This is a genomic window from Streptomyces sp. NPDC020490, assembly GCF_044335305.1.
Taxonomy (GTDB): Bacteria; Actinomycetota; Actinomycetes; order Streptomycetales; family Streptomycetaceae; genus Streptomyces.
In genome coordinates this window covers 109,513-166,225 of sequence record NZ_JBIRUY010000016.1, presented here as the reverse complement: position 1 = coordinate 166,225, position 56,713 = coordinate 109,513, and the positions used below count along the sequence as shown (strand labels likewise).

Here is a 56,713-nt window from a genome sequence, read left to right as displayed (position 1 = left end):
CGGCACGGAAGGACACCGCCCGGCCGGCGACCACCCGCCGACCGCCAGTCGAACCACTCACGGGCCGCCCACGGGCCGCCCACGGGCCGCCCGCCAACCCTCCACCGAGTTCACCACCGGGCGACAGTCCGCCCACATGACACCACCCCGACCCACGAGCGGCCCATTGCAACCGAGTTGGCCTCATTGACCGTTTTGCCGCACTTGTGAATCACCGTGAGTTGGCTCACGCCCACCTCCGTGCCGCCGCCCGCTCGTCACCCCCTCACATCCCTTTCTCTTCGGCCCATTTGACCCTTGACTGCCGCAAAGGATCAAGCACCCCATACGCCCCGTATCAAGGTCAAACAGCACGGCATACGAAACCGCCACTTGTTCCGGACATGTGCTCTCGCATACGTTCCCGGCCTGTCGGGCGGACGCCGAATCCTGCCGCCGCCCGGGAACAGCCATCGACGAACTCACGCACGGCAGGAGCGGGGGAACCAGGTAAGTCGCCGGACCGGGCACGTCCCGGGCCGGCTAGGGGTGAAGTCGCGTCGCCGCAGGGCGAGGCGTCCGGGCATCTCCCGCCCGAACCCGACAGCTCACCTCGCAGGCGCCGGAGAGGAACCGTCATGTCTGCAGCTGCCCGGCACCCCCGCGTCAGAAACTCCCGTCTCGTCCGCAAACTCGCCGTCGCCGGCACGGGCCTCGCCGTGCTCGCCCTGCCGCTCGTCGGTGCGACCGAGGCGTCCGCGGCCACCTCGACCACCGTGACCGCCGCCTCGCTGGGCTACCCCAACAACCTCGACGGCTGGATCCGGGCCTCCCTCAGCGTCATGGCGCAGCACGGCATCCCGGGCTCCTACAACGGCATCTACCGCAACGTCATGCGCGAGTCCTCGGGCAACCCGAACGCGATCAACAACTGGGACTCGAACGCCGCCGCCGGCACCCCCTCCAAGGGCCTGCTGCAGGTCATCGACCCGACGTTCGCCGCCTACCACGTGCCCGGCACGTCGTACGACCCCTACGACCCGGTCGCGAACATCACCGCCGCCTGCAACTACGCGGCCAAGCGCTACGGCTCGATCGACAACGTCTACGGCGCCTACTAGGCCCCGCAGAACAGCCGCTCGAGGACGACGGCGATGCCGTCGTCCTCGTTCGACAGGGTGATCTCGTCGGCGACGGCGAGGAGTTCGGGGTGGGCGTTGGCCATGGCGACGCCGTGGGCGGCCCAGTCGAACATGGGGATGTCGTTGGGCATGTCCCCGAAGGCGATCGTCTCGTGCGGGCCCAGGCCGAGGTGTTCGGCGGCCAGCGCGAGGCCGGTCGCCTTGGTGACCCCGCACGGCTGGAGCTCGACGGTGCCGGGTCCCGACATGGTGACCGTGGCGAGGGGACCGACCACCGCGCGCGCCGTCTCCGTCAACTCGTCGTCGGTGAGGTCGGGGTGACGCAGCAGCACCTTGCTGATCGGCGCGCTCCACAGGTCGTCGCGCCGCCCGACCCGCACGGCGGGCAGGGTGGGGTGCGGCATGAGGTAGCCGGGCTCGATGAGCGTGAGCCCGTCGACGCCGTCCTGGTCGACGGCCGCGTACACCTCCCCCACCTCGGCCTCTATCTTCCCGAGCGCGGTCTCGGCCAGTTCCCGGTCCAGGGTGACGGACCACAGCAGGCGGTCCGCCGCGGCGTCGTAGACCTGTGCGCCCTGCGCGCACACCGCGAGCCCGCCGCCGCCCAGGGCGTCCAGCAGCGACCGTACGCGCGGCGCCGGCCGGCCCGTGACGACGAGGTGCCGGGCGCCGGCCTCCGCCGCGCGCGCGAGCGCGGCGAGGGAGCGGTCGGAGAGCGTGTCGTCGCTTCGGAGCAGGGTGCCGTCCAGGTCGGTGGCGACGAGTGTGTATGCGGTGGGTGCGGCCATGATCAGAGAATACGGACCGGGCGGCGCGCCGACTCACCGCGCCCGGACGGCGGTTGCGGAGCCCCGCCCCGCACCCGGTTCACCGCACCCGCCTCACCGCACCCGCCTCACCGCACCCGCTTCGCCGAAGGAGCCCGCGGCCGGCAGCCCGGTGAGGTACAGGCCCGGCACCGACGGCACGGAGCCCGCGCCCGGTCCGGGCGTGCCGCGGCTCACCACGCGGTACCCGACACTGCCCAGGACAACTGCCCAAGGCAGGCGACTCGGCCGTAACGTGTGGCGCGGCCACATGACGGTACGCGACACATGGTGAGAGTGAGGCAGCACCCATGCCCCCCTTCGATGTCCCCGAGGGCGACCCCTTCGGCCCGCACAACCTTCCCTACGGCGTCTTCTCGCCCGAGGGGTCCGCCGACCGGACCGTGGGCGTCCGCCTCGGCGACCACGTCCTCGACGCGGGCGCGGCGGCAGTGGCGCTCGGCTCCCCGTACGCCTCCCTGCTCGCGCGGCCCTCGCTGAACCCGCTCCTCGCCGCAGGCCGCACCGCCTGGTCGGACGTGCGGCGCGCGCTGACGGCGTGGGTGACCGTGCCCGCCCACCGGGAGACGGTCGAACGGTTCCTGCACCCGCTGTCCGCGGTGACCCTGCACCTCCCCTTCGAGGTCGCGGACTACGTCGACTTCTACGCCTCCGAGAACCACGCACGGAACGTCGGGCAGATCTTCCGCCCCGACGCCGCCGACTCGCTGACCCCCAACTGGAAGCACCTGCCGATCGGTTACCACGGCCGGTCGGGCACGGTGGTCGTCTCCGGCACGGACGTCGTCCGCCCGTCGGGGCAGCGCAAGGCCCCGAGCGACGCCACGCCCGTCTTCGGACCGTCCGTCCGGCTGGACATCGAGGCCGAGGTCGGCTTCGTGGTGGGCGTGGAGTCGCGGATGGGCCGGCCGGTGGCCCTCGGCGACTTCCGCGACCACGTCTTCGGGCTGTGCCTGCTCAACGACTGGTCGGCGCGCGACATCCAGGCCTGGGAGTACGTCCCCCTCGGCCCGTTCCTCGGCAAGTCCTTCGCCACCTCGGTGTCGGCGTGGATCACCCCGCTGGACGCGCTGGAGGAGGCCCGGGTGGCGCCGCCCGAGCGCACGCACCCGCTGCTGCCCTACCTGGACGACTCCGGCTCCGTGGACGAGCCGGGCGGCTACGACCTGAGGATCTCCGTCGCGATCAACGGCCACGTCGTCTCCGAGCCCCCCTTCTCCACCATGTACTGGACGGCCGCGCAGCAACTGGCGCACATGACCGTCAACGGGGCCTCGCTGCGCACCGGCGACCTGTACGGCTCGGGCACGGTGAGCGGCGCCGAGCCGGCGCAGCGCGGGTCCCTGCTGGAGCTGACCTGGAACGGGCGGGACCCGCTCGAACTCCCCGACGGCAAGCGCACGTTCCTGGAGGACGGGGACGTGGTGACGCTGTCGGCGTGGGCGCCCGGACCGGGCGGGGTCCGGGTGGGCGTCGGCGAGGTGACGGGGAGGGTAGTGCCCCAGCAGTGATCCGGCGGGGCCGGGACGACGCGGCCCCGGCCTGCGACGGCCCGGGCGTGCACCCCGGGGTGCGGCCAGGGGTGCACGCCCGGCGTGACGTGGCCCGGTGAGACGGCCGGGCGGCGGGACCGGGCGGCCGGGAGCCGGGCCGCGGGGCCGCGGCCCGGCGGGGCCGGGAGCGCGGCGGGGGCGGAACTGTGACGGTGGCGGCACGTGACGTAGTCGTCCGCTTCCGACTCCTGACTCCCGCGTCCGCCGCCGTCATACTGGCGGCTGGCGCGTCGTCCTTCGGGTCCGTACGCCGGCACCACCGCACCCCTCCTGCGACCAGCAACCGGAGTTCGTGGCATGACCGTCTGTCTGCTCCTGCTGAGCGTCGTCGCCCTGACGGCCGCCGTGCCGGCGCCGCGTGCGCTGGTGCGGGCCGGGTGGCCCGACCGGGAGCCGGTGGTCGCGCTGTGGGTGTGGCAGTGCCTGGTGGCCACGGTCCTGCTGTGCTGCCTGACCGCCCTGCTGCTGGGCGCCGCCGCCGTCTTCGGCACCGTGCGCGCCCAGCTCTTCGCGCCCGCGCCGGCCGCGGTCACCGCCGCGTACGACCTGTCCGCCGCCCCGCCCTGGGCCGCCGCGCTGACCCTGCTGCTGGCGTGCGGCGCGGCCTGGACGACCGCGATGCTCGCCCGGGAGCTCGTCGAGGCGCGCCGGCGCCGTCTCCGGGCCCGCGCGCACCTGCGCGAACGCGCCCCCGAGCTGCCCGCCGGGCTGGGGGAACCGGCACGCGGTCCGCTGCTGGTGCTGGAGGACGAGTACCCGGACGCCTGGTGGATGCCGGGCAGCCCGCCCCAGCTGGTCGTCACGACCGGCGCGCTGCACCGCCTCACCGACCACCAGCTCAACGCCGTCCTCACCCACGAGCGCGGTCACGCGCGCGCCCGCCACGACTGGCTGCTGCACCTGTCGACCGCGCTGGCGACCGGGTTCCCGCGGGTACCGCTGTTCGCCCACTTCTGCGACCAGACGCACCGGCTGGTGGAACTGGCCGCCGACGACACCGCCTCCCGCCGGTGGGGCCACCTGACGACCGCGCTGGCGCTGATCGAGCTGAACCAGCACCGCGGCGTCCTGTCCTGCGCCTCCAGCCGCCGCCTGCTCGGCGAGCGCGTCGACCGGCTCCTCGAGCCGCCGCCCCGGCTGGGCCGCCGGGACCGGGCGCTCACCACGACGGCGGCGGCGCTGGTGCCGTTGCTGCCGCTGCTGATCGCGTTCGCCCCCGGCCTCACGGCACTGAACTGACCGCGACATCCCCGACAGCCCTACATCCGTATCCCCACGTATCCCCACATCCGTATATCCCTACATCCAGTCGTCCGGCTCCGGCTCCGCGTCCATCTCGGGCCAGTCGTGACCGTCGCCGGGGTCGCCGCTGCCGGGACCGGCGGTACCCGGGCCGGCGCTGCCGGGCTCTCCGTCCGTCGCCGGGGCCGTGCCGGGTGCCCCGCTCAGGGAGGCCAGCACCGCGAGGACGCCCTCCCCGTACGTCGCCAGCTTCTTCTCGCCGACCCCGCTGACGCCGCCGAGCTGCGCGACGGACGTGGGCCAGGCCGTGGCGATCTCCCGCAGCGTGGCGTCGTGGAAGATCACGTAGGCCGGGACGCCCTGCTCACGGGCCTGTTCGGCGCGCCAGGCGCGCAACGCCTCGAAGGCGGGCTGCAGTTCCGCGGGCAGCTCGGCCGCCGCGGCCCTGGGCTTGCGCTCGCCCCGGCCCGAACCCGCACCGGCGCCCGCGCCCGCCGAGCCCGACCGCGAGGTCGTCGGCTTCTTCGGCTCCTTGCGCAGCGGCACCTCCCGCTCGCGCCGCAGCACCGAACCGCTGGCCTCGGTCAGCACCAGCGTGCCGTACTCCCCCTCGACCGCGAGGAGTCCCTGTGCCAGCAACTGCCTTACGACACCTCGCCATTCGCCCTCGGTGAGTTCCTCGCCGATGCCGAACACCGACAACTGGTCGTGGTCGAACTGGATCACCTTCGCCGTGCGCCGGCCCAGCAGGATGTCGACGATCTGCACCGCGCCGAACTTCTGGCCGCGCTCCCGCTGCAGCCGCACCACCGTCGACAGCACCTTCTGGGCCGCGACCGTGCCGTCCCAGGTCTCGGGCGGTGCCAGGCAGGTGTCGCAGTTGCCGCAGCCCGCCGGGTCGGGGTCCTGCCCGAAGTAGGCGAGGAGCTGGCCGCGGCGGCACTGGGCCGTCTCGCACAGCGCCAGCATGGAGTCGAGATGGGCGGCGGAACGGCGGCGGAACGCCTCGTCGCCCTCCCCCGACTGGATCAGCTTGCGCTGCTGTATGACGTCGTTGAGGCCGTACGCCATCCACGCCGTCGACGGCAGTCCGTCGCGGCCCGCGCGGCCCGTCTCCTGGTAGTACCCCTCGACGGACTTGGGCAGGTCGAGATGGGCGACGAAGCGGACGTCGGGCTTGTCGATGCCCATGCCGAAGGCGATGGTCGCCACCACGACCAGGCCGTCCTCGCGCAGGAACCGGGACTGGTGCGCCGCGCGCGTGCCCGCGTCCAGGCCCGCGTGGTACGGCACCGCCTCGACGCCATTGCGGGAGAGGAACTCGGCCGTCTTCTCGACCGAGTTGCGCGAGAGGCAGTACACGATGCCCGCGTCCCCCGCGTGTTCCTCGCGCAGGAAGCTCAGCAGCTGCTTCTTGGGGTCGGCCTTGGGGACGATCCGGTACTGGATGTTGGGCCGGTCGAAGCTCGCCACGAAGTGCCGGGCGTCCGGCATGTTCAGCCGCTGCGTGATCTCCTGGTGCGTCGCGTGCGTGGCCGTCGCCGTCAGCGCGACCCGCGGGACGTCCGGCCAGCGCTCACCGAGCAGGGAGAGCGCGAGGTAGTCGGGCCGGAAGTCGTGGCCCCACTGGGACACGCAGTGCGCCTCGTCGATCGCGAAGACCGCGATCTTGCCGCGGGAGAGCAGGTCCAGCGTCGCGTCGAGCCGCAGCCGCTCCGGCGCCAGGTACAGCAGATCCAGCTCGCCGGCGAGGAATTCGGCCTCCACCACCCGGCGCTCGTCGAAGTCCTGCGTGGAGTTCATGAACCCGGCGCGCACGCCCAGCGCCCGCAGCGCGTCCACCTGGTCCTGCATCAGCGCGATCAGCGGGGAGACCACCACGCCCGTGCCGGGTCTGACCAGGGACGGGATCTGGTAGCACAGCGACTTGCCGCCGCCGGTCGGCATGAGGACCACCGCGTCGCCGCCGGCCACCACATGCTCGATGACCGCTTCCTGCTCGCCGCGGAAGGCCTCGTATCCGAAGACCCGGCGCAGCGTGGCCAGCGCCTCGCTGTCGGTCGTCCCCGGGTCCGTCATCACTGGCATCTCGCTGATCCCGCCCGTCCCGCCCATTGCCCGATTCCCCGCCGGTGGTCCCTCGACCACTGCCTCCACGATAGGGCTCCGCACCGACAGACCCACGAGTTATCCACAGGCTCGCACAATGCCGTGGACCGTCTGCCGCGCCGTCGTGGCTGGTCGGGCGGTTCCCCGCGCCCCTCAAGAGCGCGGCGGCCCGGCACCCGTGACCGGGTGCCGGGCCGCCGCGCGGGAGCTTGTGCCGGGTCAGCGCACGAACACCCCCGCCTGGCTCGCCAGGTCCAGGAAGTACTGCGGCGCCACACCCAGCACCAGCGTGACCGCCACGCCGACGCCGATCGCCGTCGTCGTCAGCGGGGACGGCACGGCGACCGTCGGGCCCTCGGGCCGCGGATCGCTGAAGAACATCAGCACGATCACCCGGATGTAGAAGAACGCCGCGATGGCGGACGAGATCACACCGACCACGACCAGCGGGGCCGCCCCGCCGTCCGCCGCCGCCTTGAACACGGCGAACTTCCCGGCGAAGCCGGAGGTCAGCGGGATGCCCGCGAAGGCCAGCAGGAACACCGCGAACACGGCCGCCACCAGCGGCGAGCGACGGCCGAGGCCGGCCCACTTCGACAGGTGCGTCGCCTCGCCGCCCGCGTCGCGCACCAGCGTCACCACGGCGAAGGCGCCGATGGTCACGAAGGAGTACGCGGCGAGGTAGAAGAGGACGGAGGAGACGCCGTCCGGCGTGGTCGCGATGACACCCGCGAGGATGAATCCGGCGTGCGCGATCGACGAGTACGCCAGCAGCCGCTTGATGTCGGTCTGCGTGATCGCGACGATCGCACCGCCCAGCATGGTGACGATCGCGACGCCCCACATGACCGGCCGCCAGTCCCAGCGCATGCCGGGCAGCACCACGTACAGGATGCGCAGCAGCGCGCCGAAGGCCGCCACCTTCGTCGCCGCCGCCATGAAGCCGGTCACCGGGGTCGGGGCGCCCTGGTAGACGTCCGGCGTCCACATGTGGAACGGGACGGCGCCCACCTTGAACAGCAGGCCCATGACGATCATCGCGGCGCCGACGAGCAGCAGCGCGTCGTTGCCCATGGTGCCGGCGAGCGCCGGGGCGACGCCCGTGGCCGTGCCGTCGACGACCTGCGCGATCCTGGCGTACGACACCGAGCCGGCGTAGCCGTACAGCAGGGCGATGCCGAACAGCGTGAACGCCGAGGCGAACGCGCCGAGCAGGAAGTACTTGACCGCGGCCTCCTGCGACATGAGCCGCTTGCGGCGGGCCAGGGCGCACATCAGGTACAGCGGCAGCGAGAGGACTTCCAGGGCGACGAACAGCGTCAGCAGGTCGTTGGCCGACGGGAAGACCAGCATGCCGGCGACCGCGAACAGCAGCAGCGGGAAGACCTCGGTGGTGGTGAACCCGGCCTTCACCGCCGCCTTCTCGCTGTCGCTGCCCGGCACGGACGCGGCCTGCGCGGCGAAGGAGTCGACCCGGTTGCCGTGTGCCGCCGGGTCGAGCCGGCGCTCGGCGAAGGTGAACAGGCCGACCAGGCCGGCCAGCAGGATCGTGCCCTGCAGGAACAGGGACGGTCCGTCGACGGCGATCGCGCCCATCGCCGCGATGTGCGCCTTGGTGGTGCCGTACCCGTCCGCCGCGAGCGCGACGACCGCGGCGAAGGCCGCACACAGGGCGACGGCGGAGACGAACACCTGGGCGTAGTAGCGGGACTTGCGCGGGATGAACGCCTCGACGAGCACCCCGACGATCGCCGCGCCCAGGACGATCAGGGTGGGCGCGAGCTGCCCGTACTCGATCTTGGGTGCGTCGATCTTCGAGATCGGATCGGCCGCGGTGGCCGCGGTTGTCCACAGGCTGTGGACGGCTGATGCGCTCACTTGGCCGCCTCCACCTCAGGCTGGGGGTCCTTCTTGTGTACGTCCGACAGGGTCGACTTGACCGCCGGGTTCACGATGTCCGTGACGGGCTTCGGGTAGACGCCCAGGAAGATCAGCAGCACCGCCAGCGGGGCGATCACCAGGATCTCCCTGACCCGCAGGTCGGGCATCGCGGAGACCTCCGGCTTCACCGGGCCCGTCATCGTCCGCTGGTAGAGGACGAGGGTGTAGAGCGCGGCGAGGACGATGCCGAAGGTGGCGATGATGCCGATCGCCGGGTAGCGGGTGAAGGTGCCGACCAGGACCAGGAACTCGCTCACGAACGGCGCCAGTCCGGGCAGCGACAGGGTGGCGAGGGAGCCGATCAGGAACGTGCCGGCGAGCACCGGGGCGACCTTCTGCACACCGCCGTAGTCGGCGATGAGCCGCGAGCCGCGCCGCGAGATCAGGAAGCCCGCCACCAGCATCAGGGCGGCGGTCGAGATCCCGTGGTTGACCATGTAGAGGGTCGCGCCGGACTGGCCCTGGCTGGTCATCGCGAAGATGCCCATGATGATGAAGCCGAAGTGCGAGATCGACGCGTACGCCACCAGGCGCTTGATGTCGCGCTGGCCGACGGCGAGCAGCGCCCCGTAGATGACGCTGATGAGCGCCAGCACCAGGATGGCCGGCGTGGCCCACTTCGAGGCCTCCGGGAACAGCTGGAGGCAGAAGCGGAGCATCGCGAAGGTGCCGACCTTGTCGACGACCGCCGTGATGAGCACGGCGACCGGCGCGGTGGACTCCTGCATGGCGTTGGGCAGCCAGGTGTGCAGCGGCCACAGCGGCGCCTTCACCGCGAAGGCGAAGAAGAAGCCGAGGAACAGCCAGCGCTCGGTGTTCGTCGCCATGTGCAGCGAGCCGTCGGCGCGGGCCTGGGCGATCTCCTGGAGGCTGAAGTTCCCGGCGACCACGTACAGGCCGATCACCGCGGCCAGCATGATCAGACCGCCGACCAGGTTGTAGAGCAGGAACTTCACGGCCGCGTACGACCGCTGCGTCGACGCCGCCTTCTCGCCGTGCTCGTGGGCGTGGTCCCCGAAGCCGCCGATCAGGAAGTACATCGGGATGAGCATGGCTTCGAAGAAGATGTAGAAGAGGAAGACGTCGGTGGCCTCGAAGGAGAGGATCACCATCGCCTCGACGGCCAGGATCAGGGCGAAGAAGCCCTGCGTCGGCCGCCAGCGGCGGCTTCCGGTCTCCAGCGGGTCGGCGTCGTGCCAGCCCGCGAGGATGATGAACGGCATCAGCAGGGCGGTCAGCGCGATCAGCGCCACCGCGATGCCGTCGACGCCCAGTTCGTAGCGGACGCCGAACTCCGCGATCCACGCGTGGGACTCGGTGAGCTGGTAGCGCCCGCCGCCGGGGTCGAAGCGGACCAGGACGGCGATCGCGAGGGCGAGCGTGGCGAGCGAGACGAGCAGCGCCAGCCACTTGGCGGCGGTGCGCCGCGCGGCCGGTACGGCGGCCGTGGCCACCGCGCCGATCGCCGGGAGCGCCGCCGTCGCTGTCAGCAGGGGAAAGGACATCGGTATCAGACCGCCCTCATCAGCAGGGTCGCGGCGACGAGGACCGCCGCGCCGCCGAACATCGAGACCGCGTAGGAGCGCGCGAAGCCGTTCTGCAGCCTGCGCAGCCGTCCGGAGAGGCCGCCGACCGAGGCCGCCGTGCCGTTGACGACGCCGTCGACCAGGGTGTGGTCCACGTACACCAGGGAGCGCGTGAGGTGCTCGCCGCCGCGGACCAGGACGACGTGGTTGAAGTCGTCCTGCAGCAGGTCGCGCCGGGCGGCCCGGGTGAGCAGCGACCCGCGCGGGGCGACGGCCGGGACCGGGCGCCGCCCGTACATGGCCCACGCCAGGCCCGCGCCGACGACCAGGCAGACCAGGGTCGCGCCGGTGACGGTCAGGGCGCTGACCGGGGAGTCGCCCTCGCTGTGCCCGGTGACCGGCTCCAGCCAGTTCAGGAAGCGGTCGCCGAGGTGGAAGAAGAAGCCGCCCGCGACCGACCCGACGGCCAGCACGATCATCGGGATCGTCATGACGTTGGGCGACTCGTGCGGGTGCGGCTCCGTGTACTCGCCGCGAGTCTCGGCGGCCGGTTCCACACTGGGCTCGGCCGGGGACGGGGTCGGGGCGTGGCGCCAGCGCTCCTCGCCGAAGAACGTCATCAGCATCACGCGCGTCATGTAGAACGCGGTGATGGCCGCGCCCAGCAGGGCCACGCCGCCGAGGATCCAGCCCTCGGTGCCGCCCTTGGCGAAGGCGGCCTCGATGATCGCGTCCTTGGAGTAGAAGCCGGACAGGAACGGGAAGCCGATGATCGCCAGGTAGCCGAGGCCGAAGGTGACGAAGGTGACCGGCATGTACTTGCGCAGGCCGCCGTACCGCCGCATGTCGACCTCGTCGTTCATGCCGTGCATGACCGAGCCGGCGCCGAGGAACAGCCCGGCCTTGAAGAAGCCGTGCGTCACCAGGTGCATGATCGCGAAGACGTAGCCGATGGGGCCGAGGCCCGCGGCGAGGACCATGTAGCCGATCTGCGACATGGTCGAGCCGGCCAGCGCCTTCTTGATGTCGTCCTTCGCGCAACCGACGATGGCACCGAACAGGAGCGTGACCGCGCCGACGACGACGACCGCTGTCTGTGCGTCCGGCGCCGCGTTGAAGATGGCGCCGGAGCGGACGATCAGGTAGACGCCCGCGGTCACCATGGTCGCGGCGTGGATGAGGGCCGAGACCGGGGTCGGGCCCTCCATCGCGTCCCCGAGCCAGGACTGCAGCGGCACCTGGGCGGACTTGCCGCAGGCGGCGAGCAGCAGCATCAGGCCGATGGCGGTGAGCTTGCCCTCGGAGGTGTCGCCGACGTGGCTCAGCACCGGCTGGAAGGCGAAGGTGCCGAACGTCGTGAACATCAGCATGATCGCGATCGACAGGCCCATGTCGCCGACGCGGTTGACCAGGAAGGCCTTCTTCGCCGCGGTCGCCGCGCTGGGCTTGTGCTGCCAGAAGCCGATCAGCAGGTAGGAGGCGAGACCGACGCCCTCCCAGCCGACGTACAGCAGCAGGTAGTTGTCGGCGAGGACGAGCACCAGCATCGCCGCGAGGAACAGGTTCAGGTAGCCGAAGAAGCGGCGGCGCCGCTCGTCGTGCTCCATGTACCCGACCGAGTAGAGGTGGATCAGCGAGCCGACGCCCGTGATGAGCAGGACGAACGTCATCGACAGCTGGTCGAGGCGGAAGGTGACGTCCGCCTGGAAGCCCGCGACCGGGATCCAGCTGAACAGGTGCTGCATCAGGGTCCGGTTCTCGGCCTCCTTGCCGAGCAGGTCGGCGAAGAGGACGAGACCGATGACGAAGGAGCAGGCCGCGAGGGCGGTGCCGATCCAGTGGCCGACGGCGTCCAGACGCCGGCCGCCGCACAGCAGTACGGCCGCTCCGAGCAGAGGCGCCGCCACCAGCAGCGCAATCAGGTTCTCCACGATTCAGCGACCCCTCAGAGCTTCATCAGGCTGGCGTCGTCGACCGAGGCCGAGTGGCGGGAACGGAACAGCGACACGATGATCGCGAGCCCGACCACGACCTCCGCGGCGGCGACGACCATCGTGAAGAAGGCGATGATCTGGCCGTCGAGATTGCCGTGCATCCGGGAGAAGGTGACGAACGCGAGGTTGCAGGCGTTCAGCATCAGCTCGATGCACATGAACACGACGATCGCGTTGCGCCTGATCAGCACGCCGGTGGCGCCGATCGTGAACAACAGGGCGGAAAGGTAGAGGTAGTTGACCGGGTTCACTTCGACGCCTCCTCCCGCTTGAAGGTGGCCGGTTCGATCGCGGTCCGCTCCAGCCGCTCCTCGGCGCGCTGTTCCAGCGCCCGCAGGTCGTTGAGCGCGTCCGCCGACACGTCGCGGATCTGGCCGCGCTCGCGCAGCGTCTTGCTGACCGTGAGGTCGGACGGGGTGCCGTCGGGCAGCAGGCCCGCGATGTCGACGGCGTTGTGCCGGGCGTACACGCCGGGCGCCGGCAGCGGCGGGACGTGCTTGCCCTCCCGGACGCGCTGCTCGGACAGCTCGCGCTGGGTCTTGGCGCGCTCGGTGCGCTCCCGGTGGGTGAGCACCATGGCGCCGACGGTTGCGGTGATCAGCAGGGCGCCGGTGATCTCGAAGGCGAAGACGTACTTGGTGAAGATGAGGGCGGCCAGGCCCTGCACGTTGCCGTTGCCGTTCGCCTCGGCGAGGCCGTCGAACTCCGTCAGGGAGGCGTTGCCGATCCCGGCGATCAGCAGGATGCCGAAGCCGAGTCCGCACAGCAGGGCCAGCCAGCGCTGGCCCTTGATGGTCTCCTTCAGGGAGTCCGCCGCGGTGACGCCGACGAGCATCACCACGAACAGGAAGAGCATCATGATCGCGCCGGTGTAGACGACGATCTGCACGACGCCCAGGAAGTAGGCGCCGTTGGCGAGGTAGAACACCGCCAGGACGATCATGGTGCCGGCCAGCGACAGGGCGCTGTGCACGGCCCGCTTCATGAAGACGGTGCCCAGGGCGCCGAGCACGGCGACCGTGCCGAGCACCCAGAACTGGAAGGCCTCTCCGGTGGAGGTGGAGTAGGCGGCGAGCTGCGCGGTCATCGGCCGATCACCTTCTCCGACGCCGGTTCGCTCTCGCCGGAGGTCGAGTCGGCCTCCTGCGCGACCTCGCCCTTGGAGCGGGCGACCTGGCGTTCCGTGCCGGGTGCGGCCTCGGTCACCAGGCCGCGGTAGTAGTCCTGCTCGTCCATCCCCGGGTAGATCGCGTGCGGGGTGTCGACCATGCCCTCTTCCAGGCCGGCGAGCAGCTGTTCCTTGGTGTAGATGAGGTTGGCGCGGCTGGAGTCGGCCAGCTCGAACTGGTTGGTCATGGTCAGCGCGCGGGTGGGGCACGCCTCGATGCACAGGCCGCACAGGATGCAGCGGGCGTAGTTGATCTGGTAGACGCGGCCGTACCGCTCGCCCGGCGAGTAGCGCTCCTCGTCGGTGTTGTCCGCGCCCTCCACGTAGATGGCGTCGGCGGGGCAGGCCCAGGCGCACAGCTCGCAGCCGACGCACTTCTCCAGGCCGTCCGGATGGCGGTTGAGCTGGTGCCGTCCGTGGAACCGCGGAGCCGTGGTCTTCTGCTGCTCCGGGTACTGCTCGGTCAGCCGCTTCTTGAACATGGCCTTGAAGGTCACGCCGAAGCCGGCCACGGGGTTCATGAAACCGGGCTTGGTCTCCTTGGGCTCCTCAGCCATCGGACGCCTCCCTTCCATCCGAAGATCCGTCACTGGGAGTATCCGGTCCGCCACTGACAATGAGCTCTCGCTCACGCTGCGAACGGCGCCTGGGCACCGGCGGCAGCTCCTGACCCGGCAGCGGCGGTACCGGGAATCCGCCGGCCAGCGGGTCGAACGCGGCCGGCTCCTCGGCGGGCTGCTCGGCCGCCTTCGCCTTCTCGCGGAACATGTCGGCGACGAAGGACAGCAGGAGCAGGGCGAGGACGCCGCCGCCGATGTAGAGGGCGATGTCGGCGAAGTCGTAGTTCTCGTTCCGCAGCGCCCGCACGGTCGCGACCAGCATCAGCCAGACCACGGAGACGGGGATGAGGACCTTCCAGCCGAGCTTCATCAGCTGGTCGTAGCGGACCCGCGGGAGCGTGCCGCGCAGCCAGATGAAGAAGAACAGCAGCAGCTGGACCTTGACGGTGAACCACAGCATCGGCCACCAGCCGTGGTTCGCGCCCTCCCAGAAGGTGCTGATGGGCCAGGGGGCCCGCCAGCCGCCGAGGAACAGCGTGGTGGACACGGCGGAGACGGTCACCATGTTGACGTACTCGGCGAGCATGAACATCGCGAACTTGATCGACGAGTACTCGGTGTTGAAGCCGCCGACCAGGTCGCCCTCGGACTCCGGCATGTCGAAGGGGGCGCGGTTGGTCTCGCCCACCATCGTGACGACGTAGAGGATGAAGGAGACCGGCAGCAGGACGATGTACCAGCGGTCCTGCTGCTGCTCGACGATCGTCGACGTCGACATCGAGCCGGAGTAGAGGAACACGGAGGCGAAGGCGGCGCCCATGGCGATCTCGTAGGAGATCATCTGCGCGCACGAGCGCAGGCCGCCCAGCAGCGGGTAGGTGGAGCCGGAGCTCCAGCCCGCGAGGACGATGCCGTAGATGCCGACCGAGGCGACCGCGAGGATGTAGAGCATCGCGATCGGCAGGTCGGTCAGCTGCATCGTGGTGCGGTGGCCGAAGATCGAGATCTCGTTGTCGGCCGGGCCGAAGGGGATCACCGCGACCGCCATGAAGGCCGGGACGGCCGCGACGATCGGCGCGAGGATGTAGACCACCCGGTCCGCGCGCTTGACGATGATGTCTTCCTTCAGCATCAGCTTCACGCCGTCGGCGAGCGACTGGAGCATGCCCCAGGGGCCGTTCCGGTTGGGGCCGATGCGCAGCTGCATCCAGGCGACGACCTTGCGTTCCCAGACGATGGACAACAGCACGGTCAGCATCACGAAGGCGAAGCAGAACACCGCCTTGACGACGACCAGCCACCACGGGTCGCGGCCGAACATCGAGAGGTCTTCAGCGGCGAGGTACGGGCTCATGCCTCCACCTCCTTGGGGGCTTCGGCGGTCAGCGTCGCCGGGCCGATGCGGACGAGGGCGCCGGGCAGCGCCCCGGTGTCGGAGGCGACGCCCCCGCCCGCGGAGTTCAGCGGGAGCCAGACCACGCGGTCGGGCATCTCCGTGATCTCCAGCGGGAGTTCGACGGCTCCGGAGGGGCCGGTCACGGCGAGCAGGTCGCCGTCCTTGACGCCGGCCTCGGCGGCCGTGGCGGCCGACACGCGCGCGTGGGCGGCGTGCCGGGTCCCGGCGAGCGCCTCGTCGCCCTCCTGCAGGACGCCTCGGTCGAGCAGGAGACGGTGGCCGGCGAGCACGGCCTCCCCGGCGGCGGGCCGCGGCAGCACGGCCGCGCTGTGCTGCGGGTCGGTGGACCGCGGCCCGTCCCAGGCGCCGAGCCGGTCCAGTTCGGCGCGCACGGTACGCAGGTCGGGCAGGCCCAGGTGCACGTCCATGGCGTCGGCGAGCATCTGCAGCACGCGCGCGTCGGTGGGCGCGAGGCGGCGGGTCATCTGGTCGGGCTTGAGCGCGGCCTCGAAGGAGCGCGCCCGTCCTTCCCAGTTGAGGAAGGTGCCGGCCTTCTCGGCGACGGCGGCGACCGGGAGCACGACGTCCGCGTGCTCGGTGACCTCGCCGGGCCGCAGTTCCAGCGACACCACGAACCCGGCCTCCGCGAGCGCCGCACGCGCGCGTGCCGGGTCGGGCAGGTCGGCGACCTCGACGCCGGCGACCAGCAGGGCCTGCAGCTCGCCGGCGGCGGCGGCCTCGACGATCTCGCCGGTGTCGCGGCCGTAGCGGTGCGGGAGTGCGGCGACGCCCCAGAGGGCGGCGACCTCCTCACGCGCGCGCGGGTCGGTGGCCGGGCGACCGCCCGGCAGCAGCGACGGCAGCGCGCCGGCCTCGACGGCGCCGCGCTCACCGGCCCGGCGCGGGATCCACGTCAGCCGGGCGCCGGTCGCCGCGGCGGCCCGCACCGCGGCGGTCAGGCCGCCCGCCACGGCGGCCAGCCGCTCGCCGACGACGATCACCGCGCCCTCGGCGCGCAGCGCCTCGGCCGCCTGTGCGCCGGGGCCCTCCACGCCGATCCCGCTGGCGAGGGCGTCCAGCCACTCGGTCTCGGTGCCGGGAGCCGCCGGCAGCAGCGTGCCGCCGGCCTTCTCCAGGCCGCGGGTGGCGTGCGTGGCCAGCGCGAACACCTTCTGCCCGTGCTTGCGCCAGGCCTTGCGCAGCCGCAGGAAGACGCCGGGCGCCTCCTCCTCGGACTCGAACCCGACCAGCAGGACGGCGGGCGCCTTCTCCAGCGCGGTGTACGTGACGCCCGTGCCGTCGATGTCTCGGCCGTGTCCGGCGATGCGGGACGCCAGGAAGTCGGCCTCCTCGCCGCTGTGCACGCGCGCGCGGAAGTCGATGTCGTTGGTGTCGAGCGCCACGCGCGCGAACTTGCTGTACGCGTAGGCGTCCTCGATGGTCAGCCGGCCACCGGTGAGGACGCCGGTCCGGCCGCGGGAGGCGAGCAGTCCCTGCGCCGCGATCTGCAGCGCCTCCGGCCAGGAGGCCGGTTCCAGGTCGCCCTCCGCGTTGCGCACCAGGGGCGTGGTGAGCCGGTCCGGCTGCTGCGCGTAGCGGAACGCGAAGCGGCCCTTGTCGCAGATCCACTCCTCGTTGACCTCGGGGTCGTTGGCGGCGAGCCGCCGCATGACCTTGCCGCGCCGGTGGTCGGTGCGGGTGGCGCAGCCGCCGGAGCAGTGCTCGCACACCGACGGCGAGGAGATCAGGTCGAAGGGGCGGGCGCGGAAGCGGTACGCCGCCGAGGTCAGCGCGCCGACCGGGCAGATCTGGATGGTGTTGCCGGAGAAGTAGGACTCGAAGGGGTCGCCCTCGCCGGTGCCGACCTGCTGCAGCGCGCCCCGCTCGAGCAGTTCGATCATCGGGTCGCCCGCGATCTGGGTGGAGAAGCGGGTGCACCGGGCGCACAGCACGCACCGCTCACGGTCGAGCAGCACCTGCGTGGAGATCGGCACCGGCTTCTCGTAGGTGCGCTTCTTCCCGTCGAAGCGGGACTCGGCGTTGCCGTGCGACATCGCCTGGTTCTGCAGCGGGCACTCGCCGCCCTTGTCGCAGACCGGGCAGTCCAGCGGGTGGTTGATGAGGAGGAACTCCATCACCCCGTGCTGGGACTTCTCGGCGACCGGCGACGTGAGCTGGGTCTTGACCACCATGCCGTCGGTGCACGTGGTGGTGCAGGACGCCATCGGCTTGCGCTGGCCCTCGACCTCGACGATGCACTGGCGGCAGGCGCCGACCGGGTCGAGGAGGGGGTGGTCGCAGAAGCGGGGGACCTCGATGCCGAGCTGCTCGGCGGCGCGGATGACCAGGGTGCCCTTGGGCACGCTGATCTCGATGCCGTCGATCGTCACCGTGACGAGATCTTCCGGCGGGACCGCCGCTTCTCCCCCGCCCGCGGGAGTGCTGCTGGTCACGGTCATGCGTTCACCTCCGTGCGGTCGGCCCAGGCCGTCGACTTGGCCGGGTCGAAGGGGCAGCCGCGGCCCGTGATGTGCTGCTCGTACTCCTCGCGGAAGTGCTTGAGCGAGGAGAAGATCGGCGAGGCGGCACCGTCGCCGAGGGCGCAGAAGGCCTTGCCGTTGATGTTGTCGGCGATGTCGTTGAGCTTGTCGAGGTCGGACATCCGGCCCTTGCCGGCCTCGATGTCGCGCATCAGCTGCACGAGCCAGTAGGTGCCCTCGCGGCAGGGCGTGCACTTGCCGCAGGACTCGTGGGCGTAGAACTCGGTCCAGCGGGTGACGGCGCGCACGACGCAGGTCGTCTCGTCGAAGCACTGCAGGGCCTTGGTGCCGAGCATGGAGCCGGCGGCGCCCACTCCCTCGTAGTCGAGGGGGACGTCGAGGTGCTCGTCGGTGAGCAGCGGCGTCGAGGAGCCGCCCGGCGTCCAGAACTTCAGGCGGTGGCCCGGCCGCATGCCGCCGCTCAGGTCGAGCAGCTGGCGGAGCGTGACGCCGAGCGGCGCCTCGTACTGGCCGGGGTTGGCCACGTGGCCGCTGAGCGAGTAGAGCGTGAAGCCCGGGGACTTCTCGCTGCCCATCGACCTGAACCATTCCTTGCCGTTGTTCATGATGGCGGGAACCGAAGCGATCGACTCGACGTTGTTCACCACAGTCGGGCACGCGTACAGGCCCGCGACGGCGGGGAAGGGAGGACGCAGCCGCGGTTGACCCCGGCGGCCTTCGAGCGAGTCGAGCAGCGCGGTCTCCTCACCGCAGATGTACGCGCCCGCGCCCGCGTGCACGGTGACGTCGAGGTCGATGCCGCTGCCCAGGATGTTCTCGCCCAGGTAGCCCGCCGCGTAGGCCTCACGCACGGCCTCGTGCAACCGCCGCAGCACGGGGACGACCTCACCACGCAGGTAGATGAAGGCGTGCGACGACCTGATGGCGTAGCACGCGATGACGATGCCCTCGATGAGGCTGTGCGGGTTCGCGAACAGGAGCGGGATGTCCTTGCACGTCCCGGGCTCCGATTCGTCGGCGTTGACAACGAGATAGTGCGGCTTTCCGTCCCCCTGGGGGATGAACTGCCACTTCATTCCCGTCGGGAATCCCGCGCCGCCGCGGCCGCGCAGCCCGGATTCCTTGACGTACGCGATCACGTCGTCCGGGGACATGGCCAGCGCCTTGCGCAGCCCCTCGTACCCTTCGTGCCTGCGGTAGACGTCCAGCGTCCAGGACCTGTCCTCGTCCCAGAAGGCCGACAGCACGGGTGCGAGCAGCTTCTCGGGGCTGGTGTCTGTGAGTTCGGCTGCCAAGGTCATCACTCCCCCTCCTCGGCGACTGGCCCTGCCGAATGGGAAGGGTCGGAGGCCGACGTGTCGTGCGGCGCGTCGTGCGAGCTGAGGTGCTCGGTCGGGGACGGCTCGTGTACGGCCGTGTCGTGCGGGCCGCCGTCGCGCGGATGGACCACGCGGGCGGGCGGCGCCTCACCCTTGGCCAGGCGGAGACCGGCCAGCGACGCCGGTCCGGCGCTGCCGCTCTCGTCGACGGCCCCGGGCCGCTCGTCGGGGAAGCCGGCGAGGATCCGGGCGGTCTCCTTGAAGGTGCACAGGCGCGCCCCGCGCGTGGGGTCGACCGGCCTGCCTTCGCGCAGGTCGTCGACGAGCCGCTTGGCGCTGTCCACGGTCTGGTTGTCGAAGAACTCCCAGTTGACCATCACGACCGGCGCGTAGTCGCAGGCCGCGTTGCACTCGATGTGCTCCAGGGTGACCTTGCCGTCGCCGGTGGTCTCGCCGTTGCCGACGCCGAGGTGCTCCTGCAGCTCCTCGAAGATCGCGTCGCCGCCCATCACCGCGCACAGCGTGTTGGTGCAGACGCCGACCTGGTAGTCGCCGCTCGGCTTGCGCCGGTACATGGTGTAGAAGGTGGCGACCGCGGTGACCTCGGCCGTGGTCAGTCCCAGCACGTCCGCGCAGAACTGCATCCCGGTGCGCGTGACGTGGCCCTCCTCCGACTGCACGAGGTGCAGCAGCGGCAGCAGCGCGGACCGGGAGTCCGGGTAGCGGGCGATGACGGCGCGGGCGTCCCGCTCCAGCCGCTCGCGTACGTCGTCCGGGTAGGCGGGGGCGGGCAGTTGGGGCATGCCCAGGCTGACGCCCTGCTCCGAGGAACTGGTGCTCACCGGTCGACGCCTCCCATCACGGGGTCGATGGACGCGACGGCGACGATGACGTCGGCGACCTGGCCGCCCTCGCACATCGCCGCCATGGCCTGCAGGTTGGTGAAGGACGGGTCGCGGAAGTGGACCCGGTAGGGGCGGGTGCCGCCGTCGGAGACGACGTGCGCGCCGAGTTCGCCCTTGGCCGACTCGACCGCCACGTACGCCTGCCCGGGCGGCACCCGGAAGCCCTCGGTGACCAGCTTGAAGTGGTGGATCAGGGCCTCCATGGAGGTGCCCATGATCTCCTTGATGTGGTCGAGGGAGTTGCCCAGTCCGTCCGGTCCCAGGGCGAGCTGGGCCGGCCAGGCGATCTTCTTGTCGGCGACCATGACCGGGCCGGGCTGCAGCCGGTCCAGGCACTGCTCGACGATCCGCAGCGACTGCCGCATCTCCTCCAGGCGGATGAGGAAGCGGCCGTAGGCGTCGCAGGTGTCGGCGGTCGGGACGTCGAAGTCGTAGGTCTCGTAACCGCTGTACGGCTGGGACTTGCGCAGGTCGTGCGGCAGGCCGGTGGAGCGCAGGATGGGGCCCGTGACGCCCAGGGCCATGCAGCCGGCCAGGTCGAGGTAGCCGATGTCCTGCATGCGGGCCTTGAAGATGGGGTTCCCGGTGGCGAGCTTGTCGTACTCCGGGAGGTTCTTCTTCATCTTCTTCACGAACTCGCGGATCTGGTCCACCGCGCCGGGCGGCAGGTCCTGGGCGAGTCCGCCGGGCCGGATGTACGCGTGGTTCATCCTCAGGCCCGTGATGAGCTCGTAGAGGTCGAGAATCATTTCACGATCACGGAATCCGTAGATCATGATCGTGGTGGCGCCGAGTTCCATGCCGCCGGTGGCGATGCACACCAGGTGCGAGGACATCCGGTTCAGCTCCATCAGGAGCACCCGGATGATCTTGGCCCGCTCGCTGATCTGGTCCTCGATGCCGAGGAGCTTCTCGACGGCCAGGCAGTACGCGGTCTCGTTGAAGAAGGACGTCAGGTAGTCCATGCGCGTCACGAACGTGGTGCCCTGCGTCCAGGTCCGGTACTCGAGGTTCTTCTCGATGCCGGTGTGGAGGTAGCCGATGCCGCAGCGGGCCTCGGTGACCGTCTCGCCGTCGATCTCCAGGATCAGGCGGAGGACCCCGTGGGTGGACGGGTGCTGGGGCCCCATGTTGACGACGATGCGCTCGTCGTCGGCGCGTGCCGCGGACTGGACGACCTCGTCCCAGTCGCCACCGGTGACCGTGTAGACGGTGCCTTCGGTGGTCTCGCGCGCCGAAGCTGACTGAGTACTCACGAGTACGACCTCCGCTGGTCCGGAGCCGGGATCTGGGCGCCCTTGTACTCGACGGGGATGCCGCCGAGGGGGTAGTCCTTGCGCTGCGGGTGGCCCTGCCAGTCGTCCGGCATCATGATCCGCGTCAGGGCCGGGTGACCGTCGAAGACGATCCCGAAGAAGTCGTAGGTCTCGCGCTCGTGCCAGTCGTTCGTGGGGTACACGGGGACCAGCGACGGGATGTGCGGGTCGCTGTCGGGGACGCTGACCTCCAGGCGGATCAGCCTGTTGTGGGTGATCGAGCGCAGGTGGTAGACGGCGTGCAGCTCGCGGCCCTTGTCGTGCGGGTAGTGCACGCCGCTGACGCCGGTGCACAGCTCGAAGCGCAGGGCCGGGTCGTCGCGCAGGGTGCGGGCGACCCGGACCAGGTGCTCGCGCTCGATGTGGAAGGTCAGCTCACCGCGGTCGACGACCGTCTTCTCGATCGCGTTGGCGGGCAGCAGGTCCTGCTCCTCCAGCGCGCCCTCGAGTTCGTCGGCGACCTCGTCGAACCAGCCTCCGTAGGGACGGCTCGCCGGTCCCGGGAGTCGGACCGAGCGGACCAGGCCGCCGTAGCCGGAGGTGTCGCCGCCGTTGTTGGCGCCGAACATGCCGCGCTGGACGCGGATCTCCTCGCCGCCCTGGCCGCGCCGGCCGGGGAGGTTCGAGGCGCTGAGGTCCTTCTCGGGGTTGACCCCGTTGCCGTTCGCGTCGCTCACCGCAGCAGCCCCTTCATCTCGATCGTGGGCAGGGCCTTGAGCGCCGCCTCCTCCGCCTCACGGGCGGCCTCCTCGGCGTTCACGCCGAGCTTGGAGGTCTGGATCTTGTGGTGGAGCTTGAGGATGGCGTCCACCAGCATCTCGGGCCGCGGCGGGCAGCCGGGCAGATAGATGTCGACCGGGACGATGTGGTCGACGCCCTGCACGATCGCGTAGTTGTTGAACATGCCGCCCGACGAGGCGCACACGCCCATGGAGATGACCCACTTGGGGTTCGGCATCTGGTCGTAGACCTGCCTGAGCACCGGCGCCATCTTCTGGCTGACCCGGCCGGCGACGATCATCAGGTCGGCCTGGCGCGGTGATCCGCGGAAGACCTCCATGCCGAAGCGCGCCAGGTCGTAGCGGCCGGCGCCGGTCGTCATCATCTCGATGGCGCAGCAGGCGAGGCCGAAGGTGGCGGGGAAGACGGACGCCTTGCGCACCCAGCCCGCGGCCTGTTCGACGGTGGTCAGCAGGAAGCCGCTCGGCAGCTTTTCTTCGAGTCCCATGTCTGTAAAGGCCCCTCAGTCCCATTCCAGGCCGCCGCGCCGCCACACGTACGCGTAGGCGACGAAGACGGTGAGCACGAAGAGCAGCATCTCCACGAGCCCGAAAATCCCCAGGGCGTCGAAGGTGACGGCCCAGGGGTAGAGGAAGACGATCTCGATGTCGAAGACGATGAAGAGCATCGCCGTCAGGTAGTACTTGATGGGGAAGCGCCCGCCGCCGGCCGGCGTGGGGGTCGGCTCGATACCGCACTCGTAGGCCTCGAGCTTGGCCCGGTTGTACCGCTTCGGACCGATCAGCGTGGCCATGACCACGGAGAAGATCGCAAAGCCTGCCCCGAGGGCTCCCAGTACGAGGATGGGCGCATACGCGTTCACCGCTCCTCGCTCCTCTCAGTCGGCACTGACTGCTGGCGATGCCGGGCCCGCGGCCACCCCGTCCGTCCCACGAACCCCGTCCGTCCCGACGAAGATCGCGAACATGTGAAGCAGGTCACAAGCCCAACTGCCTCGCATCTTATGCCCGCCCGTCTGTGATCTGCGACACGGGGTATTGCACAAGCTTTGTGATCTCCACCACCTGACGAAGGATCATGAACTCGGATCAGGCGTGATCTTCGTACGAGATGCGTCAGAGTGATCACCAGAGGTGACATTTTCGTTCATCGGCGCAGCTCACAGGGGTCGCCCTCATATCAAGAGCATTCCCTTGCATGCAAATTGGTGCTGGACGCGAGGCGCTGCTAGAGGCGCCGTTCACACCCCGGAGGGAGACGGCGGGTGCGATGTGGACGCGTGCACGCGTTCACGAGCGCGCCCGGGTCGTGACCCGGCCGCGATCAAGCCGTGATTCAGGCGCGGGACGCACCCGCCGCCGTGATCGTTGCGTGACCTCCGCCACATCCATGAGGGCCGCCCGAAAAGCGGGCTTGGCCATCTGCCCCAACCGATGGTAGGCGCGGGGCAATTCGGGCTTATTGGCGAAAGGCCGTGATCACGGGCCTGAAGGGTCGCGTCCGCAATGTCCGTTACGACGTCAATAAAGAGTGACGGACGGGGGATTTGGGGCGTCCGTTGAACAACTGTGGCGCAGCACACGTTCCTTGAAGGTATGGAGGAGCCCCTGATACCGGTTGTACCCATGTCCCACACCGCTCACATACGCAGCCACCGGAAACCCCGCCGCAACGCGACGACGAGTATCGCGGTGCGCGCCGGAGTCGCCGGTGGCGTCCTCAGCATGGCGGCGGCGGGCGCTTCGGCCTCGGCGAGCGCAGCCGAGACGACGCAGACCATGCAACTGCCCACCCTGACGGCCGACCTGGCCGCTCAGGTCGCCCAGTCCGCGGACGCGACGCAGCAGGCGGCCGCGAACTACCAGCTGCAGGCCGAGCGTGACGCGGCAGCCGCGAAGGCCGCGAAGCAGGCCAAGGCCGACCTCGCGGAGGCGAAGCAGAAGGCCGCGGCCAAGAAGAAGGCCGCCCAGGAGGCCGCCCGCAAGGCCGCGGCCGAGCGCGCCTCGCGCACCGCCGAGCGGCCCACGCTCACCGCCACCACGACGAGCGCGACCAGCACGTCGACGTCCACGGCCACCGGTTCCGCCGCCGCCATCGTCAACTTCGTCAAGGCTCAGGTCGGCAAGGCCTACGTCTCCGGCGCCACCGGTCCGTCCGCCTACGACTGCTCCGGCCTGGTGCAGACGGCCTTCAAGCAGGTCGGCATCAGCCTGCCGCGGGTCTCGCAGGACCAGTCGACGGTCGGCACGCAGGTCTCGCTCAGCAACCTGCAGCCCGGGGACATCCTGTACTGGGGCAGCGCGGGCAGCGCGTACCACGTCGCGGTGTACGTCGGCGGCGGCATGTTCGTCGGCGCGCAGAACCCGTCGTCGGGCGTCGTCGAGCGGCCGCTGTCCTACGACCCGCCGACCGGCGCGGTGCGGGTGCTGTGACGGCACACCACTGACGCGAGCGCTGACGCCGGCGCACACGCGAGCGCTGACGCCGGCGCACACGCGAGCGCTGACGCGACCGCGCGGCACGACCGCGCGCGACCGCGCAGCGCGACCGACGCACGGAAGGGCCGCAGCCGCTCGGGGGCAGCGGCCCTTCCGGCGCGCCCCGAAAACGGCCCCGGAGCACCCCCGACGCCCCCGCGCCGCTCCTGGCCGGTGTTCTCCTGCGCGGGGCGCGCGTCCTCTGCTGTCATGAGGTTCGGTGGACGGGAGGGGCCCCGGCAGACCGGGACCCCGTCGTCCCTCCACCGCGTTCTCGCGACCAGGAGAGACAGCGATGCCCAGTGTCTTCGTGCAGGGAAAGCCCGTCGACTCGTACCCGCCGCTCGCGCCCGAGGCAAGGCGCGGGCGGGTGCGGCGGATCACCGAGGTGGGTGAGGAGGTCCTGCACAAGCCGTGCCGGGACGTCACCGAGTTCGGGCCGGATCTCGCCGCGCTCATCGACGACATGTTCCTGACCATGTACGTCGCCGAAGGGGCCGGCCTGGCGGCGAACCAGGTCGGCGTCGGCCTGCGGCTGTTCGTCTACGACTGCCCGGACGACGACGGGGCCCGGCACGTAGGGCACCTCGTCAACCCGGTGCTGGAGCCGCTCGACCCCGCCGCGCGCAGGCTGCTCGACGACCACGAGGGGTGCCTCTCCGTCCCGGGCGCCGTGATGAACGTGCCGCGGCCCGACCGGGCGGTGGTGCACGGGCTGGACAAGCACGGCGAACCGGTCACCGTCGAGGGCACCGGGTACTTCGCCCGCTGCCTCGCGCACGAGACCGACCACCTCGACGGTCAGGTCTACCTGGACCGGCTGTCCCGGCGGGACCGCGCCGACGCCCTGCGGCAGGCGGCGGACCGGCGGGAGGAGGTGTTCGCCCGCCGGGCCGCCAACGTCGAGGCGCTGAGCGGCTGACTCCCGAGCGGCTGAGCCACGCCCTGGCCGCCGCCTCGGTTCCTGCGAGTCAGCGGCGTACCGAGGCGGCAATGAGGTTCGAATGACTTTCGAGGTCGTCGCGGGGCCGGTGAGCGGGGTACTTCCCCTCGCCGGCCTCCGCGGCGGCCTCACACGCGGGAGCGCCCGCTGGGGAGAAGTGTGGAGGACCGACCCGGCGCTCCGTTCGAGATCAGTTCGACGCGGGACAGGCAGACGTGGACGTTTTCCACCCGGCCGGCACTCTGACGCCGGAGCCCGGGTCGTCGGCCACTTGATCACCGTCCTGCACGGCCGGGCGGCCCGCGCCGCACAAGGGATCACCGCGCAGGGATGAGCCGGAAGAGCAGCGGCCCTTCCGGTTTCCCCGAACCCGCGCGCGACACGGGTGCCGGGCGGACAGCCGGCTACCGCCTCCGTTCCCGGACACCGGGCGGCGGCGCACCGGCGCCTCGGCTCGGGGCCGACCGGCGTTTCCGGCCCGTCGGCCGTGCACCGCGCATAACGGAAATGCGCCGGACGCGTGCAGGACTCGTGCAGGTGTCGGCCCCGCGGGGCCGGACGGGCCCTGGCCCGTTTCATTCCGATCAGCTGATCGTTGGTCCGTGCGTGGTGCGTTCCCCCGCTCCCGGCAGGGTCCGTGGGTGGGACGAACGGCCCGGTGAGCGGCATCTGACGGTACGCGGTCGAGACCAACATCGCACCAGGTCGTTAAACTCACTGATACCCGAACAGGGAAGCGACCTCTGAGCAGGAAGACGGAGCAGTGCCGAACCCACTGCAGGAACTCATCAAGCACCAACTCAAGCAACACGGATGGTCCTACAGCGATGTGGCCCGCCGCGGCGGCATCTCGCGTTCGACCGTCCACCACTTGGCAACCTCGGAACGACTGGCCCAGATGCCCCAGCAGACCACCTTGGAGGGGCTGGCCAAAGGACTGGGGGTGCCGGTTGCTCCTGTGCACCGGGCCGCTGCCGAAGCCTGCGGGGTGAACCTGTACTTCGAGGACACCCCCGGAATCACCGATCCGGAGGTCGCGATCCTGATCGCCAGCGTGCAAAAGCTCAGCTCCACCGACCGCAGGCATGTTTCCGTGCTGGTCGAGTCACTCCTGCGCAGCGCCGCGGAGGACGAAGTCGACGCCGACGTCAGGTGATCGCGGAGACATCGGGGGCGGTAGACCGCATCAGTAGGACCGGGTGCCGGCCGATTTGACCCAGTCGATCACAGCACGGACCGCTGGATAGTCCAGTTCCGCGATGGTGGCGATGGCGTCGTCGTCCCGCAGCAGCGGGGGAACGCAGGCCGCGTCCAGAGCGCAGTAGAGCATCACTTGGTGGGCCTGGGCGGCAGGAAGGTCTCCTTGCGGCAGGCGCTGCCGGAGCAGCGGCGTGATGGGCAGTTCAGGCGTGATGTCCACGACTGTCCTTCTCTTTCCGATGTGAGCGATCACGTTCCGGGGGCGATGCGCGGTCCGGTGAGCGGTTCACCGGCCTTCGGGGGCCGCGACGGCGGTATTCACCGCTTCTTCCCGGGATCCGAAGTCCTCGAAGTGGGCCGGCATGAGCCGTGGGGCGCCGTGCTGTCCCTGGATGCCTGCCTGGCGCATGAGCATTTCCACAGTTCCGTGGCTGACGCTGAGGCCGTAGCGGTGGTTCAGCTCGTAGTGGATGCGGCGGTAGCCGTACACGCCGCCGGAGGATCTGTAGATGGTCAGGATGAGGCGGGTCAGCCAGGCCTGACGCAGCGAGCGGCGAGCGGGGCCGCGCCGACGCCAGGAGTAGTAGCCGGACTCCGAAATGTGCAGGAGCGCAGCCGTCGAGCGGACCGGATGGCCCTCCGCCGCCATCACCTCGATGATCTCGAACCGTCTTTTGGGGGCACCACATCGCTCAGCAACTCGGTGAACCGGCGGTGGATGACCAGCTGGTTCTCCAGCTCGGCGATACGGGCACGAGCGACCCCGATCTCCATGGCATGGGAGCGAGTGCGCCGGTCAGCTGGGTGGGGGAGATACGTGCGGCGCCAGCGGTACACCGTCTGTCGGCCGATCTCGAGTGCGATGGCGACCTCTTTGGCGGACTGCCCTTCGGACAGCAGGTCCAAAGCCCTGCGGCGCAGGGCGGGAGGATAGCGGCGGGGCATGATCCTTCCGTTCTCGGACGCGGTTTTCTCGGGGACAGGAAGCGAGCGTTGGGTCGGGGCCGGCCGGTGCGGCCGGTTTCACGACTGCCGGGGCGGTGCTGACAGGACTCCGCCCCGGCAGCCGCGTCTTCGGTCAGGCCACGTGGCGGTGCAGGGTGACCGTGGGGATGAAGTCGGCCAGCGGGTCACCGCTCGCGGTGCGCGGAGCCGAGGCCACTTCACGGTCGAGGATGGTCTTGACCTGCTGCGCCAACGCATCGGCGCGCCTCTGGACCTCGGAGATGGACAGATTCGACGCCCTCAGGGCGGCCACCTCACGGTGGATGTCGTCGAGCCGGCCGCGGGTGGCGCTGCTGAGCGTGAGTTTCTGCGGAGTGGCGACGACGAACTGGTAGGCGCCGGAGAAGGTCTGGCAACTGTCGCAGTGGTAGTTGACCGCCCGGCTGATGTTCGTGGCGTTGATCAGCCGAGCGTTGCGGCCGGCCGTGGTGACGATCTGGTACGACAGGGCGACCGACCGGCACGGGTCGAGCGGGGAGCAGCCCGCCGACTCGGCCGTGGCCCGGTTGTTCGCCGTCACCGCGACCAGCGGCCCGAACTCGTGGACCTGGAAGGACTCGTCGAACTGGTCGACGTGCATGCGGTCGGCATGCGTGCGGGCCATGTCCACGGCGGCGGCCATGTCGCGAGGCATGTACAGGTTTCCGGAGGTCGCGCTCGCCGTGGTGCTCGTCGCGGCCATGGCGATACCGGCGGTGGCCACCATGCTGATGCGGGCAGCCGTCTTCATGACGGAACTCTTGCGTGGTTTGCGGTGGGTCATTGTCCGTTCCTCTTCGCAGAAACAGCGGGGGGTGGGGGCGTGGGGGTGTGGGGGGAGGTGGGGGGTGGGCAGGGTTCGTGGGGGTGGACCCGAGTGAGCGGGGTCGGTCCCGGTTCTTTCAGCGCGGCGCCGTGGAATCGGCATCCGACGCGGGGGGTGAGGAGGCAGCCGGGGGAACGGAGTCGGTGGCCGACGCCGACGGCGCGGCACTGGTCGCAGTCGGTGACGGGCTGCCGGCAGAAGGCTTGGGGGCCGGCTTCACCGGTCCGGTTGTGTCCCTGCCCGCCGAGGCCGACGGCGTCCCGGTGAAGCCTGCTGATGGGGAGTGCACGCTGGGAGATGACGTGGCGCCGGCAGCAGGACCGGGTCCCGTGGTACCGCGCGGCGCCGAGGAATCCTGTGCAGAAGGAGTGCCGGGCCGAGGCGTGTGCGCAGCGGAGGATGTCGGGCGCTGGGTGGGAACACCGGGCTGCAGAGCGGGAGCCGCCGGCGGTGCGGGAGGAAGCGGCCGGGGGGTCTCCCCCTGCCACCACGCCCCGGCCAGAACCATGGCACCCGCCACCGCCACGGCAGCGATCAGCAGCCGCAGCGGGGTATTGCCGTGGGTGGCGCGCACCGCGCTGCGAACGAGACGGCTGCCGAGCCGCACTGCCAGGTAGGCCCCTCCGGCCATCGGGAAGACCAGCATGAGACTGCCGATCACACCGACCGCACCCGCACCGAAGTGACCGTCGCCGAACGCCGCGTACGTGCCGGTGAGTTGGTCGGCCAGGGACCGCAGACTCGTGGTGAGCAGGCGGGGCAGATTCCACAGGACGTAGCCGACCTCCGCCACCAGGAGCGGGATCATGGTGACGACCCAGACGGTGACGACGACCCGGGCGGAGCGCTTGAGGTCCGCGACCTCGGGATGCACCGGACGGCCCGGCACCATGCTGAGCAGGATCGGCTTGACCTTGCCGTACAGGTCCGGCACACCTGCCAGGTCACCCAGGATGTAGTAGCCGTCCAGCCGCACCGCCGGCATCAGCTGCTCGAGGACCTCGAAATGCGCGAGATAGACCGCCGCGAGAAACAGGGGCTGCCCGGTCGCCGTGTACGCGGCGGTGAGCACCAGCATGAAGATGACGTTGAAGTAGACACCGCCGAGACCGGTCCGCAGACGGCCGCCCCGCCCGATGCGGTAGACGTCCGTGACGTCCGTGTACATGGACGGCCAGATCAGGAAAATGCCGCAGCCGATCTTCCCGGGCGTGGCGCCGCTGTAGCGGCACGCCGAGGCATGCCCGAACTCGTGGAAGACCAGCGAGGCCACGGTCAGGAAGAAGACAATCAGCATCCAGACCGGTTGTTCCAGAACACGCAGCACGGGCGACATCGCCCCGTGGATCGCGAACAGCCACACGTCCATGGCCAGCGTGGCGGCCAGGACCACCGCCACGACCAGCGGCCGGTGCAGCCACGCCAGTGCGGCCGCGATCCGCGCCACCTGCCGGTCACCGAAGATCACCCGGTGGCCCTTGAGCGCCAGCAGCAGGTCCGAACGCGGGCCGTCGGCCTCGTCGGAATCCGCATCCGCCGCGACCACCACACCCAGCGGAGTGAGCTTGTTCTCGACGAGATAGCACACGTTGTCGGCGGTGACCTCCGCGCCGTAGCGGGCGCTGACGAAATGCGAGACGGCCTCCGCGTCACGGGTGCCGTCAATACCGCTCACCACCAGATACAGCAGCCGCGACAGCTGGATGACCTGGCCGTCACCCCGGCGGACCAGGTACTTCGGCTCGGTGAACCCCGACCCCTTGTACTCGCCCATCCGTTCCAGACCACGGCTCAGCCGCAGGGCCGGGGGCGCGGCCGGGGACAGCCGGCCACCGCCGACCGCTCCCAGCCGCAGAGTACGTGTGTCCAGCGGCAGCAGAACCGTGGGGCTGTCACCCTCACCGGCCAAGACCCCGCCAGTGCCCGGCGGCTGACCCGGCAGACCGACAGCATCGACATCCTGATCACCGGCCACCGTCACACATTCCTCCCCCCGGGACGCGGACCTGCCCGCACCCGGTGCAGTCACAGACAACCCGACGAAGCCCGGCCGGCTACTGGCGGATACACACCGATTGCGCCGCCTCGGACTGCGCCACCGCGAACGGCGAGACGTCGTTCGCCGCGAGCGACTCGTTGTGCGCGGCCACATCCACGGTCTTGGCCGTGACCCGGGTCATCCGAGTGAGACTGAACTTCAGCTTCCCGAGCGCCTCACGGCCGGGCAGCAGTTGCGCGGACTCTTCCTCAAGCTCGTGGAAGTTCACGAAAGCCCTCATTTCCTTGTCAATGACACGAACGGAGACCGCCTCGCCCGCAGGGCCACAACACCCTTCCCGGGCAGACGGACGCCTGCCGGGCCGGCGGGCACCGGCCCGGCAGGCAACTCGCCCCATACAGCACACGGCACCACGGCACCCCAGATGTGACACCGACTGCGGTGCCCTCGAGCGGCACCGGCTGCGACGCCGCCTACGACACCGGCTGCGGCATCCCGGATGCGGTCCTGACGACCGCACCGACGGCGACACCCGGCTCCGACGCCGACAGCGACACCGAGCTCGATACCGTCTGGGGTACGGGTGCCGCACCCGGCTGTAGTCCCGAGTGCGGCACCGGAAACGCGCTACCGGATGCGGTGTCCCAGATGCTTACTGGGAGATGCCGATGGCCTGGGTGGCCTGGGACTGGGCGACCGCGAACGGCGAGAGCTGGTTGGCCGCCAGCGACTCGTTGTGCGCGTCCACGTAGGCGGCCTTGCGCGTGACGTTGGTGATCCGGGTGAGGTTGAACGAGAACTTCCCCAGCGCCTCACGGCCGGGCAGCAGCTGCGCGGACTCGCCCTCGAGCTGTTCGATGTTCACGAAGAACGCCTTTCTATCGCACGTAAGGAATGTGGAACCGATGGGCCCGGCCTGAGCCGGGTACGGTTGCCGTGGTCAACGGCCCTGCACCGTCCACCCGCACGCAGCCACCATCGATTCCGCTCCGGGGCGGGTGCCGACTTTCCGTCGGCACCCGCCTGGAAATGAACAGCCACCCGCGCGCCTGTTGAGCCAGGCCGCGCGGAAGCCGCCCACGGGCGCCACCGGGCCGAGGAACAGCCCGGCTTACGCCCTTCCAGCACGGCACGGACACCAGAGCCCCCGCGGAATACAGAGGCCCGGCACCCACACCGCTGTCCGGAGTCTCCGGACGTCTTGTCCGGAGGCTCCGGACATTAGCGGACGTCGCGACGCTACGCAAACCACCCAGGCAACTCCTTTAACACCAAAAGACATGTCAGATCAGAACACGGCCCAACACCTACCGAACGCCCCAGAACACACAGCTCAGGTCAACGGAACCAGGCAGGGACAACACAGCCGGGACGGACAGGGACGGACAGGGCAGGTCGGCACAGCCCCCGGCAGGCCATGGAGACGAGGCCGCTGCGGCAGGGACGCGGAAGACGAGGCCGGCACTCGGGGACGGCGGCCGGGCGACACGCGGCGCGGCCACCGACTCCCGCTCGGCGCTCACCGTGGTCTCGGCGATCGTCCCCCGACTGGCGGCGCCGGCCCCACGCGCGCCGTCCCGACGGCCCACACCGCGAAAGCCGTCCCCGCAGCAGACAGAAAAACAAAACAAACATTCGCACGCCCGTGGTTCACGGATCCGCCGACACGGGCCCGAAGCGAGCAACAGGCCGCGCACAGAGGCCTCTTCACCTGTCACTGCCCCGTTCCCGGACGCGCGTGCACGCCCGCCGTCCTTTCAAGAACCCACGGGCACGGGATAATTCCGTCCGGGAGAGATGAAAGAGCGAAACTTTATGGCTATCCTCTCTTTCTGCCCGAGCCGAGCAGGTTGGACCGCCAAGGTTTCGGGGGAGGGGTGCATGTGCTCGTCGTTCAGGGATCGTCCACCACAGCCGTCGTCCGGGGCAGGACGGGAGAACCGGTGATCCTGCTCTCGGAAGAACTCCACGAGTGCAGCACCGCCTCCGCTCTGGCCGACGTGATGAACATGGCCTTGGCGGTTCTCGACCGGGAAGAGATGGCCGCTTTGCGTGGCTGCCTCACAGCCCTGCGCTGCGGCGAACAACTCAGCAGGCGGCGTATTGAAATCAATGGCTCGGTCCTGACAATCTACCGCCGCTGATTCCCCACAGCGCGACAGTGCCGACCGGCACCGCAGCCGCAGTCGGCCGCGTGAAACCGGCAGCACACCGCGTGCAGCGACCGCACCGCGAAGCGGTGCAATCCCACCGCACAAGCAGGCGCCGTCCGCCGCCACTGTCATGTGGCGGCGGACGGCGCTCTGTGCGGCTGCCGGACTATCCACGCCTCCGCCGGTCACAGGACCAGTCGTGGTGATGATGACGGTGGCGGCCCTTCACCCACTCAAGATGGCTGCTGCGGGAGCAACCCCAGCCTGACTCGTTGCGATCGTGCCGCGAGCGGTGACTGTCACACCACTGCACCGACCGCACCACAATGTCTGCCCCCGCCACCACGACGGGGCCGCGGGCAGCGGGTCCGGGAACGGCTGCCGCCGACACCGACAAAGGCACGACCACCGCCCCCGCGGTCAGAACCGTGGTCGCCACGGCCCGAACAATGCTTTTCACTGATCGATCCTCCTTCGAACCACAGGGAAACCCCTGTCCAGGAACGCGACATTACCCACGGAACACGACATAACAATCACCGGAGCGAGTGTCGGGACCGGGCGGTAATCAACAGCACCGCCTTAAAGCAGCAGGTCACGCCCCCATGAGACAGAGCCGCAGCGCATACTCAGCCGCGACACGCAGATCAGAGAAAGCACTCAGCCGGTCGAAACCATCCACTACTCGCCCACTCGAATGTCGGTTTCCGATTGGAAGTCACCCTCCACGAAAGAAACCGAAACGGTGATCCGTAATTGCCCCGCTTTTATGGAGCGCCATATGACACTCGGCCAAGAACCACTACGCGGCGTCATCCGCGCGGCCGCTCCCCGCACTCGTCAGGATCGCGCTCGCGCCGATCTCGAATGGGCGGTCGACGCGGGACGCGAGCGAGGGCTGATCGCCGAGCCACGCGAGGGCGGCCGTCAGAGTGAACAGACCGGTGCCGTCGATGTCGGTCCGTGCCGGCCCGCGGCCCGGCACGGGCGAGCGGTCACGCCCTGCTCCTCGGTCGTCCGGTCGGCGCGGTCGCGCACCCACGTGACGAGAGCGTCCTCGGGCGAGATCGACGTCTCAAGCTCGCCCCGTCCGCGGTCAGTTCGTGAAGCTCGTGCGGAGCCGGGCGTCGAGCAGCGCCTCGCGCGTCGGGAAGCGCCGCAGCAGCGCCGCAGCAGCGTCGCGAGCCGGACTGCCGCGGCGCTCGCGGTTCGTGCACCCCGGCGCCTCGCCCGCTCGAACGAGACCGATGCCGTGGGCGTGATCGCCGGCTCTGTGATCAGGAACGCGGCGCCACCTTGCTCAGGCCGTTGATGATGCGGTCCATCGCGTCGCCGCCCGTGGGGTCGGTGAGGTTCGCCAGGAGCTTGAGGGTGAACTTCATCAGCAGCGGGTGGGTCAGGCCGCGCTGGGTGGCGATCTGCATGACCTTCGGGTTGCCGATGAGCTTCACGAAGGCGCGGCCGAGCGTGTAGTAGCCGCCGTAGGTGTCCTTGAGGACGCGCGGGTAGCGCTGGAGGGCGAATTCACGCCCGCCGGACGTGGACCGCGCGTTCGCCTGGACGATGACGTCGGCGGCGAGCTGGCCGGACTCCATGGCGTAGGCGATGCCCTCGCCGTTGAAGGGGTTGACCAGGCCGCCGGCGTCGCCGACCAGCAGCAGGCCCTTGGTGTAGTGCGGCTGGCGGTTGAAGGCCATCGGCAGGGCCGCGCCGCGGATCGGGCCGGTCATGTTCTCCGGCGTGTAGCCCCAGTCCTCCGGCATGGAGGCGCACCACGCCTTCAGCACCTCGCGCCAGTCCAGCTCCTTGAAGGAGTCGGAGGTGTTCAGCACGCCCAGGCCGACGTTGGAGGTGCCGTCGCCCATGCCGAAGATCCAGCCGTAGCCGGGCAGCAGGCGGTCCTGGGGGCCGCGGCGGTCCCACAGCTCCAGCCAGGACTCCAGGTAGTCGTCGTCGTGGCGCGGGGAGGTGAAGTAGGTGCGGACCGCGACGCCCATCGGGCGGTCCTCGCGGCGGTGCAGGCCCATCGCCAGGGACAGGCGGCTGGAGTTGCCGTCGGCGGCGACCACGAGCGGGGCGTGGAAGGTGACCGGGCGCTTCTCCTCGCCCAGCTTGGCGTGCACGCCGGTGATGCGGCCGGTGCGGTCGTCGACGATCGGGGCGCCGACGTTGCAGCGCTCGTAGAGGCGGGCGCCAGCCTTCTGGGCGTTGCGGGCGAGCTGCTCGTCGAAGTCGTCGCGCTTGCGCACCAGGCCGTAGTCGGGGAAGGAGGCGAGGTCGGGCCAGTCCAGCTGGAGCCGGACACCGCCGCCGATGATCCGCAGGCCCTTGTTGCGCAGCCAGCCGGCCTCCTCGGAGATGTCGATGCCCATCGCGACCAGCTGCTTGACAGCGCGCGGGGTGAGTCCGTCGCCGCACACCTTCTCGCGCGGGAACTCGGTCTTCTCCAGCAGCAGGACGTCGAGTCCGGCCTTCGCCAGGTGGTACGCCGTCGTGGCACCGGCCGGACCCGCGCCCACGACGATCACATCGGCGGTGTTCTCGGAGAAGGGCTCGGAAACGGGCTCGGAGTGGGGCTCGGTCACGGCGGTCACGGCGGGATCTCCCCAAGTTCGAAAATCTGTGTGCCGAGGGGCACGGGACATGGGCAGTCTATTCAGCGGTATCGATCACCGGCTGAAGGGCTGCCCCGTGAACCATGCTCTGCCCGTCGTCAGGCTGCGCGTCCCCACCGACGAGGACGCCGTAGCCTGGCACCGGATCTTCGACGATCCGGACGTCATGGAGTTCCACGGCGGCAAGCCCGCCGAGTTGTCGGTCTACGAGGAGCTGACCGCCCGCCAGCGCCGGCACGACGCCGAACTGGGCTTCTGCCTGTGGACCATGCTCGACGCGTCCGGGCAGGTCATCGGCTTCACCGGCGCGCAGCCGTGGCCGCAGGAGTGGGGCCCCACGGGCGAGATCGAGATCGGGTGGCGGCTCGGACGGGAGCACTGGGGCAAGGGATACGCGACCGCGGCCGCGCAGATGACGCTGGAGCGGCTGCGCGCGGCGGGCGTGCCCAGCGTGGTGGCGATGGTGCTGTCCGACAACAAGCGCTCGATCGCGGTGATCGAACGGCTCGGCATGCGCCTCGCCGAGGTCTTCACCACGCCGGCCTCGCAGCGGGAGGGGCGCTGCTACCGGCTGGAGCTGTGACGCCGGTCCTCGTTCTCGGTCCGGGGCCCACGACTCCGTTTCGTCGCTCTGTGTGACCGATTGCCACGGAAAAACACGCAGCGCTTCCGGGTGGCGCCCGGCCGGAGTTACCCTGCCAGTACCACTGGGGGTGACATCTGTGCACATGACGCCCGTAACACCCGAAGTGCGCGTGCCGCGGCTGGTCGGACTGATGGCCATGGACGCCCGCGAGACGGCGGCTGCGTGCGGCCTGCTCCTGCACGCTCCGGACCGGCCCGACTTCCAACGGACCCTCGTCGACCACGTGGTCCGGCAGTCCCCGCCGCCGGGCGGCGCTGTGCCGCGGGACTCCGTGGTCTACATCTGGTTCGACTTCGGCCCGCAGGAGGGCGGCGGCGGCGCCGGGGTGCGCGAACCGCGCGTGCCGCGGCCGCCCGGGGGCGGGCTGCAGCGCGAGCTCGACGAGCCGGGCGATCCGCACGCCGTCGTCAGCCCTGTCTGAGTCCCCGGGGGTCAGCTCTCTTTGAATCCCCGGTGCAGGGTGACCACCCCGCCCGTGAGGTTGCGCCACGCCACCTTCGACCAGCCGGCCTTCTGCAGGTGCCCGGCCAGCGCGGCCTGGTCGGGCCAGGCGCGGATGGACTCGGCGAGGTAGACGTAGGCGTCCGGGGCTGAGGAGACCGCGCGCGCCACCGGCGGCAGGGCGCGCATCAGGTACTCGGTGTAGACGGTGCGGAAGGGCGCCCAGGTCGGGTGCGAGAACTCGCAGATGACGACGCGCCCGCCGGGCCGGGTCACCCGGTGCATCTCGCGCAGGGCCGCGTCGAAGTCCCGTACGTTGCGCAGCCCGAAGGAGATCGTCACCGCGTCGAAGGTGTCGTCCCGGAACGGCAGTCTCGTGGCGTCGCCCGCCGTGAACGGCAGCCACGAGTGGTTCTTCTTGCCGACGCGGAGCATGCCCAGGGAGAAGTCGCACGGGACGACGTAGGCGCCGGTCCGCGCGAAGGGCAGCGAGGACGTCCCGGTGCCGGCCGCCAGGTCCAGGATCTTCTGGGCGGGGCGCGCGTCGACCGCCTTGGCGACCTCCTTGCGCCACCGACGGTCCTGGCCGAGCGACAGGACGTCGTTCGTCAGGTCGTACCGTTCGGCCACGTTGTCGAACATCGAGGCAACTTCGTGCGGCTGCTTGTCCAGGGATGCGCGGGTCACGCGCCCATTGTTGCAGTACGCCGTCACGGCGGGAGCCGGGGCTTCCCGCGCGGCCGCTGTCCTCGGCTTGGCCGCACAGCGACAGGAACAGCGGCGGAACAGCGGCGGAGCAGCGGCACAGCGGCACGGACACGGCGCTCAGGACCGGGGCCGAGGCGGAGGCTTCTCCTCCTCCGCCCCGGCGTCGGTGGGAGCACCCGGGCGTACTCCGAGTACCCGTGCTGCGGGGTATGGACCGGCCGCCCGGCGCCGGGCGGGACACGCGGACCGGTCGGGTGCCGGACACCGCCGACCGGGCCGCCCGTAACTGTCGTTGGCGTCCTTCTCCGCGGAGTAGGGTGCCCGGAACAATGTCGTCGTGATGCCGGCCGCGCCCGCGAGCGCGAGCCGCGTCCGCGCCTTTCCCGGTCGCCCCGGGCATCGCCGGTAGGACAGGTCAACGTGGGGGTCGGGCCGTCGTCGAGGATCTTGCCGCGTTTGCGGCGGCCCCGTTGCCGCGTTTGCGGCGGCGACCGCGCTCGGACGCGCTGCATCGGACGCGCTGCATCGGACGCGCGGCTTTCGACGGCAGGCACGGAATGCATTCCCCGCACATCGAAGACCATCGAAGACCATCGAAGATCACCGAAGACCTCCATATGACCGAACATCACGAGAGGGTGCGTGTCCCATGCGGAGTTTCCTGAAGCCGGCGGCCGGGTTCACCTGTCTGTTCGCCCTGGCCACGGCGGGTTGCTCCGCGGGCCCCGACGGCATCGCGGACTCGGCGCCCGGGCCGTCGGGACGGGCGAGCGCCCCGGCAACGGAGTCGGCCGACGGGTACGCCCCGTACGTCGGCGCCACGGGATCCTCGGAGAACGACTCCACCGGCTCCCCGGCGACCTACAACCTGGCGTTCGTGCTCTCCTCCGGCAGCGGCTGCACACCGATGTGGAACGGCACCCAGGCCATCGGCGACCCGGCCGTGAAGACCCGGATCTCGCAGCTGAAGGCGAACGGCGCCGGCGTCCGCGTCTCCTTCGGCGGAGCCGCCGGGAAGGAACTGGCGTCGGACTGCGACAGCGCCGCCGCGCTCGCCGACGCCTACGGCGAGGCGCTGGACGCGGCGGGCACCTCGAAGGCCGACTTCGACGTCGAGGGCGACCAGCTGTCCGACGCCGGCTCGATCGCCCTGCGCTCGCAGGCGATAGCGAAGCTCCAGCAGGACCGGCCCGGCCTGGAGGTCACCTTCACCCTCCCGGTCATGCCGTCCGGCCTGGACGACCGCAGCCTGGCGGTCCTGCGGTCCGCGAACGAGCACGACGTGCGGGTGTCCGCGGTGAACCTGATGACCATGAACTACGGCACGTCGTACACCGGCGACATGGGCGACTACGCCGTCGCCGCCGCCGAGGCCGCGCACGCGCAGCTGAAGCAGGTGTTCGAGCAGTCCGACGCGGCCGCCTGGCAGGGCATGGCGCTGACGTCGATGATCGGCGTCAACGACGTGGCCGGTGAGACGTTCACGCTCGCCGACGCGGCGCAGGTGCGGTCGTTCGCGGAGGAGAAGAAGATCGCCTGGGTGTCGATGTGGTCGACGTTCCGGGACCAGCAGTGCCCGGGCGACGCCGCGGCGTCCGGCAAGGCGGCCACCGACTGCAGCGGCGTGAAGCAGAGTTCGGGCGCCTTCGGCAGGGCGTTCGCGCGCTGAGCGGGTCCGGTGGAAAACCCCTGCGGTCCGACAGCGCCCCGAAGGGGCGCGGGGAACTGCGCGACCAGCCACAACGGCGCGACAGACGGTCGACGGCACCGCACGGCGCGGCACCGTCGGCGGAGGCTCAACGGCGCCGGTGGACCAGGCGGCCCGCACACACCGTGACGAGGCACGCCCCGGTGTCGTCGAAGACGGCGAGGTCGACAGCGCCCCGAAGGGGCGCGGGGAACTGCGCGACCGGCCACAACGGCGCGGCAGACGGTCGACGGCACCGCACGGCGCGGCACCGTCGGCGGAGGCTCAACGGCGCCGGTGGACCAGGCGGCCCGCACACACCGTGGCGAGGCACGCGCCGGTGTCGTCGAAGACGGCGAGATCGGCGCGAGCCCCCGGCTCGACGCGGGGAACCGGCGCCGGCGCCGCGGGCAGTACGCGCACCTCGTTGCGTTCGGCCGCGGCCCGCAGTTCGGGCGAGGCGGCGTGCTCCTCCGTGACCGCCGTCGCGCCGAGTTTCAGCACCTCGTGGATGCGTTCGCGCGGGCTCGGGGCGTCCGGCAGCGGGCCCTCGTGGACGCGGGCCGGTCCGAGGACGCCGGGCCAGCGCCGTACCCGCGCGTCCGGGTGGCGTTCGCGGAGGACGGCGAACGGCCCCACCGCCTCGACGCGCGTGCCCGACACCAGGACGGCGCCGTCCTCGACGGGCTCGGCGCCCTCGTCCCAGCTGGGGCGGACCTCGTCCGCCGCGTGAATGGTCAGCACGAGTACGTCAGTTGGAGGCGAGGATCTTCAGCTCGGGGTGCGCGGTGCCGCCCTCGATCGCCGTCGAGGAGATGTGCGAGACGACCCGCTCGTCGACCGGATCGTTCGCCGGGTCGTCGTGCACGACGAGGTGCTCGTAGGTGGTGGACCGCTGGGCGGGGACGCGCCCGGCCTTGCGGATCAGGTCGATGATCTCCAGCCGGTTGGAGCGGTGCTTGGCGCCGGCCGAGGAGACGACGTTCTCCTCCAGCATGATCGAGCCGAGGTCGTCCGCGCCGTAGTGCAGCGACAGTTGGCCGACCTCCTTGCCCGTCGTCAGCCAAGAGCCCTGGATGTGCTGGACGTTGTCCAGGAAGAGGCGGGCGATGGCGATCATCCGGAGGTACTCGAAGATCGTGGCCTGCGTGCGGCCCTTGAGGTGGTTGTTCTCGGGCTGGTAGGTGTACGGGATGAACGCCCGGAAGCCCCCGGTGCGGTCCTGCACGTCCCGGATCATCCGCAGGTGCTCGATGCGCTCGGCGTTGGTCTCGCCGGTGCCCATCAGCATCGTCGACGTCGACTCCACGCCCAGCCGGTGCGCCGCCTCCATGATCTCCAGCCAGCGCTCGCCGCTCTCCTTCAGCGGGGCGATGGCCTTGCGCGGCCGCTCCGGCAGCAGCTCGGCGCCGGCGCCCGCGAACGAGTCCAGGCCCGCCTCGTGGATGCGGGTGATGGCCTCCTCCACCGAGACCCCGCTGATGCGGGCCATGTGCTCCACCTCGGAGGCGCCCAGGCTGTGGATGACCAGCTCCGGGAACTCCTTCTTGATGGCGGCGAAGTGCTTCTCGTAGTACTCGACGCCGTAGTCCGGGTGGTGCCCGCCCTGGAACATGATCTGCGTGCCGCCGAGTTCGACGGTCTCCGCGCACCGGCGCAGGATGTCGTCGAGGTCGCGCGTCCAGCCCTTCTCGGTGTCCTTGGGCGCGGCGTAGAAGGCGCAGAACCTGCACGCGGTGACGCACACGTTCGTGTAGTTGATGTTGCGCTCGATGATGTACGTCGCGATGTGCTCGGTCCCGGCGTACTTGCGCCGGCGTACCGCGTCGGCGGCCGCGCCGAGCGCGTGCAGCGGGGCGTCCCGGTAGAGGGCGAGCGCCTCCTCGGGGGTGATCCGCCCACCGGCGGCGGCACGGTCGAGGACGGGCTGAAGGTCGGCCTTCTCGGTCACCGGCGTCCCTTTCGCAGGATTCGTCAGGGGTGTGGACGGACCGGACCAGCCTACGTCAGCGGTGTCGGGCGACCGACGTCAGGCCGTGTACGCCCCGATCAGCAGGCCCAGGAAGGCGCCGGTGATCAGGAACGGGCCGAACGGGATCGCCGTCTTGCGCCCGGCCCGCCGCAGGGCCACCAGCGCGCCGCCGTACAGGGCCCCCAGCAGGAACGCGGCGAACGTGCCGAGCATCAGCGTCGGCCAGCCGTACCAGCCGAGGACGGCGCCCAGGCCGACCGCCAGCTTCACGTCGCCGAAGCCCATGCCGCCGGGGTTGATGAGGAACAGCACGAAGAACGCGCCGCCGAGCGCCAGGGCGCCGTACAGAGCGGTGAGCCAGTCGCCGGCGTGCTCCGGCACGAGCGCGGCGGCGCCGAGCAGGGCGAGCGCGGCGCCCGCGAGCGGGAGGGTGAGCGGGTCGGGCAGTCGCTGCACCCGCACGTCGACCACCGCCAGCAGCACCGCGACGGGCGCGAGCAGCAGCCAGACGGCGAGTTCGGGCCGGGTACCGGTGGCGGCGGCGAGCGCGGCGCAGACGAGGGCGGTGACGACCACGGGCGTCCGGGAGCCGTAGGGCGCGTCGGCGCGTTCGCACGTCCCGCAGCGGGCCGGTCCGATCCAGCCTCCGACCGGATGCCCGCCCGGGCACTTGGCCCGCCACGGCTCCCCCGCCGGCACCGAGAACCGGTACGCGGCCCGGGGCAGCAACGTCCCCGCCGCGGCGCCCCACAGCACGGCGACGGCGACCAGCGCGGCCGTGCCCATCACAGCCGTGCTCATCCCAGCCGTGTCCATCACAGCCGTGTCCATCCCGGCCGTCTCATCCCACCGCGGCGGTGCCGCTGCGCCACGACGGCAGCAGTTCGTCGAGCAGCGCCTCGGTGCGTGGCGGCAGGCCCCGCGCACCGCTGCGGCCCACCAGGTCGGCGGCGACGGCACGCAGCCTGTCCGCGTCGCCGGTGGCGTGGGTGGCGCGCAGCAGCTCGTGCCACAGCCGCTCGTCGCCCGGCGCGGAGTTCAGGGCCGCGTCGAGCGCCTCGATGGCCCGCTCCGCACGGTCCTTCTCCAGGTGGAACGCGGACAGGGCGAGACCGATGTCCGCGACCAGGAGCGGGAGCTGGGCGTCGACGATCTCGTGCGTGAGCCAGCGGTAGCGGCCCTCGGGCCGGTCGGCGAGCAGCGGCCCGCGCACCAGCACCAGCGCGTCGGTGAGCAGCCGGCCGCGCACGACCCGGCTGTCGACGCCCTTGCCCTGCGTGGCCTCGTGGTACAGCGAGCGCAGCACGTCCAGGTCCGAGACGACGGACTTGGCGAGCGTGAGCCGGCCGGTCGCGTCGGTGCGCAGCCGGGGGCTGCCGTCCGGGTCGGTCCCGAGCCAGGCGCCCAGCCGCTCCAGCAGCGCGTCCCGCACGTCCGGGGTGACTCCGCGCGGCCACAGCGCGGACGACAGCACGCGCGGGTGCACGCCCTCGCGGTGCAGCAGCAGCAGCGCGAGCGCCTCGTGCAGCAGGGCGCTGCGCTCGCCGTCCGGGGTGTCGAGGCCGATGATCTCGTACGGGCCGACCAGGCGCGCGTACACCGCGGGCCGCCCCTGCTCGCTGATGTCGACGAGGAACGGCGGGGTGGTGGTGGGCCCGTCGGGGTCGTGCTCGGGGTCGGCCTCGACGAACAGCTCGACGACGGCGCGCTGTTGGGCGACCGGCAGCAACTGGGCGTCGAGTTCCAGGCCGAGCAGCGGAGCGAGGAGCTTGCCCTCGCCGGTGATCTCCATCTCCCAGGCGGCGCCGGGCAGATCGCCGGTCTCGGTGCCGACGAGGTAGCCGATGCCCAAGCGGCTGGCGTCGGCGGCGAGTTCGGCGAGCTTGACGGCGTCCTCGGCGGACGGCTGGGCGGCGAGCAGGACCAGGTGCGGGGCCCAACGGGTGTGCTGGGCGGGCCCGGTGCGGCCGGTCAGCACCGAGTCGTGCCCGGCCGCGCCCAGCGCGCCGCGCCGCTGCCGCGTCTCGGCCTCCATGGTCTCTATCAGGGCGTCGACGCCGTCGAGGTGCCGCAGCCGGTTGGGCGCGAGCGGGGTGAGGTCCTCGCCGAACCCGACGAGGGTGATGGTCATGCGGTCGGACCAGCCGTTGGTGGCGAGTTCGGCGGCGACGGACGCGAACACGGCGGCCCGGTCGGCCTCGCGCCCGCTGAGGGAGACGATGCCGGGCACGGACTCCAGGTTGAGCAGCAGCCGCGAGTCGTCCATGGTGCCGAGGCTGACAAGGCCGGGGTACGGGGCGGCGGTGTCGGCGTCCTCGTACCGCTCGGCGTCGGCGCGGGCCAGCATCCAGAACGTCTGGTCCTGCCCGAGCTGCCAGGGCGCGGGCGGCTTCCCGGCGGGCTGGGCGAGCTGGAGGTGGAGGTCGCCGCCCGTGAGCCAGGCCGCGTAGACGGTGGGCAACGGGCGTGACTCTGCGGCGAGTTGAGCGGCGAGCCCGCGCAGCGACCGGTCGAGGAGCCGTACGGCCTCGGGGTCGGCGCCGACCAGGAGAGCGTCCTGGGCGTCGGCGGCGTCACCGGTGGGCGTGGGCGGCTCCATGCCGCGCCGGCCGCCGGCCGAGCCGAGCGCCGACTGCCACAGCGCCTGCCGGCGCCGGCGTCCCAGGGCGCCGAGGAGCCCGGCGGCGAGGAGGGGTGCGGCGAGGAGGGCTTCGGGAAGCCCGAAGGAGTGGTCGGACGGCTGGGCGGCAGCCTGGCCGGACGGCTCGGCGGCCGGGGCGGCGTGCTCGCGGGGCCGCGCGTCGGGGGCGGGCCGCTGCTCGGGCACGGACACCTGCCCGCCGTGCTGCCCGGCGGGCTGGGCGTGATCCCCGCTCTTGGCGTAGTCGTGGATCTGCTGCTGAACTTCCGGCGACACGTCGGCGCCCGGGTCGGGCATCTCGACGAGTTCGCCGCCGTGCGCGTCGCCGGGCATCTCCATGATCCAGCCGGGCCGGATCAGGCTGGCCTCGGACAGCTTGGAGCCGTCGGGCTGCACGCGGTCCTTGTTGAGTTCGTAGATCTCCTTGTACCGGCGCCCGTCGCCGAGGTGGCGCTGGGCGATCTCCCAGAGCGAGTCGTGGTGGCGCCCTTCCGGCGGCTGGATCCGGTAGTACTTCGTGTCGCCGTGCTGCCGGGCGCCGCTGCCGCCGTCGGCCTGCGCGGCGGCGTGCGAAGCCTGCTCGGCGAGGGCGGCGGCGGTGTCGGCGGCCTGCTCCTGCTGCTGCGCGAACAGTCCCGGGGTCGCCTGGGCGGCGGCGACGGCGGGCTTGTGGCCGCCCTCCAGGCCGTGCCCGAGCTGCGAGAGCCCCGGCGTGAGGCTGGCGGCGGTGGCGCCGACGAGCAGCAGGGCGGCGACGAGCTGGCGGGCGAGCAGCTGGCTGGGGCCCGCGCCGGGCACCCGCCCCGGGACGCCGATGCCGGACAGCGCCGCCTTGACCTCCACCAGCACGCAGGCGGTGAACTGCGCCCAGGCCAGCCACACCACGACCGTCAGGATGTGCAGGAACGTCGAGACGGTGATCTCCCGCTGGAGCCACTCCAGCTTCGGCGCCCCGTGCGGCAACGGCCACCCCACGAACACGGCCAGCGCGCCCGGCACCCCGACGACCAGGACGACCAACGCGACGAAGGCCAGGAACGCCTTGACGAAGTCCCCGAAGCTGCGCCGCCGCACGCGCACGGGTTGCGGGGTGCGGTTCCTCGGGACCGTCGGACTGCTCGTCGAGCTGCCCGTCGAACTTGATGTGCGGCGTCGCGGCATGGCGGGTGTCCCGGGTTTGGTGTGGAGGGAGTTGACGGCGGGGTGGGGGTGTACTGAGCCTACCGAGATCTTATGAACTTCGAACGGGGCCTACGCCGCGACGAGGTCGCACCACACGTACTTCCCACGATTCCCGTCACTGGCGAGCGGCTGCCACCCCCACAGGTCGGAACAGGCCCGGACCAGGGCAAGCCCGCGCCCCTCCTCCACCCCGGCGAGCTGCTCCAACACCCCCGACGGCTGCGGCGGTTCAGGGCTCGTGTCCCACGCCCCGATCCGCAGCACACCGGCCGACCAGCGCACCCGCAGTGCCGCGGGCCCCTTGGTGTGGCGTACGGAGTTGGAGACCAGCTCCGTCGCGAGCAGCTCCGCGGTGTCGACCAGCCGGATGAGACCGTGCATGGTCAGGATCAGACGGAGGGTGCGGCGGCAGACGGTGACGGCGCGGGGGTCGTTCGGGATGTAGAGGGAGTACTCCCACGGCTCGTTTTCAGGCATGACGGAACTCCAGCGAGAGGAAGGGGGTCAGTGACCGCGGCCTCGGCGACGGCCGGTGGCAGTGCCGCAGCCGTCACGGCGCGACGGAGCGGTGCGCTTCCGGTGGCCCCGGCATTTCGCAGCGTGTGCGGCGCATCACCGACAGTAGGGCCACAATTTGGGACCCCGCAAGTCGCTGCCGTAGTGTTCCACCCCAACGGGGTTCCGCATCAGGGAAGTCAGGGCCGCCGGGAGGAAACCATGGCGCGCAGGAAAGAACCCACCGCCCGCCAGCAGCGTCTGGGCACTGAGCTGCGGAAACTGCGAGAGGCTGCCGGGCTCAAGGGGCGCGAGGCCGCCGCGTTGCTCGGTACGGACTCGGCGCAGGTGAGCCAGATCGAGTTCGGCACGGCAGGAGTGAGTGAGGAACGCGTCCGACGGCTCGCCGCCCACTACGCCTGTCCCGACGTCGACTTGATCGAGGGGCTGGCAGCGATGGCCTCCGATCGCACCACCGGCTGGTGGGAGGAGTACCGGGGCCACCTGCCTACGTCGTTCCTGGACCTGTCCGAACTGGAGCACCACGCGGCCTACCGATGGGATGTGGACTTCCTGCACATCCCTGGCCTCCTCCAGACCGAGGACTACGCACGGGCGCTCTTCTCCTACATGAACCCGGACTTCCCCGAGACCGAGTTGGAGCGCCGAGTGGAGCACCGTATGAGGCGGAAGGTCATCATCGAGCGCCCCAGCGCCACGCCGTACAGGACGGTGATCCACGAAGCGGCACTGCGCATCATGGTCGGCAGCCGCACTGCCGCACGGGCTCAACTCGCCCGCGTCCTGGAGCTTTCCGAAGCGGACCACATCACCGTGCGCGTCATCCCCTTCGGCCTGACCGGCTTCGCCGGAGCCGGAAGCGCCATGGTGTACGCGGGCGGGCCGGTCCCCCAACTGGACACCGTGGTACGCGACGGGCCCCACGGAACCGCATTCGTCGACGCCGAAGCCCAACTCGGCCGTTTCCGAACACTCTTCCGTAGAGTGGAGGCAGTGTCACTGGAGCCCGGGCGCTCACGTGACTTCATCGAGCGGCTGGCGAAGGAGCTGTGAGGCACACCATGGCCACCCCCGACATCTGGCGGAAGTCTTCCTACTCCGGCGGCGGAGAGGGAAACGCCTGCCTGGAGATAGCGCACCGCCGCACCCACATAGCCATACGTGACTCGAAGGCCCCGGCCAAGGGGATCCTCTCCCTGCCTTCCCCTTCCTTCACTGCGTTCGTCGACGCCCTGAAGGAAGGCGTCTTCCGGGACACGGTCACTCACGTCCCGCGCTGAGGCGGACCGGCCGTCCCGAACGACTCCACGAAGTCGTCCACGACGGCCCTGAAGAACCGCGTGCGCGGTGGCGGACCGACAGCGCACCCGCGCCAGGGCGACCTGGCGCGACATCGCGGTCGGCGCCCTGCGACCGAACGGCGCGAAGAACATCGCCTCCGGCCGTCGCCGTGATGCGCGTGACGCCCGCCGGCCCCTCACGCTCCTCGGCCTCGCCCGAGCACGAAGTGGACGTCACTCGGCCATGCCGAAGCCCTGAGGGCTGTCGCAGAACAGCATCAGGGTTCGATCTCGGTCAGGCGGACTGCCTCACGAAGTCATCGAGTGGAACTTCTCGGCGTTCCCTCGGAGCGGGGCCGAGAGGCAACGCCGCCTCAGATGGTCGGGGTGTCGTCAACAATCGGCCTGTGAATCTCAACGACCGGCTTCCACCCCGCGGAGAACTCGATGAAGTCCGCACGGGTGGGGTAGGTGTCGATCGCGCGACGGTCACGCTTGGGACTGTCGCCCCCCTTGCGCCCCCGGGGAATCTGCTCCTCGAAGATGTCGACCTTCACGTCGGGAACCTCCTTGAGGCTCTGGCGCCAGATCTGCACGATGTCGGCGCCGAACGCCTGCCGAGCCGCAGCGTAAAGGGCCGTGAGAGCCCCCTTGTCCCCACCAGGGACGAAAAGCGCCAGGTCCAGCACGACACCGGCGGACTGGAGTACCTCGATGGTCTCCGAGCCACTCTCGTCGGCCACGTAGATTCCGGCTTCATTCTCGTCGTCGGGAAGGCAGGAAACCTCTTCCTGGAATACGGTCCTCGCCGTGATCGAGCCGCCCTCGAAAAACTCACCGGACTTGGTCAGAAAAGCAGGGACATAACAGTCGGGAAGTTTGAGTTCTGCCGTGTCGGCGGAAACGAAGATCCTGTCCTTCGCGTCGAGCTTCGTCACCTCTTCCAGCGAGAGGCGGCGAGCGGCGATCTTCTCCGTGTTCACGATTTCCCTTTCAGGTTGCACTGTCCCTCCGGACGAGGACGCTACCACGAAACCCTGAGGTCAACTGCCCAGTAATCTGCGGGTAGATGACCTCCAGTGACGTGCACGGGGAGATACCGAAGCGAGTGCCACTCGGTCGGGAACACGCATCCGCCAGGCAGTGCCCCTCGTCATGGTGTCGAGGATCAACTGGCGGTTGCATTTCGACACATTGGGCAGCACGAAGCAACTAAAGGAGAGTTTTAGGTGAATATCGCCCATATCCCCTTCAGGGAGGTGGCGGCCCCAGGACCGAATCCGGCCCCTTGCCTTTCTCGGCCTCACGTGATCAAAACGGACGACATCAAACCCACACCGAAGCCCTGGGGCCCGCGTTCCCAACACGTACCGAGTCCGGGATCGGGCCGGTCCGTCGTCGGGCGCAGCCGTTCCGCATCGCACCTCGCGATCGCGTCGCGTACCGGCCGTGTCAGCTCACCCCACGCCGCTCCGGTTTCCGGAGCGGCCCTGAACACGTCGTACGACATTCCCCTCACCGCCTCAGGGGCCAGGTCGGCGAGTCCCTCGGCGGGGCGGGGCGGACCCTGAGCGCGGAAGTGTCGATTCCCTCGTCGTCGTCCTCGTCACCGGACGGCAAGCGGCCGGAGTCGTCCGGGTAGTAGTACAGGCCGTAGGCCCAGTGCTCCGGGAACTCGTGGCACATGAGGTCCGGGTAGGCCGAGATCTCGGCGTCCCGGTACCGCTCGTTGATCCTCGCGACGGCTTCGGCGTACTCGATGACGAACCTGGACGTCATCTCGTTCGCGACGGCACGGAAGTACTCCAGCATGCCTTCGTCCAGGCTCATGAGGAATTCCGCGGTCATGATGTCGGCGGTCCCACTCGTGGATCTTTCAAGAGCAATGCCTCCAACTCCCGGTCATAGGATCTGAAGCCCGCCTTTCCGCTTTCCGGGGCCTTCCCCCTGGGATCGAGGGCGCCCGGAAGGTGGGCTACTCGCCACATCCGGAAAACCGTCGCCGGGGAACTCCCTCCTGCCGCACACACCAGGTCACACGCGATCCCGAGCGCTTCCGCGATCAGGGCCGCCCCTTGCCGAACCTCCGTCCCCGCCGCGACGGCGGCCGTGACGAGAGCCTGCAAGAAACGGGCCGATTGCAGATCAGCGGCCATGCGGCACATACGGCGCACGGTCTCCGGCCTCTCCAGTTCCTCCAGGTTCTTCCCGCCGACCGTCGACCAGGGCACCGACCGAAACCGCACCGAGGCTCCAGACACCCGTCGCCGCTACGGCTCTGGCCTCCACGATCCCCCCGAGCGGGCCGAAGATCTCCCGCGCGAGCACGCTCTCCGGGACAGACTCGCCGTGAATGCGCGCACCGGTGCCCACCATGGTGAACGCGGCTTCTCGCCTGTCGGCCGCCACCGCGCTCAGTCGTCCCAAGGGGCATGTACGGGGCGGCGTTTCCACCACTCGCCGAGTTCCGGTTCGGGCTTGTCGGTCGTCGGGCGAACCCAGGGGCTCAGTGTGCGCTCCGGGTCAGGGACGGTGGCGGCGCGGAACCTGGCGTCAAGTCGCGTCAGGAGTTGCCCCAGAACACCGTCTCGGGCTTCCGCCGGCATGGCACGCATCAACTCCTCCAGCGCCTCACGGGAGTCCAGGTCGTTGCCGTAGGCGCTGATGGGGTAGAAGTCGTCGCTCGACCAGTCCCGTTCCGTCCGGCGCACCAGGCGCTCCCAGGACGCGAAACGGTCGGCCACCGAATACACCGGCATCGTCATATTCTCGCGTATGTGGGGTGCGACCCGCGCCCTCTCGGCCTCCAGCCGTTCCGCGTCGCATCCAGCGATCGCGTCGAGTACCGGCCGCGTCAGTTCACCCCACGCCGCTCTGGTTTCCGGCGCGCCCCGGAACACGTCGTACGGTGCCCGCTTCCGGCCCCGCCCCGTCATGCCACTCACTCCTTCAACTGTTTCAGGAAATACTCGTAACCGCCGTCGGGCTGCATGAAGGTGCCCTTGTCGCCTTCGCGAATCAGCATCGTCCCGGTGGCATCGTCCCACCACGCAAAACGAGGGATACCCGACGGGGTACTGCGCATACGGAACCCTGGTGAGCCGGTCATCATGTCTTCCAGGTGTTCCGGTACGTCCAGGTCATCGACTCCCGGAATCCCACGCGCCTTGATGTCGCCGTGCGCGGCAATCTTGTCTGCTATGAGCGGCAGATTACCCGCCTGGCTGGCAGCATCCGGCTTGCCGATCTCGTAGAGCCCGAACGGATCCGCGGAGAGCCACGGATCGACGAAGTAGAGGTAGGGGTTGGGCGACGGGCCCAGACCGAGCGGGTCGGCGGTGACGTAGCGGGCCGTCTCCGGGTCGTAGTAGCGGTGGAAGTTGTAGTGCAGGCCGCTTTCGGGGTCGTAGTACTGGCCCGGAAAGCGGAGGGGCGTGTAGGCGCTGTTCCCGCCGTGCCAAGCAGTCACTCCCCACGTGGTGCTCCGGGCCTGCCAGGCCACATCGCCGTCCGGGCCGATCAGTTCGGTGGGCGCGCCCGACAGGTCGGTGACAATGGCGAAGAAGCGTGCGTCGATCTCCTCACGCGTGGCGGTGAGGATCCGTTCGGTCTGGGTGATCGGACGGACGCCGTCGTGCTCCCAGGACAGTGCCACGGCATGCGGCTGCCCGGCGCTGCGGGTGAGCTGTTCGCAGAGCGAGGTCCCGTCCCAGGTGAAGTCGGTCTGCTCCACCACCGCGCCGTCCGCGTCCAGGCGCTGTTTGGCGATGCGGCGGCCCATCGGGTCGTACTGGTACCGCCACAGCGTGCCGTCAGGGGTACGGACCGCGGTGAGCCGGTCTTCGGCGTCCCACGTGTACGTCCACGTTTCCGGCTTGCGGGACAAACGCGCGCGGTGTTTGCGGACGACCCGTCCCTGATCGTCGTAGTGGTAGCGGGTGTTCCCCGCCCGTATCAGCCGGGTTCCCACCAGTTCACGGCCGCCGACCGCCGCCTGGCCAGGGTGCCGGTCCGGCCAGGCGGCTGCTGTCTGGGATCCGTCGGCGCCGTAGCCGTAGGACTCCGTCCAGTCCTCGGCCCGGACGGCGACAGTACGCCCGGCTTCGTCCAGTCGAACGTCCGGCTGAGGCCGTCTGGCTCCACGGTCCCGATCAGGCGCCCGTCGGCACGGTAGCGGTACGAACGGTCGCGTATGGTCCGTCCGTCTCTGGTGACCACGGCCTGTTCCGTGATTCTTCCGAGGCCGTCGTACACACGCGTCAACGACATCGCTTCGTCCACGCCAAGAGACAACAGTCGCCCGACCGTGTCGTAACCGAAATCGACGGTGTGGCCTGCCGTGCGGGTCCGGGCCAGGTCACCCCGGTCGTCGTGGAGCCATGTACTGGTCACGCCGGTGGGGGTGGTGCGGCTCAGGGGCCGGCCGGCAGCATCGTAGGAGAAGGTGCTGGTTCTGTCGTTGACGGTCTCGGAGATCACCCGGCCTTCCGCATCGCGCACGAGTGCCACGGTCGCGTGCGGGCCCTCGGCCCGGTACAGCCGGTCGTTCAGGTCGTAGGCGAAGGTGCTGACCGCCCCCTCGGCGTCCTTGGCGACCATGCGCCCGAAGACGTCCCTGGTGATGCGGACAGTCTGCCCGAGTGCGTTGGTTCGGACGACGACCTGGCCCTTGGCGTCATGACAGTAGGCCTGGGTGCGGCCGTCGAAGTCGGTCTCCGAGCTGAGCCGTCCTGCGATGTCGTACGCGTAGCTCCAACACCGCCCGTCCGAGCGGCTCACCCTGACCAGCCGCAGCGAGGCGTCGTACTCGAACCCATGACGGACGCCGTCCGGGGATGTCCGCGCGGCGAGCAGGTTGAAGTGGGTGTACTCGAACCGGGTCACCGCGCCGAGGTGGTCCGTGTGACTGATCCGGTTGCCCTCGCCGTCGTACGTCCACACCTCCGCCGATCCGTCCGGTGCCGTCCGGCGCAGCAGTTCGCCGTCCGGGCTCCAGTCCGTGCGGGTCGTGCGGCCCTGCGGATCGGTGACGCTCACCACCCGGCCGAAGGCGTCGTGGGCGTAGCGGGTGACGCCCCCCGACGGGTCGGTGACGCACTCGGCCCGGCCCGCGGCGTCGCACCGCACGCGTGTGGTCCGTCCCGTGGGATCGGTGACCGAGGACAAGTGACCGGCGTCGTCATAGGTGTAACGAGTCGTGGCGCCTCCGGGTTTGGTGATCGCGACGCAGTTGCCGCGAGCGTCGTACCGACGGTGCTGGGTCAGCCCGTCCGGGCGGGTGATGCCGATCGGGTTGCCCTGAGCGTCGTACTCGGCCCGGATCGTCGTGCCGTCCGGACGCTGCACGCTCAGAAGACGGCCGAGGCCGTCGTATGTCCTCCAGGTCGTGTGCCCCAACTCGTCCATGGTGGCCAGCGGATGATGGTTTTCGTCCCAGGTGTGGTGGACGGTGCCACCGAGCGGGTCGATCTCCGCGACGACCTGGCTGCTCTCGTTGACGACGTACTTGCTGACGGCGCCTTCGGCGGTGGTGACCGCGGTGATCCTCGTACCGGGCCAGGCCGGGTCCCTGCCGTCGTGGTCGAGAGTGAGGGCGAGGTGTCCCGCCTCGCCTCCCTCGGCCACGCAGCGATCCGCCGCGTCGTACTCGTACGAGTAACTGCGGCCGTTGCGGTCGGTCCAGGACGTGATGCGGTGCCGCTCGTCGTAGGTGAGCCTCATCTCGGCACCGGCGGCGTTGCGGACCGCGGTGAGAAAACCGTCCGTGTACGTGTATCCGCGCACGGTCACGTCATCTCCGTCCGCGCCCGCCCCGATCAGACGCAGGGCAGTGACCCGTCCGTCGGTGACCGTCAACGCGAGCTGGTAGCCGCCCGAGTGGCGGATGAAGAGTGGTGTGCCGTCGGCGTCGTACTCGAAGTCGACGGCGGCACCGATGCGGTTGTGCATCCGCTTCAGCAGGGCGATGCCGGCGAAGGGGGCGTCGAAAGTACGGCTGATCCCGCTGGTGAGGTCGTCAATGCGGTAACCGCCGTCGGCCAGGAGGATCAAGGGCTGACGGGGACCGGCTTCGGGAAGCACCGGGTTGTCCAGCCCCGTGGGGTGAGGGTAGGCAAGAAGCAGCCCGTCTTCGGTGACGAACACGATGCCCTGTTCATCGACCTCGAGCCGCTGGTCGATGGTGGAAGACCACGTGGGCCCGAACCACCAGCCACAGCGGTAATCCGAAGCGGCCCGGCGGAGGAAGGCGAACGGCAGGCTGCCGGGCAGAGCGACATCGGTCTCCGGCAGATACATCACGCCGGTGGCCATGTCGATCGGGTCACTGCCCTTTGACTTGACGACGCTCTTTATCCGGTTGTACGCCCCCTTGGCTCCGTCTGCGAGCATGCCTCGGGCGTTCTTGCCGAGGCCGCGCAGGGCGAGCCCCATGGTCTTGAGGTCCTTCATCGCCGCGAGGCCGCCTTTGAGCCCCTTGGCGAGCCCGCCCAGAGTAGTGAGGCCCTTCATGCCGGGTATGCAGTCCAGCGCCGCGAACCCCACTTCCCACAGGGACGCCTGGCCTTTCGAGTATTTGTAGAGCGTGTCGGCGAGCACCACCAGCGCCGCGATCAGCACGATCGCGCCCAGGATCGGGCCACCGATGATCATCGCGATGATGCCGACCACCGCGACGACGACCTTGCAGACCGTGACGATGGTGTCCCAGTTGTCCTCGAACCAGTCGCCGACCTCCTCCCACCACGACCGGTTCTGGATGCCCGCGTCGGAGGCCTCGTCGATCCTCTGCTTGGCCTCCCGCGCCGCCTCCTCCCGCATCTTGCGCGCGTCCTCGGCCATCTTCTTGGCGGCGGACAGGGCGTCCTGCGCATCGGAGACGTCGGACTGGGCCTTCGTGTGGGCGGACTTGGCGTGCTGCACGTCCCGCGTCGCGGCGCGGACCTTCGACTCGTCCGGCTTGTCGGCGTCCGACTTGCTGCCGGTCGGATCGTCCTTGTACTTGTCGGCCTCCTTGGTGGCCCGGGTCACCCAGGAGTCGGCGGAGGCCAGCCGTGACTGCGCCGACGACAGGTTGTCGCGGGCCTCCCGCGCCTTCGCCAGCGCCTTGTCCGCCAGCGCCTGCGCCCGCTCCAGCTTCGGCCAGTACGCCGCCAGCGCGTCGCCGCACAGGTCGTACGACTTCTTCAGCTTCTTCAGGTTCTTCGGGACGCCGGAGAACTCCTCCTTGAACACCTTGGCGGACTTCCCGGCCCACTGCAGGGCCGCGTCCTCCTCCGCCATCCCCTTCACGACCCGCAACGCCTCGGACACGTCGTCCGCGAAGTCGTGAAGCGTCCGGGCCAGCGTCCGCACCCGGTCGGGGTCGCCCGGCGTCGGGTCCTTCTCCAGGTCCAGAACATGCCAGTCGTGCGGCCGGTGCCCCGCCATCTGCAACCCCCGTCACATGCGCACCCTCAACACCCTTATGCACACGTGAACTTACACGGCACGCCAGTACGACGAGAAGAAGATCAGACTGAGCTGGCGCACCGGTCCTCGCCGTGGATCAACGGGACGGAGCGGGCCGGGCGGCCGCTGATTCCTGTCGAGCGCGGTCGAATCACATGCCCCAGGGATCGGGATGCGGCTTCGCCGCCGGGTTCTGGGACCAGATCAGGCGCCTCTCGACCTGGTCGCCTGTCACTTCCACGAGCCGGTCGGCCGCCCAGCCGCTCCACTGGACGGCCCTGGGGAACTGCGGTGGGCGAAAGGCCGCCAGGTGAACAGGGAGGGCTTCCGGGCGGAACACGGTCTTATTGATCTCGCCGCTGCGCTTCGGCTTCGAGGACCTGTGCGTATCCAGGCAGTCGACCACCTGCTCGACGAGAAAGAGGCCGTACTCGTCGTCCTTGGCGCATCAAGAACGACGCCCACGCACGGCGTGCCGGGCTTCATCGACCGCACCTCGGGCGCGGAGCCACCAGCCTTCGAGCGTGTTCCGCACCGATGCCAGCAGCCATCGCCACTTGAACCACGGCGGCAGCTTGCCGAATGCCACATACGTCAGCGTGTCCCTGATCGCGTTCTCGGCGACACCACCGGCACCTTCGTCACGCAGTGCGGCATACAGAGCCGGCGTGAGCTCGCCGTGGAGGCGCGCGACGATTCCCGCCGCAGTGAATGCCGGTTCTCTCCAGGGGCCGTCCAGCACCCGCATCGCCCGTACGATCCGCGGCGACGCCACCGCCGGTGGACACGTGTACGCCAGCCCGATCACCGCCGTGCCGAGGTGCTGCTCACCGCGCTCGAACGCGGCGTCGACCGCGGCGGGATCGTCGATGCCTGACAGGCCCTCGCCCGTCTCCCAGTCATACGCGGACGTCATGGCTCGTCAGCGCCTTCCTGTCGAACGCGGCCACGTCAGATGCCCCAGGGATCGGGGTGCGGTTTCGCCGCCGGGTCGTGGAACCAGATCAGGCGCCTCTCGACTTGGTCCCCCATCACCCTTCCCGGGTGCGTCAGCCATCGCGTCACCGTCCCTGATCGTCTCTTTCTCAGCCAGTGCGGCCAGGGCTCCCGTCGCCCCACGGCTACGCCAGCTCGTCAAGCAGACCGGCTCCGCACGCCTCGGGGAAGTCCGCTTCGAGAATCCAGTACTCGTCTTCTTCAGTGCTCGCCGCGCAGACGCGATGTCCGCTCGGTGACCGAGCGATGAAGAGGAGCCCTCTTTCCGGGTCTTCCAGGTCCGCAATATCGGCGTCATCGGTCATCCTCACGCGCAACCAGCCGTGGTCCCCGCGTTCGCGAGACGCTCCGTCTGTCACCGGGCTGCCCGCACGTCACGATTTCCAGAACGCGGGACCGACCCGGAGACGGATCTGCCTGTCGCGGTCGACGTGCACCGTGACGATGCCCTCGACCACCTCGCCGACCTCGGGCAGCGCAGCCGGAGGTGCGGCGGGGTCGTTGATCGTCCCGTCCGGGTTGTACGACAGCAGGTCGACGAAGCCGTTGACGCCGGGAGCGTCGTCGAGTTCCAGGAAGACGCCGAAGGGGAGCCGGGCTTCGACTCTCCCGCGGGCGGTCGATCCCACGGGATACCTGCGTTTCGCCGTTCCCCAGACGTCTTCTGCCATGGCATCCTCCTGCGCCATCCCCTCCGCGACCCGCAACGGCTTGGACACGTCGGCGGTGAGAGGAAGATCCGCCCCGCTCTCCCGCTCAGCCCGTGAAGCGGAACGTCGAGGTGATCGCGTCGAAGATGTCGAAGAAGGAGTCGGCCAGGTCCAGGACCTGGCTGCTGCCCGCCACCAGCGCGACCTTGCCCTCCTGGCCGGGGACCGGGATGAACGTCTGCATCAGCACCGCGCGGATCGTGCGGCCCAGGCTGTCGTCCGGTATGGCGATGTCCTCGATGCCGTACGTCCGCGCCGCCGCGCCCACGCCGGGGATGTCGACCGTCGTCACCTTCCGCCAGGAGTCGCCGTCCTTCTTCGCCTCCTTGGGCGCGAGGCCGGCGGCGATCGCGGCCGGGTCGGTCGACAGGGGCGCCCCGTCCCGGGTGCGGCCGCCGACCAGGGACACGGTCACCGAGCCGGTGATCGGCGTGTCCCCGCCGAAGCTCTCCGCCATGCAACCGCAGTACAGCGCAGCGGACTTCCAGGCGTCCGCGGCCGCCTTCCGGAGGAAGGTGACGTAGGTGTCTCGGTACGCCGCCAACTCCGGGTGGCTGCGGACCCGTTCGTCGACCATCCGGCGGATCGAGTCGTCCCGCGACTCCGGCCGTACGTCGAACTCCCACCACGACTCCGGCACCTTGATCCGGAAGCCTCCGCGCTCGACGGTGAGCGTCTCCATGTAGCGGGCCATGACGTGTCCGGTTCTCCCCGTGTGCCGACGTCGATTCATTCGTTGTACGGTGCCGCCCAGACTACGAGATCGGGGGACGTTCGGATGGGCCAGGGCAAGAGCGACCTCGCGCTGCCGCTCAGCGAGCTCGAGGACTACGGCAAGCGGCTGCGCTCGCTCAAGACGCGGCTGAACCACACCAAGAAACTCTTCGAGTCCTACAAGGACGACATCGGGGACAGCAGCGTCAACCACGCCCTCGACGACTTCGAGTCCAACTGGGAGGACGGCCGCGAGGACATCACCCAGCAGCTCGACGCGCTCGCCGACATGTCCGACGCCGTCGTCCGCGAGTTCAAGAAGCTCGACGTCGACCTCGCCAAGAAGGTCCGCGAC

The 56,713-nt window shown here is 70.2% G+C and carries 53 protein-coding genes and 1 riboswitch (1 of these 54 cut by a window edge); of the genes, 13 read left to right on the top strand and 40 right to left on the bottom strand.

All coding sequences use genetic code 11. From position 1 onward, the window contains the following. Positions 1 to 443 precede the first annotated feature (443 nt). Positions 444 to 616: riboswitch (cyclic di-AMP (ydaO/yuaA leader) on the top strand. Between the two features lies 1 nt (position 617). Further along, on the top strand, positions 618 to 1,100 hold the full coding sequence (locus tag ACH4ZX_RS19025) for a transglycosylase SLT domain-containing protein (RefSeq protein ID WP_398273615.1): 483 nt from the start codon (positions 618 to 620) through the stop codon (positions 1,098 to 1,100). On the opposite strand, the gene ACH4ZX_RS19020 is transcribed toward ACH4ZX_RS19025, so the two are convergent. After that, positions 1,097 to 1,909 (bottom strand): HAD family hydrolase, encoded by an 813-nt coding sequence (locus tag ACH4ZX_RS19020; protein ID WP_398273612.1) that lies wholly within the window; start codon positions 1,907 to 1,909, stop codon positions 1,097 to 1,099. The genes ACH4ZX_RS19025 and ACH4ZX_RS19020 overlap by 4 nt on opposite strands. Before the next feature lie 329 nt (positions 1,910 to 2,238). Between ACH4ZX_RS19020 and fahA the strand changes: the two genes are divergently transcribed. Together fahA and ACH4ZX_RS19010 are read left to right on the top strand one after the other, a co-directional pair. Further along, positions 2,239 to 3,459, top strand: a complete 1,221-nt coding sequence (gene fahA, locus ACH4ZX_RS19015; RefSeq protein ID WP_398273609.1) for a fumarylacetoacetase — start codon at positions 2,239 to 2,241, stop codon at positions 3,457 to 3,459. Between the two features lie 339 nt (positions 3,460 to 3,798). After that, a complete protein-coding gene (locus ACH4ZX_RS19010) occupies positions 3,799 to 4,740 on the top strand; it encodes a M56 family metallopeptidase (RefSeq protein WP_398273606.1) in 942 nt (313 codons plus the stop codon). 60 nt (positions 4,741 to 4,800) lie between these two features. On the opposite strand, the gene recQ is transcribed toward ACH4ZX_RS19010, so the two are convergent. From recQ to ACH4ZX_RS18935, 15 genes are all read right to left on the bottom strand, one after another. After that, the gene (gene recQ, locus ACH4ZX_RS19005; protein WP_398273603.1) at positions 4,801 to 6,858 is read right to left on the bottom strand and encodes a DNA helicase RecQ; all 2,058 of its coding nucleotides are present in this window, start codon (positions 6,856 to 6,858) and stop codon (positions 4,801 to 4,803) included. Between the two features lie 213 nt (positions 6,859 to 7,071). Next, complete coding sequence (gene nuoN / locus ACH4ZX_RS19000) at positions 7,072 to 8,730, bottom strand: NADH-quinone oxidoreductase subunit NuoN (protein ID WP_398273600.1); 1,659 nt, start codon at positions 8,728 to 8,730, stop codon at positions 7,072 to 7,074. Continuing rightward, positions 8,727 to 10,298 carry an NADH-quinone oxidoreductase subunit M gene (locus tag ACH4ZX_RS18995; RefSeq protein ID WP_398273597.1) on the bottom strand — a complete coding sequence of 524 codons (1,572 nt, stop codon included), beginning with the start codon at positions 10,296 to 10,298 and terminating at the stop codon, positions 8,727 to 8,729. Before ACH4ZX_RS18995 ends, nuoN begins: the two co-directional genes overlap by 4 nt. A 5-nt stretch (positions 10,299 to 10,303) precedes the next feature. Continuing rightward, complete coding sequence (nuoL, locus tag ACH4ZX_RS18990) at positions 10,304 to 12,250, bottom strand: NADH-quinone oxidoreductase subunit L (protein WP_398273594.1); 1,947 nt, start codon at positions 12,248 to 12,250, stop codon at positions 10,304 to 10,306. 14 nt (positions 12,251 to 12,264) lie between these two features. Then, the gene (nuoK, locus tag ACH4ZX_RS18985; protein ID WP_242779136.1) at positions 12,265 to 12,564 is read right to left on the bottom strand and encodes an NADH-quinone oxidoreductase subunit NuoK; all 300 of its coding nucleotides are present in this window, start codon (positions 12,562 to 12,564) and stop codon (positions 12,265 to 12,267) included. Then, positions 12,561 to 13,400 (bottom strand): NADH-quinone oxidoreductase subunit J, encoded by an 840-nt coding sequence (locus ACH4ZX_RS18980; protein WP_398273591.1) that lies wholly within the window; start codon positions 13,398 to 13,400, stop codon positions 12,561 to 12,563. Before ACH4ZX_RS18980 ends, nuoK begins: the two co-directional genes overlap by 4 nt. Continuing rightward, a complete protein-coding gene (nuoI, locus tag ACH4ZX_RS18975) occupies positions 13,397 to 14,038 on the bottom strand; it encodes an NADH-quinone oxidoreductase subunit NuoI (protein WP_398273588.1) in 642 nt (213 codons plus the stop codon). The genes ACH4ZX_RS18980 and nuoI overlap by 4 nt, the downstream gene beginning before the upstream one ends. Beyond that, complete coding sequence (gene nuoH, locus ACH4ZX_RS18970) at positions 14,031 to 15,395, bottom strand: NADH-quinone oxidoreductase subunit NuoH (protein WP_398273585.1); 1,365 nt, start codon at positions 15,393 to 15,395, stop codon at positions 14,031 to 14,033. Before nuoH ends, nuoI begins: the two co-directional genes overlap by 8 nt. Continuing rightward, the gene (locus ACH4ZX_RS18965) at positions 15,392 to 17,896 is read right to left on the bottom strand and encodes an NADH-quinone oxidoreductase subunit G (protein WP_398273582.1); all 2,505 of its coding nucleotides are present in this window, start codon (positions 17,894 to 17,896) and stop codon (positions 15,392 to 15,394) included. The genes nuoH and ACH4ZX_RS18965 overlap by 4 nt, the downstream gene beginning before the upstream one ends. Further along, on the bottom strand, positions 17,893 to 19,242 hold the full coding sequence (nuoF, locus tag ACH4ZX_RS18960; protein WP_324786308.1) for an NADH-quinone oxidoreductase subunit NuoF: 1,350 nt from the start codon (positions 19,240 to 19,242) through the stop codon (positions 17,893 to 17,895). Before nuoF ends, ACH4ZX_RS18965 begins: the two co-directional genes overlap by 4 nt. Beyond that, positions 19,239 to 20,099, bottom strand: coding sequence for an NADH-quinone oxidoreductase subunit NuoE (nuoE, locus tag ACH4ZX_RS18955; protein ID WP_398273579.1), 861 nt, complete (start codon positions 20,097 to 20,099; stop codon positions 19,239 to 19,241). The genes nuoF and nuoE overlap by 4 nt, the downstream gene beginning before the upstream one ends. After that, the gene (locus ACH4ZX_RS18950; protein ID WP_398273576.1) at positions 20,096 to 21,418 is read right to left on the bottom strand and encodes an NADH-quinone oxidoreductase subunit D; all 1,323 of its coding nucleotides are present in this window, start codon (positions 21,416 to 21,418) and stop codon (positions 20,096 to 20,098) included. Before ACH4ZX_RS18950 ends, nuoE begins: the two co-directional genes overlap by 4 nt. Then, the gene (locus ACH4ZX_RS18945; protein ID WP_360751589.1) at positions 21,415 to 22,155 is read right to left on the bottom strand and encodes an NADH-quinone oxidoreductase subunit C; all 741 of its coding nucleotides are present in this window, start codon (positions 22,153 to 22,155) and stop codon (positions 21,415 to 21,417) included. The genes ACH4ZX_RS18950 and ACH4ZX_RS18945 overlap by 4 nt, the downstream gene beginning before the upstream one ends. After that, positions 22,152 to 22,706, bottom strand: a complete 555-nt coding sequence (locus ACH4ZX_RS18940) for an NADH-quinone oxidoreductase subunit B family protein (RefSeq protein ID WP_324786313.1) — start codon at positions 22,704 to 22,706, stop codon at positions 22,152 to 22,154. Before ACH4ZX_RS18940 ends, ACH4ZX_RS18945 begins: the two co-directional genes overlap by 4 nt. Before the next feature lie 15 nt (positions 22,707 to 22,721). After that, positions 22,722 to 23,081 (bottom strand): NADH-quinone oxidoreductase subunit A, encoded by a 360-nt coding sequence (locus ACH4ZX_RS18935; protein ID WP_003992243.1) that lies wholly within the window; start codon positions 23,079 to 23,081, stop codon positions 22,722 to 22,724. Between the two features lie 763 nt (positions 23,082 to 23,844). On the opposite strand from ACH4ZX_RS18935, the gene ACH4ZX_RS18930 reads away from it, so the two are divergent. The 3 genes from ACH4ZX_RS18930 to ACH4ZX_RS18920 all read left to right on the top strand — a co-directional run bounded on the left by ACH4ZX_RS18930 (position 23,845) and on the right by ACH4ZX_RS18920 (position 26,795). Further along, complete coding sequence (locus tag ACH4ZX_RS18930; protein WP_398273571.1) at positions 23,845 to 24,651, top strand: C40 family peptidase; 807 nt, start codon at positions 23,845 to 23,847, stop codon at positions 24,649 to 24,651. Positions 24,652 to 24,991: 340 nt separating this feature from the next. Next, a complete protein-coding gene (gene def / locus ACH4ZX_RS18925; RefSeq protein WP_398273568.1) occupies positions 24,992 to 25,618 on the top strand; it encodes a peptide deformylase in 627 nt (208 codons plus the stop codon). 784 nt (positions 25,619 to 26,402) lie between these two features. Further along, positions 26,403 to 26,795 (top strand): helix-turn-helix domain-containing protein, encoded by a 393-nt coding sequence (locus ACH4ZX_RS18920; RefSeq protein WP_398273565.1) that lies wholly within the window; start codon positions 26,403 to 26,405, stop codon positions 26,793 to 26,795. A 30-nt stretch (positions 26,796 to 26,825) separates the two neighbouring features. Here the strand turns inward: ACH4ZX_RS18920 and ACH4ZX_RS18915 are convergent, their stop codons facing one another. The 7 genes from ACH4ZX_RS18915 to ACH4ZX_RS18885 all read right to left on the bottom strand — a co-directional run bounded on the left by ACH4ZX_RS18915 (position 26,826) and on the right by ACH4ZX_RS18885 (position 31,513). Further along, positions 26,826 to 27,059, bottom strand: coding sequence for a hypothetical protein (locus tag ACH4ZX_RS18915; protein ID WP_398273562.1), 234 nt, complete (start codon positions 27,057 to 27,059; stop codon positions 26,826 to 26,828). 66 nt (positions 27,060 to 27,125) lie between these two features. Continuing rightward, complete coding sequence (locus ACH4ZX_RS18910) at positions 27,126 to 27,488, bottom strand: IS3 family transposase (protein WP_398273559.1); 363 nt, start codon at positions 27,486 to 27,488, stop codon at positions 27,126 to 27,128. Continuing rightward, entirely contained in the window at positions 27,488 to 27,784 is a 297-nt protein-coding gene (locus ACH4ZX_RS18905) for a transposase (RefSeq protein ID WP_398273556.1), read from the bottom strand. The genes ACH4ZX_RS18910 and ACH4ZX_RS18905 overlap by 1 nt, the downstream gene beginning before the upstream one ends. A gap of 133 nt (positions 27,785 to 27,917) precedes the next feature. After that, positions 27,918 to 28,574: a hypothetical protein gene (locus ACH4ZX_RS18900; RefSeq protein ID WP_398273553.1), complete on the bottom strand. Its 657-nt coding sequence runs from the start codon at positions 28,572 to 28,574 to the stop codon at positions 27,918 to 27,920. 151 nt (positions 28,575 to 28,725) lie between these two features. Beyond that, positions 28,726 to 30,558, bottom strand: a complete 1,833-nt coding sequence (locus ACH4ZX_RS18895) for a hypothetical protein (RefSeq protein ID WP_398273550.1) — start codon at positions 30,556 to 30,558, stop codon at positions 28,726 to 28,728. A gap of 145 nt (positions 30,559 to 30,703) precedes the next feature. Beyond that, positions 30,704 to 30,916, bottom strand: coding sequence for a hypothetical protein (locus tag ACH4ZX_RS18890; RefSeq protein WP_398273547.1), 213 nt, complete (start codon positions 30,914 to 30,916; stop codon positions 30,704 to 30,706). A gap of 384 nt (positions 30,917 to 31,300) precedes the next feature. Beyond that, positions 31,301 to 31,513, bottom strand: coding sequence for a hypothetical protein (locus tag ACH4ZX_RS18885; RefSeq protein ID WP_398273544.1), 213 nt, complete (start codon positions 31,511 to 31,513; stop codon positions 31,301 to 31,303). A gap of 1,078 nt (positions 31,514 to 32,591) precedes the next feature. On the opposite strand from ACH4ZX_RS18885, the gene ACH4ZX_RS18880 reads away from it, so the two are divergent. Continuing rightward, positions 32,592 to 32,792, top strand: coding sequence for a hypothetical protein (locus ACH4ZX_RS18880; protein WP_398273542.1), 201 nt, complete (start codon positions 32,592 to 32,594; stop codon positions 32,790 to 32,792). Positions 32,793 to 34,078: 1,286 nt separating this feature from the next. On the opposite strand, the gene ACH4ZX_RS18875 is transcribed toward ACH4ZX_RS18880, so the two are convergent. Continuing rightward, positions 34,079 to 35,395: a geranylgeranyl reductase family protein gene (locus tag ACH4ZX_RS18875; protein ID WP_398273539.1), complete on the bottom strand. Its 1,317-nt coding sequence runs from the start codon at positions 35,393 to 35,395 to the stop codon at positions 34,079 to 34,081. 49 nt (positions 35,396 to 35,444) lie between these two features. Here ACH4ZX_RS18875 and ACH4ZX_RS18870 point away from each other — a divergent pair, with 49 nt between their 5' ends. Further along, complete coding sequence (locus tag ACH4ZX_RS18870) at positions 35,445 to 35,999, top strand: GNAT family N-acetyltransferase (RefSeq protein ID WP_398273536.1); 555 nt, start codon at positions 35,445 to 35,447, stop codon at positions 35,997 to 35,999. 145 nt (positions 36,000 to 36,144) lie between these two features. Beyond that, on the top strand, positions 36,145 to 36,483 hold the full coding sequence (locus tag ACH4ZX_RS18865; protein ID WP_398273533.1) for a PASTA domain-containing protein: 339 nt from the start codon (positions 36,145 to 36,147) through the stop codon (positions 36,481 to 36,483). 11 nt (positions 36,484 to 36,494) lie between these two features. On the opposite strand, the gene ACH4ZX_RS18860 is transcribed toward ACH4ZX_RS18865, so the two are convergent. Further along, entirely contained in the window at positions 36,495 to 37,190 is a 696-nt protein-coding gene (locus ACH4ZX_RS18860) for a demethylmenaquinone methyltransferase (protein ID WP_398273530.1), read from the bottom strand. 670 nt (positions 37,191 to 37,860) lie between these two features. Here ACH4ZX_RS18860 and ACH4ZX_RS18855 point away from each other — a divergent pair. Beyond that, the gene (locus ACH4ZX_RS18855) at positions 37,861 to 38,880 is read left to right on the top strand and encodes a chitinase (RefSeq protein WP_398273527.1); all 1,020 of its coding nucleotides are present in this window, start codon (positions 37,861 to 37,863) and stop codon (positions 38,878 to 38,880) included. 303 nt (positions 38,881 to 39,183) lie between these two features. On the opposite strand, the gene ACH4ZX_RS18850 is transcribed toward ACH4ZX_RS18855, so the two are convergent. The 5 genes from ACH4ZX_RS18850 to ACH4ZX_RS18830 all read right to left on the bottom strand — a co-directional run bounded on the left by ACH4ZX_RS18850 (position 39,184) and on the right by ACH4ZX_RS18830 (position 45,170). Beyond that, positions 39,184 to 39,642 (bottom strand): imidazolonepropionase-like domain-containing protein, encoded by a 459-nt coding sequence (locus ACH4ZX_RS18850; protein WP_398273525.1) that lies wholly within the window; start codon positions 39,640 to 39,642, stop codon positions 39,184 to 39,186. A 7-nt stretch (positions 39,643 to 39,649) separates the two neighbouring features. Continuing rightward, positions 39,650 to 40,849: a cyclic dehypoxanthinyl futalosine synthase gene (gene mqnC, locus ACH4ZX_RS18845; RefSeq protein ID WP_398273522.1), complete on the bottom strand. Its 1,200-nt coding sequence runs from the start codon at positions 40,847 to 40,849 to the stop codon at positions 39,650 to 39,652. Positions 40,850 to 40,927: 78 nt separating this feature from the next. Next, positions 40,928 to 41,656: a prepilin peptidase gene (locus ACH4ZX_RS18840; protein ID WP_398273665.1), complete on the bottom strand. Its 729-nt coding sequence runs from the start codon at positions 41,654 to 41,656 to the stop codon at positions 40,928 to 40,930. A gap of 55 nt (positions 41,657 to 41,711) precedes the next feature. Continuing rightward, positions 41,712 to 44,672: a BTAD domain-containing putative transcriptional regulator gene (locus ACH4ZX_RS18835; RefSeq protein WP_398273520.1), complete on the bottom strand. Its 2,961-nt coding sequence runs from the start codon at positions 44,670 to 44,672 to the stop codon at positions 41,712 to 41,714. 90 nt (positions 44,673 to 44,762) lie between these two features. Next, complete coding sequence (locus ACH4ZX_RS18830; RefSeq protein ID WP_398273518.1) at positions 44,763 to 45,170, bottom strand: ATP-binding protein; 408 nt, start codon at positions 45,168 to 45,170, stop codon at positions 44,763 to 44,765. Between the two features lie 240 nt (positions 45,171 to 45,410). On the opposite strand from ACH4ZX_RS18830, the gene ACH4ZX_RS18825 reads away from it, so the two are divergent. Further along, a complete protein-coding gene (locus tag ACH4ZX_RS18825) occupies positions 45,411 to 46,262 on the top strand; it encodes a helix-turn-helix domain-containing protein (RefSeq protein WP_398273516.1) in 852 nt (283 codons plus the stop codon). Between the two features lie 8 nt (positions 46,263 to 46,270). Next, positions 46,271 to 46,489: a DUF397 domain-containing protein gene (locus ACH4ZX_RS18820; RefSeq protein ID WP_398273513.1), complete on the top strand. Its 219-nt coding sequence runs from the start codon at positions 46,271 to 46,273 to the stop codon at positions 46,487 to 46,489. Between the two features lie 374 nt (positions 46,490 to 46,863). Here the strand turns inward: ACH4ZX_RS18820 and ACH4ZX_RS18815 are convergent, their stop codons facing one another. The 10 genes from ACH4ZX_RS18815 to ACH4ZX_RS18770 all read right to left on the bottom strand — a co-directional run bounded on the left by ACH4ZX_RS18815 (position 46,864) and on the right by ACH4ZX_RS18770 (position 56,338). Then, on the bottom strand, positions 46,864 to 47,472 hold the full coding sequence (locus tag ACH4ZX_RS18815; protein WP_398273510.1) for a hypothetical protein: 609 nt from the start codon (positions 47,470 to 47,472) through the stop codon (positions 46,864 to 46,866). Between the two features lie 532 nt (positions 47,473 to 48,004). Continuing rightward, positions 48,005 to 48,337 carry a hypothetical protein gene (locus ACH4ZX_RS18810; protein WP_398273507.1) on the bottom strand — a complete coding sequence of 111 codons (333 nt, stop codon included), beginning with the start codon at positions 48,335 to 48,337 and terminating at the stop codon, positions 48,005 to 48,007. 566 nt (positions 48,338 to 48,903) lie between these two features. After that, positions 48,904 to 49,248, bottom strand: a complete 345-nt coding sequence (locus ACH4ZX_RS18805) for a hypothetical protein (RefSeq protein WP_398273504.1) — start codon at positions 49,246 to 49,248, stop codon at positions 48,904 to 48,906. Positions 49,249 to 49,430: 182 nt separating this feature from the next. Next, the gene (locus ACH4ZX_RS18800) at positions 49,431 to 50,459 is read right to left on the bottom strand and encodes an RHS repeat domain-containing protein (RefSeq protein WP_398273501.1); all 1,029 of its coding nucleotides are present in this window, start codon (positions 50,457 to 50,459) and stop codon (positions 49,431 to 49,433) included. Then, entirely contained in the window at positions 50,444 to 53,917 is a 3,474-nt protein-coding gene (locus tag ACH4ZX_RS18795; RefSeq protein WP_398273498.1) for a DUF6531 domain-containing protein, read from the bottom strand. The genes ACH4ZX_RS18800 and ACH4ZX_RS18795 overlap by 16 nt, the downstream gene beginning before the upstream one ends. 172 nt (positions 53,918 to 54,089) lie before the next feature. Next, positions 54,090 to 54,344, bottom strand: coding sequence for a hypothetical protein (locus tag ACH4ZX_RS18790; protein ID WP_398273495.1), 255 nt, complete (start codon positions 54,342 to 54,344; stop codon positions 54,090 to 54,092). A 42-nt stretch (positions 54,345 to 54,386) separates the two neighbouring features. Beyond that, complete coding sequence (locus ACH4ZX_RS18785) at positions 54,387 to 54,854, bottom strand: hypothetical protein (protein ID WP_398273492.1); 468 nt, start codon at positions 54,852 to 54,854, stop codon at positions 54,387 to 54,389. A 205-nt stretch (positions 54,855 to 55,059) separates the two neighbouring features. After that, the gene (locus tag ACH4ZX_RS18780) at positions 55,060 to 55,239 is read right to left on the bottom strand and encodes a hypothetical protein (RefSeq protein WP_398273490.1); all 180 of its coding nucleotides are present in this window, start codon (positions 55,237 to 55,239) and stop codon (positions 55,060 to 55,062) included. 69 nt (positions 55,240 to 55,308) lie between these two features. Continuing rightward, complete coding sequence (locus ACH4ZX_RS18775) at positions 55,309 to 55,605, bottom strand: hypothetical protein (RefSeq protein ID WP_398273487.1); 297 nt, start codon at positions 55,603 to 55,605, stop codon at positions 55,309 to 55,311. Between the two features lie 85 nt (positions 55,606 to 55,690). Continuing rightward, the gene (locus ACH4ZX_RS18770) at positions 55,691 to 56,338 is read right to left on the bottom strand and encodes a hypothetical protein (protein WP_398273484.1); all 648 of its coding nucleotides are present in this window, start codon (positions 56,336 to 56,338) and stop codon (positions 55,691 to 55,693) included. Positions 56,339 to 56,422: 84 nt separating this feature from the next. On the opposite strand from ACH4ZX_RS18770, the gene ACH4ZX_RS18765 reads away from it, so the two are divergent. After that, on the top strand, positions 56,423 to 56,713 hold the 5' portion of the coding sequence (locus ACH4ZX_RS18765; protein ID WP_398273481.1) for a hypothetical protein. It continues 63 nt past the right edge of the window; the window shows 291 of its 354 coding nt (coding positions 1-291); it begins with the start codon at positions 56,423 to 56,425; its stop codon lies off the right edge, out of view.

Coding starts and splice junctions, on each gene's coding strand:
- ACH4ZX_RS19025 (WP_398273615.1), top strand. CDS start 618: ATGTCTGCAGCTGCCCGGCACCCCCGCGTCAGAAACTCCCGTCTCGTC.
- ACH4ZX_RS19020 (WP_398273612.1), bottom strand. CDS start 1,909: ATGGCCGCACCCACCGCATACACACTCGTCGCCACCGACCTGGACGGC.
- fahA (WP_398273609.1), top strand. CDS start 2,239: ATGCCCCCCTTCGATGTCCCCGAGGGCGACCCCTTCGGCCCGCACAAC.
- ACH4ZX_RS19010 (WP_398273606.1), top strand. CDS start 3,799: ATGACCGTCTGTCTGCTCCTGCTGAGCGTCGTCGCCCTGACGGCCGCC.
- recQ (WP_398273603.1), bottom strand. CDS start 6,858: ATGGGCGGGACGGGCGGGATCAGCGAGATGCCAGTGATGACGGACCCG.
- ACH4ZX_RS18995 (WP_398273597.1), bottom strand. CDS start 10,298: ATGTCCTTTCCCCTGCTGACAGCGACGGCGGCGCTCCCGGCGATCGGC.
- ACH4ZX_RS18980 (WP_398273591.1), bottom strand. CDS start 13,400: ATGACCGCGCAGCTCGCCGCCTACTCCACCTCCACCGGAGAGGCCTTC.
- nuoI (WP_398273588.1), bottom strand. CDS start 14,038: ATGGCTGAGGAGCCCAAGGAGACCAAGCCCGGTTTCATGAACCCCGTG.
- nuoH (WP_398273585.1), bottom strand. CDS start 15,395: ATGAGCCCGTACCTCGCCGCTGAAGACCTCTCGATGTTCGGCCGCGAC.
- ACH4ZX_RS18965 (WP_398273582.1), bottom strand. CDS start 17,896: ATGACCGTGACCAGCAGCACTCCCGCGGGCGGGGGAGAAGCGGCGGTC.
- ACH4ZX_RS18940 (WP_324786313.1), bottom strand. CDS start 22,706: ATGGGACTCGAAGAAAAGCTGCCGAGCGGCTTCCTGCTGACCACCGTC.
- ACH4ZX_RS18930 (WP_398273571.1), top strand. CDS start 23,845: ATGTCCCACACCGCTCACATACGCAGCCACCGGAAACCCCGCCGCAAC.
- def (WP_398273568.1), top strand. CDS start 24,992: ATGCCCAGTGTCTTCGTGCAGGGAAAGCCCGTCGACTCGTACCCGCCG.
- ACH4ZX_RS18910 (WP_398273559.1), bottom strand. CDS start 27,488: ATGGCGGCGGAGGGCCATCCGGTCCGCTCGACGGCTGCGCTCCTGCAC.
- ACH4ZX_RS18905 (WP_398273556.1), bottom strand. CDS start 27,784: ATGCCCCGCCGCTATCCTCCCGCCCTGCGCCGCAGGGCTTTGGACCTG.
- ACH4ZX_RS18900 (WP_398273553.1), bottom strand. CDS start 28,574: ATGAAGACGGCTGCCCGCATCAGCATGGTGGCCACCGCCGGTATCGCC.
- ACH4ZX_RS18870 (WP_398273536.1), top strand. CDS start 35,445: ATGGGCAGTCTATTCAGCGGTATCGATCACCGGCTGAAGGGCTGCCCC.
- ACH4ZX_RS18865 (WP_398273533.1), top strand. CDS start 36,145: ATGACGCCCGTAACACCCGAAGTGCGCGTGCCGCGGCTGGTCGGACTG.
- ACH4ZX_RS18855 (WP_398273527.1), top strand. CDS start 37,861: ATGCGGAGTTTCCTGAAGCCGGCGGCCGGGTTCACCTGTCTGTTCGCC.
- ACH4ZX_RS18840 (WP_398273665.1), bottom strand. CDS start 41,656: ATGGGCACGGCCGCGCTGGTCGCCGTCGCCGTGCTGTGGGGCGCCGCG.
- ACH4ZX_RS18835 (WP_398273520.1), bottom strand. CDS start 44,672: ATGCCGCGACGCCGCACATCAAGTTCGACGGGCAGCTCGACGAGCAGT.
- ACH4ZX_RS18830 (WP_398273518.1), bottom strand. CDS start 45,170: ATGCCTGAAAACGAGCCGTGGGAGTACTCCCTCTACATCCCGAACGAC.
- ACH4ZX_RS18825 (WP_398273516.1), top strand. CDS start 45,411: ATGGCGCGCAGGAAAGAACCCACCGCCCGCCAGCAGCGTCTGGGCACT.
- ACH4ZX_RS18820 (WP_398273513.1), top strand. CDS start 46,271: ATGGCCACCCCCGACATCTGGCGGAAGTCTTCCTACTCCGGCGGCGGA.
- ACH4ZX_RS18810 (WP_398273507.1), bottom strand. CDS start 48,337: ATGACCGCGGAATTCCTCATGAGCCTGGACGAAGGCATGCTGGAGTAC.
- ACH4ZX_RS18805 (WP_398273504.1), bottom strand. CDS start 49,248: ATGCCGGTGTATTCGGTGGCCGACCGTTTCGCGTCCTGGGAGCGCCTG.
- ACH4ZX_RS18795 (WP_398273498.1), bottom strand. CDS start 53,917: ATGGCGGGGCACCGGCCGCACGACTGGCATGTTCTGGACCTGGAGAAG.
- ACH4ZX_RS18785 (WP_398273492.1), bottom strand. CDS start 54,854: ATGACGTCCGCGTATGACTGGGAGACGGGCGAGGGCCTGTCAGGCATC.
- ACH4ZX_RS18780 (WP_398273490.1), bottom strand. CDS start 55,239: ATGACCGATGACGCCGATATTGCGGACCTGGAAGACCCGGAAAGAGGG.
- ACH4ZX_RS18775 (WP_398273487.1), bottom strand. CDS start 55,605: ATGGCAGAAGACGTCTGGGGAACGGCGAAACGCAGGTATCCCGTGGGA.
- ACH4ZX_RS18770 (WP_398273484.1), bottom strand. CDS start 56,338: ATGGCCCGCTACATGGAGACGCTCACCGTCGAGCGCGGAGGCTTCCGG.